This is a genomic window from Amycolatopsis sp. NPDC003731, from assembly GCF_053586895.1.
Window position 1 is genome coordinate 1 of the sequence record NZ_JBSFNC010000053.1, and the last position, 56097, is coordinate 56097.

Annotated in this window: 55 protein-coding genes and 1 riboswitch; of the genes, 21 read left to right on the forward strand and 34 right to left on the reverse strand. The window is 71.8% G+C overall.

The features are described from left to right. The first annotated feature begins 194 nt into the window (after positions 1-194). Complete coding sequence (locus tag ACWDN5_RS22615; RefSeq protein ID WP_449677676.1) at positions 195-1457, forward strand: class I SAM-dependent methyltransferase; 1263 nt, start codon at positions 195-197, stop codon at positions 1455-1457. A gap of 2 nt (positions 1458-1459) precedes the next feature. Next, positions 1460-2221 carry a DUF1295 domain-containing protein gene (locus ACWDN5_RS22620; protein WP_449677677.1) on the forward strand — a complete coding sequence of 254 codons (762 nt, stop codon included), beginning with the start codon at positions 1460-1462 and terminating at the stop codon, positions 2219-2221. Here the strand turns inward: ACWDN5_RS22620 and ACWDN5_RS22625 are convergent. Beyond that, a complete protein-coding gene (locus ACWDN5_RS22625; RefSeq protein WP_449677678.1) occupies positions 2208-2714 on the reverse strand; it encodes a DinB family protein in 507 nt (168 codons plus the stop codon). The two genes, ACWDN5_RS22620 and ACWDN5_RS22625, sit on opposite strands and share 14 nt — an antisense overlap. 73 nt (positions 2715-2787) lie before the next feature. On the opposite strand from ACWDN5_RS22625, the gene ACWDN5_RS22630 reads away from it, so the two are divergent. Together ACWDN5_RS22630 and ACWDN5_RS22635 are read left to right on the forward strand one after the other, a co-directional pair. After that, complete coding sequence (locus ACWDN5_RS22630) at positions 2788-3231, forward strand: MarR family winged helix-turn-helix transcriptional regulator (RefSeq protein ID WP_449677679.1); 444 nt, start codon at positions 2788-2790, stop codon at positions 3229-3231. Between the two features lie 9 nt (positions 3232-3240). Next, positions 3241-3675, forward strand: a complete 435-nt coding sequence (locus ACWDN5_RS22635; protein WP_310977420.1) for an OsmC family peroxiredoxin — start codon at positions 3241-3243, stop codon at positions 3673-3675. 54 nt (positions 3676-3729) lie between these two features. Here ACWDN5_RS22635 and ACWDN5_RS22640 read toward each other — a convergent pair whose 3' ends face one another. Further along, on the reverse strand, positions 3730-4539 hold the full coding sequence (locus tag ACWDN5_RS22640; protein WP_310977421.1) for an SDR family NAD(P)-dependent oxidoreductase: 810 nt from the start codon (positions 4537-4539) through the stop codon (positions 3730-3732). Between the two features lie 77 nt (positions 4540-4616). Here ACWDN5_RS22640 and ACWDN5_RS22645 point away from each other — a divergent pair, with 77 nt between their 5' ends. Next, positions 4617-5255 carry a TetR/AcrR family transcriptional regulator gene (locus ACWDN5_RS22645; protein WP_449677680.1) on the forward strand — a complete coding sequence of 213 codons (639 nt, stop codon included), beginning with the start codon at positions 4617-4619 and terminating at the stop codon, positions 5253-5255. 40 nt (positions 5256-5295) lie between these two features. On the opposite strand, the gene ACWDN5_RS22650 is transcribed toward ACWDN5_RS22645, so the two are convergent. Together ACWDN5_RS22650 and metE are read right to left on the reverse strand one after the other, a co-directional pair. Continuing rightward, complete coding sequence (locus ACWDN5_RS22650) at positions 5296-5790, reverse strand: acyl-CoA thioesterase (protein WP_310977423.1); 495 nt, start codon at positions 5788-5790, stop codon at positions 5296-5298. Beyond that, positions 5787-8015, reverse strand: coding sequence for a 5-methyltetrahydropteroyltriglutamate--homocysteine S-methyltransferase (gene metE, locus ACWDN5_RS22655; RefSeq protein WP_449677681.1), 2229 nt, complete (start codon positions 8013-8015; stop codon positions 5787-5789). Before metE ends, ACWDN5_RS22650 begins: the two co-directional genes overlap by 4 nt. Before the next feature lie 101 nt (positions 8016-8116). Next, positions 8117-8338: riboswitch (cobalamin riboswitch) on the reverse strand. 73 nt (positions 8339-8411) lie between these two features. Between metE and ACWDN5_RS22660 the strand changes: the two genes are divergently transcribed. Continuing rightward, entirely contained in the window at positions 8412-8981 is a 570-nt protein-coding gene (locus ACWDN5_RS22660; protein ID WP_449677682.1) for a TetR/AcrR family transcriptional regulator, read from the forward strand. Between the two features lie 6 nt (positions 8982-8987). Here the strand turns inward: ACWDN5_RS22660 and ACWDN5_RS22665 are convergent, their stop codons facing one another. Genes ACWDN5_RS22665 through ACWDN5_RS22675 form a run of 3 tightly spaced genes read right to left on the reverse strand, consistent with a single transcriptional unit; the run spans position 8988 to position 9864 of the window. After that, the gene (locus ACWDN5_RS22665; RefSeq protein WP_449677683.1) at positions 8988-9122 is read right to left on the reverse strand and encodes a hypothetical protein; all 135 of its coding nucleotides are present in this window, start codon (positions 9120-9122) and stop codon (positions 8988-8990) included. Positions 9123-9127: 5 nt separating this feature from the next. Then, positions 9128-9442, reverse strand: coding sequence for a 4Fe-4S binding protein (locus tag ACWDN5_RS22670; RefSeq protein WP_449677684.1), 315 nt, complete (start codon positions 9440-9442; stop codon positions 9128-9130). Next, on the reverse strand, positions 9400-9864 hold the full coding sequence (locus ACWDN5_RS22675) for a hypothetical protein (RefSeq protein ID WP_449677685.1): 465 nt from the start codon (positions 9862-9864) through the stop codon (positions 9400-9402). Before ACWDN5_RS22675 ends, ACWDN5_RS22670 begins: the two co-directional genes overlap by 43 nt. A 725-nt stretch (positions 9865-10589) precedes the next feature. On the opposite strand from ACWDN5_RS22675, the gene ACWDN5_RS22680 reads away from it, so the two are divergent. Both ACWDN5_RS22680 and ACWDN5_RS22685 read left to right on the forward strand, forming a co-directional pair. Continuing rightward, positions 10590-11501, forward strand: a complete 912-nt coding sequence (locus tag ACWDN5_RS22680) for a LacI family DNA-binding transcriptional regulator (protein ID WP_449677686.1) — start codon at positions 10590-10592, stop codon at positions 11499-11501. 190 nt (positions 11502-11691) lie between these two features. Next, positions 11692-14964, forward strand: a complete 3273-nt coding sequence (locus ACWDN5_RS22685; RefSeq protein ID WP_449677687.1) for a S8 family serine peptidase — start codon at positions 11692-11694, stop codon at positions 14962-14964. Here the strand turns inward: ACWDN5_RS22685 and ACWDN5_RS22690 are convergent. From ACWDN5_RS22690 to ACWDN5_RS22710, 5 genes are read right to left on the reverse strand one after another with little or no spacing between them, the layout of a single operon-like run. Then, the gene (locus ACWDN5_RS22690) at positions 14939-15502 is read right to left on the reverse strand and encodes a hypothetical protein (protein WP_449677688.1); all 564 of its coding nucleotides are present in this window, start codon (positions 15500-15502) and stop codon (positions 14939-14941) included. The genes ACWDN5_RS22685 and ACWDN5_RS22690 overlap by 26 nt on opposite strands. 18 nt (positions 15503-15520) lie before the next feature. Continuing rightward, positions 15521-15694 (reverse strand): hypothetical protein, encoded by a 174-nt coding sequence (locus tag ACWDN5_RS22695; protein ID WP_449677689.1) that lies wholly within the window; start codon positions 15692-15694, stop codon positions 15521-15523. Continuing rightward, positions 15691-16257 carry a hypothetical protein gene (locus ACWDN5_RS22700; protein WP_310976983.1) on the reverse strand — a complete coding sequence of 189 codons (567 nt, stop codon included), beginning with the start codon at positions 16255-16257 and terminating at the stop codon, positions 15691-15693. Before ACWDN5_RS22700 ends, ACWDN5_RS22695 begins: the two co-directional genes overlap by 4 nt. Then, positions 16223-16738 carry a hypothetical protein gene (locus ACWDN5_RS22705; RefSeq protein WP_449677690.1) on the reverse strand — a complete coding sequence of 172 codons (516 nt, stop codon included), beginning with the start codon at positions 16736-16738 and terminating at the stop codon, positions 16223-16225. Before ACWDN5_RS22705 ends, ACWDN5_RS22700 begins: the two co-directional genes overlap by 35 nt. Then, the gene (locus tag ACWDN5_RS22710; protein WP_310976987.1) at positions 16735-17418 is read right to left on the reverse strand and encodes a hypothetical protein; all 684 of its coding nucleotides are present in this window, start codon (positions 17416-17418) and stop codon (positions 16735-16737) included. Before ACWDN5_RS22710 ends, ACWDN5_RS22705 begins: the two co-directional genes overlap by 4 nt. Before the next feature lie 133 nt (positions 17419-17551). On the opposite strand from ACWDN5_RS22710, the gene ACWDN5_RS22715 reads away from it, so the two are divergent. Then, on the forward strand, positions 17552-18085 hold the full coding sequence (locus ACWDN5_RS22715) for a MauE/DoxX family redox-associated membrane protein (RefSeq protein ID WP_449677691.1): 534 nt from the start codon (positions 17552-17554) through the stop codon (positions 18083-18085). Between the two features lie 33 nt (positions 18086-18118). Here ACWDN5_RS22715 and ACWDN5_RS22720 read toward each other — a convergent pair whose 3' ends face one another. Both ACWDN5_RS22720 and ACWDN5_RS22725 read right to left on the reverse strand, forming a co-directional pair. Next, positions 18119-19042, reverse strand: a complete 924-nt coding sequence (locus ACWDN5_RS22720; RefSeq protein WP_449677692.1) for a glycosyl hydrolase family 32 — start codon at positions 19040-19042, stop codon at positions 18119-18121. After that, positions 19042-20097, reverse strand: coding sequence for a LacI family DNA-binding transcriptional regulator (locus ACWDN5_RS22725; protein ID WP_310976991.1), 1056 nt, complete (start codon positions 20095-20097; stop codon positions 19042-19044). Before ACWDN5_RS22725 ends, ACWDN5_RS22720 begins: the two co-directional genes overlap by 1 nt. Before the next feature lie 130 nt (positions 20098-20227). On the opposite strand from ACWDN5_RS22725, the gene ACWDN5_RS22730 reads away from it, so the two are divergent. The 3 genes from ACWDN5_RS22730 to ACWDN5_RS22740 are packed head-to-tail and all read left to right on the forward strand — an operon-like array spanning position 20228 to position 23352. Continuing rightward, positions 20228-21589 (forward strand): ABC transporter substrate-binding protein, encoded by a 1362-nt coding sequence (locus ACWDN5_RS22730; protein WP_449677693.1) that lies wholly within the window; start codon positions 20228-20230, stop codon positions 21587-21589. A 6-nt stretch (positions 21590-21595) separates the two neighbouring features. After that, on the forward strand, positions 21596-22546 hold the full coding sequence (locus tag ACWDN5_RS22735; RefSeq protein ID WP_310976994.1) for a carbohydrate ABC transporter permease: 951 nt from the start codon (positions 21596-21598) through the stop codon (positions 22544-22546). After that, positions 22543-23352, forward strand: coding sequence for a carbohydrate ABC transporter permease (locus tag ACWDN5_RS22740; RefSeq protein ID WP_449677694.1), 810 nt, complete (start codon positions 22543-22545; stop codon positions 23350-23352). The genes ACWDN5_RS22735 and ACWDN5_RS22740 overlap by 4 nt, the downstream gene beginning before the upstream one ends. 284 nt (positions 23353-23636) lie before the next feature. Here ACWDN5_RS22740 and ACWDN5_RS22745 read toward each other — a convergent pair whose 3' ends face one another. From ACWDN5_RS22745 to ACWDN5_RS22765, 5 genes are all read right to left on the reverse strand, one after another. Beyond that, positions 23637-24644 (reverse strand): pentapeptide repeat-containing protein, encoded by a 1008-nt coding sequence (locus ACWDN5_RS22745; protein ID WP_310976997.1) that lies wholly within the window; start codon positions 24642-24644, stop codon positions 23637-23639. Positions 24645-24997: 353 nt separating this feature from the next. Beyond that, the gene (locus ACWDN5_RS22750) at positions 24998-26197 is read right to left on the reverse strand and encodes a putative PEP-binding protein (RefSeq protein ID WP_449677695.1); all 1200 of its coding nucleotides are present in this window, start codon (positions 26195-26197) and stop codon (positions 24998-25000) included. Between the two features lie 151 nt (positions 26198-26348). After that, complete coding sequence (locus ACWDN5_RS22755; RefSeq protein ID WP_449677696.1) at positions 26349-28214, reverse strand: FAD/NAD(P)-binding protein; 1866 nt, start codon at positions 28212-28214, stop codon at positions 26349-26351. Between the two features lie 451 nt (positions 28215-28665). Then, complete coding sequence (locus ACWDN5_RS22760) at positions 28666-29964, reverse strand: FAD-dependent oxidoreductase (protein WP_449677697.1); 1299 nt, start codon at positions 29962-29964, stop codon at positions 28666-28668. A gap of 310 nt (positions 29965-30274) precedes the next feature. Continuing rightward, on the reverse strand, positions 30275-31234 hold the full coding sequence (locus ACWDN5_RS22765) for an Lrp/AsnC family transcriptional regulator (protein WP_310977003.1): 960 nt from the start codon (positions 31232-31234) through the stop codon (positions 30275-30277). Positions 31235-31349: 115 nt separating this feature from the next. Between ACWDN5_RS22765 and ACWDN5_RS22770 the strand changes: the two genes are divergently transcribed. The 3 genes from ACWDN5_RS22770 (at position 31350) to ACWDN5_RS22780 (ending at position 34133) form a co-directional block, all read left to right on the forward strand. Continuing rightward, complete coding sequence (locus tag ACWDN5_RS22770; protein ID WP_449677698.1) at positions 31350-32789, forward strand: FAD-dependent monooxygenase; 1440 nt, start codon at positions 31350-31352, stop codon at positions 32787-32789. Positions 32790-32895: 106 nt separating this feature from the next. Then, positions 32896-33852 (forward strand): ketopantoate reductase family protein, encoded by a 957-nt coding sequence (locus ACWDN5_RS22775; protein ID WP_449677714.1) that lies wholly within the window; start codon positions 32896-32898, stop codon positions 33850-33852. A gap of 137 nt (positions 33853-33989) precedes the next feature. Further along, positions 33990-34133: a hypothetical protein gene (locus ACWDN5_RS22780; protein WP_310977006.1), complete on the forward strand. Its 144-nt coding sequence runs from the start codon at positions 33990-33992 to the stop codon at positions 34131-34133. A gap of 5 nt (positions 34134-34138) precedes the next feature. Here ACWDN5_RS22780 and ACWDN5_RS22785 read toward each other — a convergent pair whose 3' ends face one another. Further along, on the reverse strand, positions 34139-34426 hold the full coding sequence (locus ACWDN5_RS22785) for a hypothetical protein (protein ID WP_310977007.1): 288 nt from the start codon (positions 34424-34426) through the stop codon (positions 34139-34141). 87 nt (positions 34427-34513) lie between these two features. Between ACWDN5_RS22785 and ACWDN5_RS22790 the strand changes: the two genes are divergently transcribed. After that, complete coding sequence (locus tag ACWDN5_RS22790; protein ID WP_449677699.1) at positions 34514-36808, forward strand: SEFIR domain-containing protein; 2295 nt, start codon at positions 34514-34516, stop codon at positions 36806-36808. A 24-nt stretch (positions 36809-36832) separates the two neighbouring features. Here the strand turns inward: ACWDN5_RS22790 and ACWDN5_RS22795 are convergent, their stop codons facing one another. Next, positions 36833-37396: a hypothetical protein gene (locus ACWDN5_RS22795; protein ID WP_449677700.1), complete on the reverse strand. Its 564-nt coding sequence runs from the start codon at positions 37394-37396 to the stop codon at positions 36833-36835. Between the two features lie 236 nt (positions 37397-37632). On the opposite strand from ACWDN5_RS22795, the gene ACWDN5_RS22800 reads away from it, so the two are divergent. Genes ACWDN5_RS22800 through ACWDN5_RS22810 form a run of 3 tightly spaced genes read left to right on the forward strand, consistent with a single transcriptional unit; the run spans position 37633 to position 40609 of the window. Then, positions 37633-38847: a hypothetical protein gene (locus ACWDN5_RS22800; protein ID WP_449677701.1), complete on the forward strand. Its 1215-nt coding sequence runs from the start codon at positions 37633-37635 to the stop codon at positions 38845-38847. Next, complete coding sequence (locus ACWDN5_RS22805; protein ID WP_449677702.1) at positions 38848-40041, forward strand: sensor histidine kinase; 1194 nt, start codon at positions 38848-38850, stop codon at positions 40039-40041. Next, a complete protein-coding gene (locus ACWDN5_RS22810; RefSeq protein WP_310977013.1) occupies positions 39986-40609 on the forward strand; it encodes a response regulator transcription factor in 624 nt (207 codons plus the stop codon). Before ACWDN5_RS22805 ends, ACWDN5_RS22810 begins: the two co-directional genes overlap by 56 nt. Before the next feature lie 4 nt (positions 40610-40613). Here ACWDN5_RS22810 and ACWDN5_RS22815 read toward each other — a convergent pair whose 3' ends face one another. The 3 genes from ACWDN5_RS22815 to ACWDN5_RS22825 all read right to left on the reverse strand — a co-directional run bounded on the left by ACWDN5_RS22815 (position 40614) and on the right by ACWDN5_RS22825 (position 43536). Beyond that, positions 40614-41207: a hypothetical protein gene (locus tag ACWDN5_RS22815; RefSeq protein ID WP_310977014.1), complete on the reverse strand. Its 594-nt coding sequence runs from the start codon at positions 41205-41207 to the stop codon at positions 40614-40616. Between the two features lie 127 nt (positions 41208-41334). Then, positions 41335-42546, reverse strand: coding sequence for a GNAT family N-acetyltransferase (locus tag ACWDN5_RS22820; RefSeq protein ID WP_449677703.1), 1212 nt, complete (start codon positions 42544-42546; stop codon positions 41335-41337). A 36-nt stretch (positions 42547-42582) separates the two neighbouring features. Next, the gene (locus ACWDN5_RS22825; protein WP_449677704.1) at positions 42583-43536 is read right to left on the reverse strand and encodes a helix-turn-helix transcriptional regulator; all 954 of its coding nucleotides are present in this window, start codon (positions 43534-43536) and stop codon (positions 42583-42585) included. 62 nt (positions 43537-43598) lie between these two features. Here ACWDN5_RS22825 and ACWDN5_RS22830 point away from each other — a divergent pair, with 62 nt between their 5' ends. Continuing rightward, on the forward strand, positions 43599-44468 hold the full coding sequence (locus ACWDN5_RS22830) for an SDR family oxidoreductase (RefSeq protein ID WP_449677705.1): 870 nt from the start codon (positions 43599-43601) through the stop codon (positions 44466-44468). Between the two features lie 10 nt (positions 44469-44478). On the opposite strand, the gene ACWDN5_RS22835 is transcribed toward ACWDN5_RS22830, so the two are convergent. Beyond that, complete coding sequence (locus tag ACWDN5_RS22835) at positions 44479-44673, reverse strand: hypothetical protein (RefSeq protein WP_449677706.1); 195 nt, start codon at positions 44671-44673, stop codon at positions 44479-44481. A gap of 103 nt (positions 44674-44776) precedes the next feature. Beyond that, positions 44777-45625 (reverse strand): SCO6745 family protein, encoded by an 849-nt coding sequence (locus tag ACWDN5_RS22840; RefSeq protein ID WP_449677707.1) that lies wholly within the window; start codon positions 45623-45625, stop codon positions 44777-44779. A 498-nt stretch (positions 45626-46123) separates the two neighbouring features. Here ACWDN5_RS22840 and ACWDN5_RS22845 point away from each other — a divergent pair, with 498 nt between their 5' ends. After that, the gene (locus tag ACWDN5_RS22845) at positions 46124-47293 is read left to right on the forward strand and encodes a hypothetical protein (protein ID WP_449677708.1); all 1170 of its coding nucleotides are present in this window, start codon (positions 46124-46126) and stop codon (positions 47291-47293) included. On the opposite strand, the gene ACWDN5_RS22850 is transcribed toward ACWDN5_RS22845, so the two are convergent. From ACWDN5_RS22850 to ACWDN5_RS22885, 8 genes are all read right to left on the reverse strand, one after another. Then, positions 47266-50526 carry a family 78 glycoside hydrolase catalytic domain gene (locus tag ACWDN5_RS22850; protein ID WP_449677709.1) on the reverse strand — a complete coding sequence of 1087 codons (3261 nt, stop codon included), beginning with the start codon at positions 50524-50526 and terminating at the stop codon, positions 47266-47268. The genes ACWDN5_RS22845 and ACWDN5_RS22850 overlap by 28 nt on opposite strands. A gap of 88 nt (positions 50527-50614) precedes the next feature. After that, entirely contained in the window at positions 50615-51811 is a 1197-nt protein-coding gene (locus tag ACWDN5_RS22855; protein ID WP_449677710.1) for a cytochrome P450, read from the reverse strand. Further along, a complete protein-coding gene (locus ACWDN5_RS22860; RefSeq protein WP_449677711.1) occupies positions 51808-53061 on the reverse strand; it encodes a YcaO-like family protein in 1254 nt (417 codons plus the stop codon). The genes ACWDN5_RS22855 and ACWDN5_RS22860 overlap by 4 nt, the downstream gene beginning before the upstream one ends. A gap of 89 nt (positions 53062-53150) precedes the next feature. Continuing rightward, the gene (locus tag ACWDN5_RS22865; RefSeq protein ID WP_310977024.1) at positions 53151-53291 is read right to left on the reverse strand and encodes a hypothetical protein; all 141 of its coding nucleotides are present in this window, start codon (positions 53289-53291) and stop codon (positions 53151-53153) included. Between the two features lie 29 nt (positions 53292-53320). Then, complete coding sequence (locus ACWDN5_RS22870; protein WP_310977025.1) at positions 53321-53596, reverse strand: hypothetical protein; 276 nt, start codon at positions 53594-53596, stop codon at positions 53321-53323. Positions 53597-53630: 34 nt separating this feature from the next. Continuing rightward, on the reverse strand, positions 53631-54053 hold the full coding sequence (locus ACWDN5_RS22875; protein WP_449677712.1) for a hypothetical protein: 423 nt from the start codon (positions 54051-54053) through the stop codon (positions 53631-53633). Between the two features lie 31 nt (positions 54054-54084). Beyond that, positions 54085-54942, reverse strand: coding sequence for a hypothetical protein (locus ACWDN5_RS22880; RefSeq protein ID WP_449677713.1), 858 nt, complete (start codon positions 54940-54942; stop codon positions 54085-54087). Continuing rightward, entirely contained in the window at positions 54936-55325 is a 390-nt protein-coding gene (locus ACWDN5_RS22885) for a hypothetical protein (RefSeq protein ID WP_310977028.1), read from the reverse strand. The genes ACWDN5_RS22880 and ACWDN5_RS22885 overlap by 7 nt, the downstream gene beginning before the upstream one ends. Positions 55326-56097: the final 772 nt, after the last annotated feature.

Consider the following 56097-nt stretch of genomic DNA (forward strand, 5'->3'; position numbering starts at 1 on the left):
CGCCGGGGCCGCCGCCACGCTGAACGCGTTGACCGCGGCCGAGTGGCCGTTCGTGACACCGTTGGTACTGAACGCCTTGAGCGAGCCCGAAGCCAACCTCCGACGTCCCGAATGAGTCATTCGCGACACCGGCGGCAGCCGCAAAGCAGCCGGAACCGACCAATCCACCGGGGCGGGCAGCGCGAATCCCGGCTATGCCGCACACCACCGCGCACCAGCTAGCCTCGTTCGCCGCGAAACTCCTCGGCGGCCCGCTCCCCGTGGGCCTGCGGACCTGGGACGGCACGCGCGCCGGCCCGGAGGACGCCCCGACGGTCGTGCTCCGGAACCGGCGTGCCCTGCGCCGCCTGCTCTACGCGCCCAGCGAGCTGGGGCTCGCCCGCGCCTACGTCACCGGCGACCTCGACGTCGAAGGCGATCTCGCCGACGGCTTCCGCCGGATCTGGGCCCTGACCCGCTCGGGCGAGCTCAACCGGGCCAAGCTCGGGCCGCGCGAGTGGGCCGACGCCGTCAAGCTGGCCGCACGGCTCGGCGTCGCCGGGCTGCCGCCGAAACCGCCCGCCGAGGAGGCGCGGCTGTCCGGGAAGCTGCACAGCCTGTTGCGCGACCGCTCCGCCATCGCCCACCACTACGACCTGAGCAACGCCTTCTACCAGCTGCTGATGGACGAGTCGATGGCGTACTCGTGCGCGTACTTCACCTCCGGATCGCAGAGTCTCGAACAGGCGCAGCACGACAAGCTGGAGCTGATCTGCCGCAAGCTGGGGCTGCGGCCGGGCATGCGGCTGCTGGACGTCGGCTGCGGCTGGGGCTCGCTGCTCGTCCACGCGGCCAAGCACCACGGCGTCGAGGCCGTCGGCATCACGCTCTCGGCCGAGCAGCTGCAGCACATCCGCGGCCGGCTCGCCCAGCACGACCTGGAAGACCGCGTCGAGGTGCGCCGGCAGGACTACCGGGAGCTGCCGGACGGGCCGTTCGACGCGGTCGCGTCGATCGAGATGGGCGAGCACGTCGGCGAGGTCAACTACCCCGCGTACGCGGCGACGCTGCACCGCATGGTGAAGCCGGGCGGGCGCGTGCTGCTGCAGCAGATGTCGCGCGGGAACGTCGCCCCCGGCGGCGGCGCGTTCATCGAGCGCTACATCGCGCCGGACATGACCATGCGGCCGGTCGGGCGGACCATCGACCACCTGGAGACCGCGGGCCTCGAGGTGCGGGACGTGCACGCGCTGCGCGAGCACTACGTCTGGACGGTCCGGGCCTGGGCCGCCACCCTGGAGGAGAACTGGGCCGACGTCGTCGCGCTCATCGGCGAGACGGGCGCGCGGGTCTGGCGGCTGTACCTGGTGGGCGGGGCGCTGGCGTTCGAGGAGAACCGGATGGGCGTGGACCAGATCCTGGCCGTGCGGCCCGACGAGCACGGCCGCAGCGGCCTGCCGGCGACACGGGAGTGGTGACGATGCCGCAGCTGCTCGTCACGGCCGCCGTCACCCTCGTGGCGGTGGCGGTGACCTTCGGGATCGCGCGGGCGCGCAAGCGCTACGACACGATCGACACGTTCTGGGGGCTCGGCTTCGCGCTCGTCGCGATCGCCGCCTTCCCGTTCGGCGACGGCCCGCTCTCGCTGCGGCTCGTGGTGGTGCTCCTGACCGTCGTCTGGGGGGTGCGGCTTTCGGTGCACCTGCACCTGCGCAACCACAAGCTGCCGGAGGACCCGCGGTACGCGCGGATGGGGCACGGGCCGGCGAAGATGTTCGTGCGCGTGTACCTGTTCCAGGCCGTGGTGCTGTACTTCGTGTCGCTGCCGGTCCAGTTCGCGGTGGACGGCACCGGGATCGGCGTGCTCGGCTGGCTCGGGATCGTGGTCTGGCTGATCGGCTTCGCGTTCGAGACGATCGGCGACGACCAGCTGCGCCGCTTCAAGGCCGACCCGGCCAACCGCGGCCGCGTGCTGGACACCGGGTTGTGGCGCTACACGCGGCACCCGAACTACTTCGGTGACGCGTGCGTGTGGTGGGGCCTCTACCTCCTGGCGTGTTCGACGTGGCCGGGCGCGGCAACCATCCTTTCCCCCGTCGCGATGACCTTCACCCTGGCCCGCGGGACGGGGAAACCGTTGCTGGAAAAGGGCATGGCCCGCACGCGCCCGGCGTACGCGCACTACGTCGAGCGGACCAGCGGCTTCTTCCCGTTGCCGCCGAAGAAGGTCACTCCCCGGTGAGGCCGTCGGTGAGCTCGCGCAGCACGTCGAGGTGCCCGACGTGCCGCGCGGTCTCCTCGATCATGTGCGCGACGACCCAGCGGACGTTGAAGGTCTCGGCCTTGTGCGTCACTTCGTCGTCGAGCCCGTGCTTCGCGACGATCTCGCGGCTGCGGGCGCACTGCTTCTCGTAGTCCGCGAGGAGCTGCTCCACCGGCACCCCGGGCGGGATCCGGAACTCCGCGTCCGGATCCTGCTCGAGCTTCTCCTCCCAGGTGTCCTCTTCGCCGTCGACGACCACGCCGAACCAGAACCACTCGTTGAGCGTGAGGTGGGCGACGAGCCCGGCGACGGTCATCAGCTCGCTGGGCAGGTGCACCTGGCGGGACTGCGCTTCGGTGAGACCGCCGGCCTTCCAGGCGACCGTGGCGCGGTGGTGGTCGAGCAGGCCGGTGAGGACTTCGCGTTCGCCGCCGGTGAGCGGCGCCTCGGGGCGCTTCGGTCGTTCGGTCATGGACGGGACTCTGCCAGAGGGGTCCGACAAGATTACCTTGCACACGATGTAATCGTGGGCTAGGTTTACGGACGTGCCAGACGAATTCCGCCTCGACGAGCAGGCCTGTTTCGCGCTGTACGCGGCATCGCGAGCCGTGACCGACGCGTACCGGCCGCTGCTCGGCGAGCTGGATCTCACCTACCCGCAGTACCTCGTGCTGCTGGTGCTGTGGGAGTCCGACGCCCGGCCGGTCAAGGAGATCGGCGAGGCGCTGCACCTGGACTACGGCACGCTTTCGCCGCTGCTCAAGCGGCTCGAGGCCAACGGGCTGGTGACGCGGACACGGCTGCCCGCGGACGAACGCACGGTGGTGGTCAGCCTGACCGACCAGGGCCGGGCGGTGCGGACGCGCGCCGCCGGTGTCCCCTCGGCGATCGGCTGCGCACTGGGCCTCGAGGACGACGAGCGGCGGGCACTGATCAAGACCCTGCGGCGGCTGACGGCGTCGGCCGCCGCGTACGCACCCGAGCACTGAGGAGGCTTTATGCCCAGCCGTGACGCCACCACCCACTGGGTCGGCGGACTGAACAGCGGGAAGGGCGAGGTCACGCTGGACTCGTCCAACGCCGGCACGTTCGCGGTCTCGTTCCCGACCCGCGCCGGCAACCCGGACGGCCAGACGAGCCCCGAGGAGCTCATCGCGGCGGCGCACTCGTCCTGCCTGGCGATGAACCTCTCGGGCGTCCTGGAGGCCCAGAAGCTCACGGCGGACTCGATCGACGTGAGCGCGGAGGTCACCCTCGGCCCGGCGAAGGGCGGCGGCTTCGAGATCAGCGGCATCGCGATCACCCTGCGGGCGTCGATCCCGGGCGTGACGGCGGAGCAGTTCGCGGAGTACGCCGAGACGGCCGAGAAGACCTGCCCGGTGTCGAAGGCCCTCGCCGGCACCACGATCACCATGGACGCGGCACTCGCCTGATCCCCCGGTGAACGGCCCCTCGCCCGGTCCGGGCGAGGGGCCGTTCGCGCACGCTCAGCCCCGGCCGAACGCGGCCAGCGCGAGGGGTTCCCACTTGCGCCACCCCTCCAGCCGGTCCCGGTACTCGGCCTCCACCGCCGCGAACGACTTGCCGAAGAACATCCGGTGCGGCGGGTTTTCCGTGTCCGCCAGCTCCAGCATCGGCTCGCGGGTCGCCCGCGGGTCGCCGAGGTCCCACTCGATCCGGGTCGCTTCGCGGACCGCGTCGTAGGCCGGGTCCGGTTCGCTCTGCCGGACGCTGCCCCCGCCGAAGTCCGTGCGGTACGGGCCCGGCTCCAGGCAGATCACGTCGATCCCGAACGCCGCGACCTCCTGCCTCAACGACTCCGAAAGGCCTTCCACGGCCCACTTCGACGCGTGGTAGGCGCCGATGCCCGGGAACGCCCGGATCCCGCCTTCGCTGGTGACCTGGACGATCCGGCCCCGCCCCTGCCGGCGCATGATCGGCAGGGCCGCCTGGGTCAGCCAGAGCGTGCCGAAGAAGTTCGTCTCGAGCTCCGCCCGGACCTCCTCCTCGGTCAGTTCCTCGACCATCCCGAAGTGCCCGTAGCCGGCGTTGTTGACCAGCACGTCCAGCGATCCGAACGCCGCCGCCGCCCGCTCGACCGCGTCGACGGCGGCCGCACGGTCGGTGACGTCCAGCCGCAGCGGCAGCAGGGCGTCGCCGTACCGGTCGGCCAGCGGGCGCAGGCTTTCGACGTCCCGCGCGGTGGCCGCGACCCGGTCGCCGCGGGCGAGGGCCGCTTCGGTCCACTCGCGGCCGAAACCCTTGGACGTCCCGGTGATCAACCAGTTCTTCGTCATGACCTGCCTCCGTTTCTACATCGCAAGCTAATAGTAGCATGGGCTGCATTAATGCGTTCGATGCTAAGGTAGCGGGCATGATCGCGAGTGACGGCCGCCGTGAGCGCAAGAAGGCCCAGACCCGGGCCCGGATCCAGGACGCGGCCCTGGACCTCTTCGCGAGCCAGGGCTACCGCGAGACGACGATCGCGCAGATCGCCGCGCGCGCCGACGTCGCGACCCGCACGGTCACGCTGCACTTCCCGGCCAAGGACGACCTGCTGTTCGCCGACGACCCCTTCACCCCGGAGTCCCTCCAGGCGCACCTGCGCGACCGCAAGCCGCAGAGCACCCTCGAGGCGGTCCGCGACTGGATGCACGCGACCATGCGCGAGCTCGACGAACGCGACCGCGAGTCCGGTGTGGACCCCGCGCACATCTGGCAGCGCCGCGCCCTGCGCGCCGACCTCCTCCTGGCCGACGACGACCTCCGCGGCCGCGCCCGGGCCGGCTACCGCGACCTCGAACTCCCGATCGCCGCGGGTCTCGGCGACGACCTCGGCCTCCCGGCCGACGCCCTGCTCCCCCGGCTCACCGCCGTGACCGTGGTCGCCGGCCTCCGGGAGATCTACGTGACCCGCGAGGGCCGGGCGCGGGCGACGGCGACCGAGCTGGCCGGCCTGGTCGACGAGGTGCTCGCCTTCGCCGAGGCAGGCCTCCGCGCCACTTCGGCGTGAAGCCGGTGTGCGGGACTGCCCGCCCCGCACACCGGCCTGCTCAGGCGACCGTGCGCGACGCGGTGATCGCCGCGCGCCGGGCGAGCCGGTGGGTCCGGCGGATCCCCGCTTCGGCGTACCGGCGGCGGTCCTCGTCCGTCTCCGGCAGCACCGGTGGCACCGGCCTCGGCCGGCCGTCCTCGTCGACCGCGACCAGCACCAGGTAGGCCGAAGCCACGTGCACCGGGGGCACCGAGCGGTCCCAGCGGTCGGCCGTGGCGCGCACGCCGATCTCCATCGACGTCGAGCCGGCCCAGTTGACCTGGGCGTGCAGGTGCAGCACGTCCCCGACGCGGACCGGCACGCGGAACACCATCTCGTCGACCGACGCGGTCACCGACGCGCCTTCCGAATGCCGGGCCGAGACGACCCCGGCCAGCGAGTCGGCCAGCTTCATCAGCACCCCGCCGTGCACGGTGCCCATGAGGTTCGTGTCGTGGTCGTCCATGATCTGCGACAGCGTCAGCCGCGACGCCGACGCCGGCTTGCCCCTCACGCGAGCCCCGCCCGGACCTCGCGCACGGCCGCGACCAGGTTCCCGAGCGCCGGGGCGACCTCGCCGTAGCCGCGGGTCTTCAGCCCGCAGTCCGGGTTGACCCACAACCGGTCCGGAGGCACCGCGGCGAGCGCGGTCCGCAGCAGGCTGCCGATCTCCCCCGCGTCCGGGACGCGCGGGGAGTGGATGTCGTACACGCCCGGCCCGACCCCGCGGCCGAACCCGGTGAGGCCCGCAACCACCTCCATCCTGGAGCGGGCCGCTTCGATGCTGGTGACGTCGGCGTCGAGGGCGTCGATCGCGGACAGCACCTCGCCGAACTCGGAGTAGCACAGGTGGGTGTGGATCTGGGTGGCCGCGCCGGCCCCCGAGGTCGCCAGCCGGAACGCCGCCACGGCCCAGCGCAGGTAGTCCTCGTGCCCGGACCGGCGCAGCGGCAGCAGCTCGCGCAGCGCCGGTTCGTCGACCTGGACGATCCGGATGCCCGCCGCTTCGAGGTCGCGGACCTCGTCGCGGACGGCGAGCGCCACCTGCCGGGCGGTGTCGGCCAGGGGCTGGTCGTCGCGGACGAACGACCACGCGAGGATCGTCACCGGGCCGGTCAGCATGCCCTTGACCGGCTTGGCCGTCAGGCTCTGGGCGTAGCGGGTCCAAGGCACCGTCATCGGCGCCGGCCGCGAGACGTCGCCGTGGAGGATCGGCGGGCGGACGCAGCGCGAGCCGTAGGACTGCACCCAGCCGTGCGCGGTCGTGGCGAACCCGGCCAGCTGCTCCGCGAAGTACTGCACCATGTCGTTGCGCTCGGGTTCGCCGTGCACCAGCACGTCGAGCCCGAGGTCCTCCTGCAGCCGCACCACGCGCTCGATCTCGGCGCGCATCGCGGCCTCGTACGCGGCGTCGTCGAGCGTGCCCGCCTTGTGCGCGGCGCGGGCCTTACGGACCTCGGTGGTCTGCGGGAACGACCCGATCGTCGTGGTCGGCAGCGGCGGCAGCCCGAGTACGGCCTGCTGGGCTTGCGCGCGCTCGGCGTACGGCGGCCGGGCGGTGGTGTCCGGCGTCCCGGGGCCGCCACCCGCCGTCGCACGGTCCGCGACCGCTTGGCGCGCCGGAGCGAGATCGACCTCTTCGCCGCGCAGCGCCCGGCCGAGCAGCACGAGCTCGTCGACCTTCTGCCGGGCGAAGGCGAGCCGGCCCTTGAGCCGCGGCGGCAGCCCGTGCTCGCGCTCGACGTCGTAGGGCACGTGCAGCAGCGAGCACGACGTCGTCACGCTGACCGACTTCGCCACGCCGAGCAGCGTGGCGGCCCGGGCGAGCGCACGGTCCGCGTCGGTCCGCCAGACGTTCCGGCCGTCGACGACCCCGGCCAGGACCTCCTTGTCCCGCAACGCCGGTTCGGCGGCGACGGCGTCCACAACGGACTCATCGCTGACCAGGTCGACGGCGAGCGCCTCGATCGGCGCGCGGGCCAGCACGCCGAGCGCGCGCCCGAGCCGGCCGTAGGAGCCGGTGACCAGGATCTTCGGCCGGCCGGTCTCCTTGCCGAGCCGGTGGTAAGCGCGGATCAGGGCGTTCAGCTCGGCCTCGGTCCGGTCCGCGGCGAAGGCGGGTTCGTCGAGCTGCACCCATCCGGCGCCCGCCTCGTGCAACCGGCGCAGCAGGTCGGCGTACCGGGGCAGCAGGGTGTCGAGCAGGTCGAGCGGCCGGAAGCCCTCGGTCGTGGACTTGGCCAGCAGCAGGAAGGTGACCGGCCCGACCAGCACCGGCCGGGTTTCGAGGCCGAGCGCCCGGGCCTCGAGGTACTCGTCGAGCGGCTTGGTCCCGGCCGCGGTGAACGCGGTGTCGGGGCCCAGTTCCGGGACGAGGTAGTGGTAGTTCGTGTCGAACCACTTGGTCATCTCCAGCGCCGGCGCGTCCTGGACCCCGCGCGCGGCGGCGAACGAGGTGTCCAGCGGCGCCAGGCCGAGCCCGGTGAACCGCCCGGGCAGCGCGCCGAACAGCTCGGCGGTGTCGAGCACGTGGTCGTAGTGCGAGAACGTGTTGGACGGGATCGAGTCCAGCCCGGCCGCCGCCAAGGCGCGCCAGGTCCGTTCCCGCAGTTCACGGCCGGTTTCCAGCAGGGTGGCCCGGTCGATGTCGTGCGCCCAGTAGCGTTCCAGGGCGCGCTTGAGTTCCCGGTCCGGGCCGATCCGGGGGTAGCCCAGCACGGTGGTGCCGATGTCGGTCACAGCTCTCTCCTCGCGAGCTCGCTCTCCGGAGAGTCCGAGCGCGCGCGAAGAGCCGCGTTTCGGTCGTGCCCATCCCGCGAGGCCCGGACTCACGCACGCCGTCGGCGCGCGTACCACGGGCAGGTCTTCGGACTCGTGGGCGCCGAGCTCAGGTCTACCGGCCGTCGCTTCCCGGGCCGAGGCCCAGTGCTTGACCACTCGCGTGGTGACGGCTTTCGTTCCCACATACCGCTGCGGGGCAGTCCCGGATTCGCACCGGGTTCCCTGTTGCCTCGCCCGCGCGCGTCACCGCGCCCGGGCGAACCAGTGGCAGCTGGAGCCTAGCGCTTCCCGATCACGGTGTCGCGGGTAAACCGATCGGTGTCATCCCCGCGCGAACCGGGCTAACCTCACGACATGACCCCCGACGCGAAACCCACCTCCCGGGAACGGCTGCTCGAAGCCGCGGCCACGCTCACCTACCGGGACGGGGTCGGCATCGGGGTCGAGGCGCTGTGCAAGGCCGCGGGCGTGTCGAAGCGATCCCTCTACCAGCTGTTCGAAAGCAAGGACGAACTCCTCGCCGCCAGCCTGAAGGACGGCGCGGCCGCCTTCGTGGCCGGCCTGCTCCCGCCGGCCGACGACGACCGCGGGCCCCGCGACCGGATCATGCACGTCTTCGCGCAGCTGGAAGCGCAGGCGCGGACCCCCGGGTTCCACGGCTGCCGGTACCTGGCCGCGCAGATCGAGCTCAAGGACCCGCGCCACCCCGCCAGCCGGGTGGCGCGGCGGATCAAGCGGAACCTGCTGAGCTTCTTCCGCCGGGAGGCCGAGCAGGGCGGGGCCGCCGACCCGGACCTGCTGGCCCGGCAGCTCCTCGTCGTCTTCGACGGTGCCAGCGCGCGGGCCGGGATCGGCGTCGACGACCTGAAGGGGCTCGTCGTCCCGACCGTGACCACCCTGCTCGACGCCGCCGGAGTGCGCTGACCCGCGTCACTCCGGCGGCGCCCAGCCGCCGGTGACCTCCTTGACCGGCTTGTGCGGGAACCGCCGCCGCGCATACTCCTGCGCGCGGGAATCCGGGAGCACGTACAGCGTCTCCCGCTTGTCCAGCAGCGGCCGCAGCACGGTCTTCAGGAAGCCCTTGCGGTCCTCCAGGTACGGGCCGAGGACGTGAACCCGCTCATGAACTCGCGGTAGTTGTGCGTGGTGCAGGCCAGGCCGTCGAACGCGCCGTCCTTGGCGATGGCACCGACCGGGCACGCGGTGACGCACAGCTTGCAGTCGATGCAGGGGTTGTAGTCCAGCGCCTGCCCGTACTCGCTCACCTCCGCGTCCACCAGCACGGTGGCCAGCAGGACGAAACTGCCGAACTTCGGGTGGATGACGTTGCGGTGCAGGCCCATCACCCCGAGCCCGGCCGCGACCGCGACCGTCTTGTGCGCCACCACCCAGATCCGGTCCGTGCCGAAGCGGTCCATCTCCTGCGGGAAGCCGACCGACGGGTTGATCGCCCGGTGCGCGCCTGGACCACGCTGCGCGCGGTGTGGTTGGCCTGCTCGCCGGTCTGGTGGAACTCCTGGTCGGCCACGCTGCGAGCCGGGGAGCGGCAGTTGTCGCGGTTCATCCGGAACGCCATCGCGATCAGGGTCCGGGTGCCCGGCAGCGCGCCCAGCACGTACTCGCGCTCGCCGGCCAGATCGGGGTGGTCCAGACTCACCGCGACGTCGTCCGCGCCGGCCGCCAGGCACAGCTCGCGCAGCCGGGCCGCGTCGAGCACCGGCGGCGGGTCCGCGGGGCGCCGGGACAGCACCGCCCGCACCGACGGGTGCGCAGCCAGTTTCGCCGGCAGCGCCGGGTCGTGCGTCATCGGACCTCCCGGAGCGGACTCGGTAAACCGATCGGTTTCACCACCGCAGCACCGCGTCTTGCGATGGGAAACCGATCGGTTTACGAGATCGAAACCGATCGGTTTCCTGTCAGGCCGAGCACTTCCGCCGAACCGGCGTTGCGCGCCGGCGTGGAACGGCTCCGCACCGAACTCGACCTCCATGACTTGACGCTGCTGGGCCGCCGAGCTGCCGGACCGGGTCCGGCGCGTCGTCGCGGTGAACGCCTACGACTTCCGCGGCGGCATCGCGCGGTCCGGCCTGCTTGCCCGTGCGGTGGTCACCGGCGTCCTCGCCCCCGGCGTGGGCCCGGTGGTCGCCGGGGTGGAGCCGAAAGCCGCGCTGCGCCGGATCCTGCGCGGCGGCCTCGGCGACAAGAGCGCCCTGCCGCGGGATCCACCGGAACCTGCCGAGCCTCATCGCGGCCCGCTCGCGTTACGCCGAAGTCGAAGCGCCCGTCCGGTTCGGCTACGGCGAGCACGACTGGTCCCGGCCGTCGGATCGGCGGGCCAACCGGGATCTGCTGCTGCCCCACGCCGGGTTCACGGAGGTGCCGGGAGCGGGCCACTTCGTCGCCCCGGACCGGCCCGATGTGCTCGCCGGGCTGCTTGCACATCCCCGATGAGTACTCTACGTTCAAATATCGTCGATGCGGTTCGACGAAGAGTGACGGGTCGCCGTCTCCTGGGGGGCAGTCGAGAACGCCATGCGCAAGCGCGGTCACCACCGGCACGCCGGGGCCCGGCTCACCGCCGGCCCCCGCACGAACGTCCTGGCCTTGGTCGTGCCGCTGCGCGCCGGCGCCCACGACGTCGTCGTGCGGGAGTTCGTGGCCGCCGCGATCGCCGCGGCCGGGGCCCGGGACCACGCCCTGCTGCTGCTCACCGCCGAAGACGGCCCGGCCGCGCTGCGCCGGGCGGTGTCCTCGGCGGTCGCCGACGGGGTCGTCGTGATGGACGTCGAAGCCGCGGACGCGCGGGTGCCGGTGCTGCTCGGGCTGGGCCGGCCGGCGGTGCTGATCGGCGTGCCGGACCGGCCGCGCGGGCTCGGCTGCCTCGACCTCGACTTCGCCGCGGCGGGCGCGCTCTGCCTCGGGCACCTCGCCGGCCTCGGGCACGAGCACGTCGCCCTGATCGGCTCGACCCCCGCGACCTACCGGCGCGGCAGCAGTGCCGCCACCCGGCTCGCGCAGGGCTTCACCGCGGAAGCGGATCGCCGGGGCATCCGCTCGACGACGCTGGCCTGGGGCGACACCCACTGGCGGACGCTGCGCGGCCTGGACGCGCTGTTCGCCCGCCACCCCGGCGTCACCGGTCTGGTGGTGCACAACGAAACGGCGCTGCCGGCGGTGCTGGCGGCCCTGCACCACCGCGGGCTGCGGGTCCCCGAGGACGTCTCGCTGGTCGCGGTCTGCCCGGACAGCCTCACCGCGCACAGCCTGCTCGAGCTGACCTGCCTGGCCATCCCGGCGCGGGAGATCGGCGCGCTGGCCGTCGAAACGGTCCTCGGGCAGCTCGACGACGGCACCGCCCCCGGAATCCGGCTGCTCGCCCCGGAGCTGACGGTCCGCGCCAGCACCGCGCCGCCGCGCCTGCCGGCAACCGGACGGGCCGAATAGCGCCCCGCGTATTTTGCCACTGTCGGTATTCCGGTGATCAATTGTCGGCGGTTGGTTCACGGAAATGACGTATTGCCCGGACGGCCCGGGCCGGTGTTAACGTGACCGCGGCGACCGCGCGGCTGTTTTTCCCGCTCGCATTTGCCGAGACGAAATCCGGGGGAAGCGATCTCAGCCGGAGGGGCCTGACATGCATCGAAGACAGCTGGCGCTGGCGGCCGTCGTGGTGGCGGGGTGGTCGCTGCCCGTTCCGGCGGCGGCGGAACCGGCCGCCTCCCCCGTGGCAGCAAGCGATTCGGGCCAATCGGTCACGCTGATCACCGGCGACCGGGTGCGACTGCTCCCGAATTCCCGCGGGGAAAGCACGGTCACGGTCGAACCGGGCCCGGGCCGCGAGCGGATCGGTTTCTTCCGCGAAACGCAGGCCGGCGACATCACCGTGGTGCCGTCGGACGCGCTGGCGCTGGTGGCGTCCGGCAAGCTCGATTCCCGGCTGTTCGACGTTTCCGGGCTGCTGCGGCAGCACCTCGCCGACTCCGAAGGCAGCCTCCCCCTGATCGTCACCTATTCCGCCAGCTCCCCCGCAGCCGCCCCGCCCGCCACGACGGCCGTCCGCGACCTGCCGAGCGTGCGCGGCGCGGCGCTGCGCCAGGACCGGCGGCGCGGCACGGAGTTCTGGTCCTGGCTCACCGCCGGGTCCGCGCTGCGGCCCGGGGTCGGCAAGGTGTGGCTGGACGGCCTGGCCACCCCGGCCCTCGACGTCAGCGTGCCGCAGATCGGCGGCCCGGCCGCCTGGCAGGCGGGCTACACGGGCCGCGGGGTCACCGTCGGCGTGCTCGACACCGGCGTCCAGGCCGATCACCCGGATCTCGCCGGGAAAGTCGTGGAGGCCCGGGACTTCACCGGAACCCGGCCGGACGCGGGCGACGACCTCGGGCACGGCACGCACGTCGCCGGCATCATCGCCGGCACCGGGGCCGCTTCCGGTGGCCGCTACCGCGGGGTGGCGCCGGACGCCCGGCTGGTCAGCGGCAAGGTCTGCGTCGCCCACGGCTGCCCGGAATCCGCGGTGATCGCGGGCATGGAGTGGATCGCACCGAAGGTCCGCGTGGTCAACCTGAGCCTCGGCGGCGACGCGACCGACGGCACGGATCCGGTGTCCCAGGCGGTGAACGCGCTGACCGGCCGCTACGGCACGTTGTTCGTCGCCCCGGCCGGCAACGACCGCTCGCTCGACCTGCCCGAACCCGGCCCGGTCGTCGCGCCCGCCGCGGCCGACGCGGCGCTGGCGGTCGGCAGCGTGTCGGCCCAGGACACCACCAGCGCGTTCTCGAACCGGGGCGCGCGGCTCGGCGACCACGCGGTCAAGCCCGACATCGCCGCGCCCGGCGAGGGCATCGTCTCGGCGCGGGTCGCGGGGACGCGCGACGGCGACACCGCGCCGGTCGACGACGACTACGCGCGGCTCTCCGGGACGTCGATGGCGGCACCGCACGTCGCCGGTGCGGCGGCCCTGCTGCTCCAGCGGCACCCGGACTGGCTCGCCGGCCGGCTCAAGACGACGCTGACCAGCACGGCCAAGCCCACCGGCGCCGTCGCCGAGCAGGGCGCCGGCCGGGTCGACGCCGCCCGCGCGGTCACCCAGCAGGTCACCGCCACCACCGGCAGCCTCGGTTACGGCTTCGTCGCCTGGCCGCGCACCCGGCCCGTCACGAAAACCGTGACCTACCACAACGACGGCGACGCGCCCGTCACCCTGGCGCTCGCCACCACCTCGCCCTTGTTCACGCCCACGGCCGCGGCCGTGGTGGTGCCCGCCCACGGCGATGCCGACGCCGGCGTCACCCTGCAGGCCGGCGGGGCCGCGGCCGGGCCGCACGGCGACCGGCTGACCGCGACGGCGCCCGGGATCACCGTGCAGACCGCGCTCGGCGCCTTCCTGGAAGCCGAAAGCTACGACGTGTCGGTGCGGCTGATCGGCCGGGACGGGCGGTTCACCGCGGGGGTCGCCACCCTCGTCGACACCGCGACCGGAGCCGCGTTCGGCGTGCGGCCGTTCGGCGCCGACGGCACGGCCGTGGTGCGGGTGCCCAAGGGACGCTACGACCTCAACGCGCTCGACGTGTCCGGAGACCCGACCGGCCAGACCCGGCCGGCCGCGGTGACGCTGCTGTCGCGGCCCGGTCAGCCGGTGACCGGCCCGGTTTCCCTCACCTTGGACGCCCGTGCGGGCCAACCGCTGCGCGCGGTGGTCGACCGCGCGGACGCGCGGCTCCAGGGCGGCGAACTGGGCCTGGTGTCCGGGAACCCGGGCGGGACCCGGACGAACACGCTCGCCTGGATCATCCAGCCGGGCACCGAGCTGTACGCGGTGGGCTCGGGCCGCGAGGTCACCGACCACACCTACGCGCTGTACTTCCGGGCGACGCTGGCCGCCCGCCCGGACGGCGACTACGTCTACCAGCTGGCGCTGCTCGAACGCGGCCGCGTGCCGGCGGACCCGGTCTTCCGGGTGCGCGACCGGGACCTCGCGGTGGTCGACGCGCGGTACCACACGCAGGGGAAACCGGCGGACAGCCTGCGCCTCGACGACGTCACGTTCGGTTTCCCGGGCGCCGACAGCGGGACGTACCAGGTCGCCGCCCAGGCCCTGCCGAGCCGGCGCACCGAGTACTACACGACCGGGGTGACCTGGCAGCACCTCCTGGCGGTGTACCCGGATCCGCTGACCGACGCGGAAAGCAACTACTCCTACCGGACCTACCGGGCCGGGCCGCAGCGCGCCGGCTGGAACCGCGCGCCGGTCGGGCCCGCTTTCGGCGCGCCGCAGGACGGCTGGGGTGTGCTCCGCGCCGGGAACCAGCTGGTGTACGCGATCCCGCTGGTGTCGGGCAGCGATCCGGAGCAGTACACCTCGCCACCCGGAGGCCTCACCGGCACGGCGACGCTGTCGCGCGACGGCGTCACGCTGGCCACCGCGCCGAGCCCGGCGATCGGGGCCCTGGCCATCCCGGACGACGCGGGCACGTACACGCTGCGGTCGGTGGCCACGCGCAGCGTGCCGTGGTCGGTGGTGGGGACCGCGGCGGACGTGCTGTGGACGTTCCGCGAGCCCGGCCTGGCGGCGCCCGCGAAACCGTTGCCGCTCCTGGTGGTCCGGGCCGAGGGCGCGGTCGACGAGCAGAGCCGGGCCCCGGCCGGGAAGCCGTTCGTGCTCGCCCTGACCGCGCAGCGGCAGCCGGGTGCGGGCGAGCTCCGGCTGGCGGACCTGCGCGTCGAAACGTCCGTTGACGACGGTGCGAAGTGGACACCCGTGCCCACGGCCCGCATCGGCAACGGTGGCCTCGCGGTGGTGCGCAATCCAGCGGCCGCGGGGTTCGTGTCGCTGCGGATCACCGCCCGGGACACCGACGGCAACGCGGTCACCCAGACCGTGCTCAGGGCGTACCAGACAGCACCGTGACCGCGACGGCGGCGAGCGGGACGACGAAGGCGGCCCCGGTCAGGGCTTTCAGGGCCCGGCCGTGGGCGCGCCATTCGCCGTCCCAGCCGCTTTCGCCGTCGTAGCGCAGGTTCGCCGTCGTCATCAGCGCGCGGCCCAGCCCGAACCCGACACCCGCGGCCAGCGCCGCGGGCAGCGAAGCCGCGAGGGCGACGGCGATCGCGGCCACGTACGGCAGGCCGCTGGGCAGGTAGGTGCGCGCGCCGGTGCCCATTTCGAACCCGAACTGCAGCGGGCCGAGGTGGCGGCCGAGCCGGAACACCGTGTCCGGCACCAGCCGCCGGTTCTCCGGCAGCCGGAACGACCACACCCCGGTTTCCCGCAGCAGCACCGCACCCAGCACCACGGCCACCACGGCCCAGCAGGCGGCCGCGGGAAGCGGGGCGCGCAGCAGGGAACCGGCCACGAGCGAGACGAGCGCGGTCAGGACGCCGCCGCAGACGAGCCCGGCGCAGAACGCCAGTGTCGGAGTGCCTCGCCAGACCGGCGAGCTCAGCACGAAGGCCGAGTTCCGGCTTCAACTGGAGCCGCTGGTGGCGAACCCGGCGGCCGCGCACAGGACGAGCCACGCCCCCGGCAGCAGCCGGCCCGGCGCGAACAGGAGCGCGATCGTCGCCACGGCCGCGGCGAGCACCAGCCCGGCGGCGAGGGTCAGCGGGTGCCACCGGCGCCGGGCGGTCCCGTCCGTCACAGGGCCGCGCGGCAGATCGTCAGGTACGTCTGGCCGGTGTACCCGCCGCCCCAGAAGGTGGAGAAGCCGTCGGAGCAGCGGTAGACCTTCTGGTCCGGCGTCGTCCACCGCCACGCGTTCTTGCCGACGAACTGGCCGCACGTGTTGGCCACGGGCTGGTGGTCGACCTGGAGGCCGCCCTCGTTCCAGGTGCCGTACTTGTGCCAGCCCGCTTCGCAGTAGGTGCTCCCCCGCCAGAACCCGCCGAAGCAGGCGGCGTAGGTGTTGACGTACGTGCCGCTGGTGTCGGTCAGCTCGGCGTAGCCGGTGGGATAGGCGTCCCGGCAGTCGTTGCGGTCGAAGCCCGGCATGCCGTACGGGCTGAACTCGGCGTTCGCCTTCCGGACGCGGGACAGACCCGACCAGTCGAGCGCGGTCGCGCCGATCGTCAGCGCGCCGAGCGCCACCGCGCGCAGGAACGTCCGGCGCGTGCCGCGGACCTTCAGCTTCCGCCCCGCGCGGGTGGCCACGGCGTCCGGGCCGGGGTGGTCAAGATCGGGAATGTGCGCCGACTCCAGCGTCACCGGCTTCACCTCCTGACGTCGGACCGGCCCAGCCGGCCAGTGTGGTGTCCACTTCGGAAGCCCGGACCGGGAGCAGCACCCGGCGGGCGCGACCGGTGTCGTCGAGCAGCATCAGCACCGGCGGCGAGAGGTGGGAAACCGAACGCCACGCTTCGGCGTCGCGGACCACCGGCAGGCCGTGGGCGAGCTCCGCCCAGGTGGTCGCAGGTTCGTGGGTCAGCAGGGTCGCCTGCGCCCCGAGCGCCGCCAGCCGCTCGACCACGGTGAGGCACAGCGGGCAGCCCGAATCGACCGCGGCCACGACCCGGCCCGCGAACCGCGGGCCCAGCACCAGGTCCGGTGGCGCCGCGACGAAGCCGTCCGTGCTGCGGGTGATCGTCCCGCGCAGCAGCCGGACTTCGCGCAGGACGGCGGCCAGGCCGAAGAACAGCAGGATGATCGCCGCCCAGGTGAGGACGGCGAACGCGGTCGACGGCGTCATCGCCGGTCCCAGGCGATGTCGATGCCGTCGAGCCAGTCGAGCCGGTCCCGTTCGGTCTTCGCCGGCGTGTCCGCGAGGTGCACTTCGGCCACGCCCGCCGGGCAGCCGAGGACGAAGGAACCCTTGGCGTGCCCGGACTTCCAGACCTCGCCGTGTTTGGTGCGCGCACCCGCGTGCCGGGGCAGCAGGGCCGCGGCCTGGCGCGGCGCCGGGATCGACAGCGAACCGTGGTCCCGCACCACCACCACGAAGTGCTCGTTCGCCGGGTCCAGCAGCGTTTCCGCGCGGGGGACGACGGTCATGCCGTCGACGTGGTCTTCGATCCGCAGTGAGCCGAACAGGGCCAGCACGCGGTCGCGGCGGGGTGCCGGGCCGGCGTACACGGTCATCAGCTCGTGGTAGGCGCCGAGCAGGGTGGCCACGGACGACTGCCCGTCGCGGGCTTCGGCGACGACCACTTCCCGGCCGTGCACGACCAGGCGCTCGCGGGTTTCGGCCGGGGCGACGTACGTGCACGCGAAGTCGTGGTAGCCGCGCGGGCCGATCTGGAAGCCGGTGCCGTACGACCCGCCGACGAACCGGACACCGGCCACGACGTGGGAAACGGGGGCCGCCCCGGGCAGCCCCACGGTCACCCGGTCGCCGCCCGGCGCCACCAATCGCAACCGTTGTGCCCCCATGAGACCTCCGATTCCCGGAATCGCACCCGGTGAGACTAGCCGACGGATTCCGCGGTCGCCACGATCATTTTCCAGCAGATCCCGAATTGCTCCGAACGGGGAGGGTATTTTTGTCCACTATTACCGTGGGTCCATGCACTCCTTCTGGTCCGCGGGAATGACGGCCCTGACGGCACTCGGCGCGATTCTCCTGACCGCCGCCGGCGGCTCCCACGCCGTGCGCCACCGCCAGCATCGCGCGGTGCTGCGCGGCCACCGCCTGCTGCCGCCCGCGGTGGCCGCGCCGGCCGCGGGTGCGGAGATCCTCGTGGGCGCGGCGATGCTCGCGGTCCTGCTCGCCGCCCCGGCGGTCACGGTCTGGCCCGCCACCGCGCAAGCCGCGCTGTACTGCGCTTTTGCCGGTTACACGGCGGTGTTGCGGACGCGCCGGCCCGGCGTTCCGTGCGGGTGTTTCGGCGCGGAACGGGTGTCGTGGGCGGTGGTGGCCCGAGCGGCCGTGCTCGCCGTGGGCAGCGCCGGGTGCGCGGTCTTCGGAGTGCCCGGACCGGCCCCGGACCGCTGGGCGTGCGCGGCCGCCGGCGTGGTCCTCGCGATGGCGAACCACCTCATTCCGGCGTGGCGCCGAGGCGGCGGACCGCCTTTGAAGCGATTCCTCGACGGTTTGTGAATCGGTGCTTATTCGCCGGAAAATCACTGCCGGTCAGAGCAGGTGAAGCCCTTCGGCGGCGGTGTAGCGGACGGCGAAGGGATCGGACAGTTCCCCGGCGAACCCGCCGTCCCGCTCGGCCACGAACCCGAGGAGATTCCACCGGTTCCCGGCGTCGCGGACCAGGCGGGGCGCGTACAGCCCGGGACACGGCACGGGCCGGGCGAGGGACAGGTCCCACGGACCGGTCACCGCGGGCCCGGGCACCGCCCACACCTGGTCCGCGGCGGCCCGGGGACCGAGGTTGCTGCAGAAGAGCAGCAGCGGCTGCCCGTCGACGACCGCGACCTGGGGGACCTCGAGGTGCCCGAAGCCGCCGCGCCGGGTCAGCGGCGGCCCGACCTCCCAGTTCAGCAGGTCGGCCGAGAAGGCGTGGCCGATCACCCCGCGCTCGAGCGGGTCGCCGTCCTTCGCGTGGGCGGTGACGAGCATGTGCCAGCCGTCCCCGTCCGGAGACGGGAAGACCCACGGGTCCCGCCAGGCTTCGCCGGCCCAGTCCGCGCGGTCGCCGTGGGCGTACCAGGTCGGGTCGGGTTCGACGAGCGGCTTCACCCCGGATCGGTGCCACGTGCCGAGGTCGTCGGACACGGCGAGGCCGATCCGCTGCACCGCGTGATCGCCGTCGTCGCCGACGCCGGTGTAGAACAGGTACCAGCGCCGGTCCGGGCCGCGGACGACGGACCCGGTCCAGGTCGCGAGGTCGTCCCACGCCGGTCCGTCGGCGGGGACCAGGGCGTCGGCGACCAGCTCCCAGTGGCGCAGGTCGCGGGAAACGGCGTGCCCGATCGACGCCCGCCGGTGGCGCCGCTCGGGATCGAGCAGCGCCCGCGAGGCGCGCAGGAAGAAGACGTGGTGGCGGCCGTCGTCGTCCGTGGTGTACCAGCTGTCCCACACCCAGTGGTCGGGCAGGCGCAGCATCAGCGCACCTCCGGCGGCCGGGCGACCGAAGCCCGGGTGCGCAGCGGCATCGGGATGCGGTGGACCGGTTTCTCCCCGGCGGTTTCGCCGTTGATCTCGGCGAAGAGCGCGTCGACCGCGGTGCGGCCGAGGTCGTAGAACGGCAGGGCGACGGTGGTGAGCTTGGGCCGCATCCACGAGGCGAGCGGGTGGTCGTCGAACGAGACCACCGAGACGTCGTCCGGAACGCTCAGCGACGCCTCGGCCAGTGCCTGGTAGGCCCCGAAGGCGAGCCGGTCGTTGAGGCAGATCAGGGCCCGCGGCTTCGTGCGGGCGAGCAGGTCCCGGGTCGCGTCGAAGCCGTACTCGGGCAGCCAGTCGGCGGTCCTGGTGCCGCCCGCGAGCTCGACGCCGGCCCCGGCGAAGACCTCGCGGATGCCGACGAGCCGTTCCACCGCCGCGACACTGCCCCGCGGCACGTTCCGGAGCCCCGGCCCGGCGCCGATCAGGTGGATGCCGTCCCGGTGCCCGGCTTCCAGCAGCACCCGCGCGGCCGCGCGGCCGGCCTCGACCTCGTCCGGCACCACCACGGGCAACGGCGAAGGCGTCTTCGGCACGGCGTTGAGCAGGACCGCCGACGTCCCCAGCAGGCTCTCGGGAACCGAGACGCGCCGGGTGTACATCGAGGCGAAGACGATTCCGTCGACCTGGCGGTCGTGCATGCCTTGCAGCAGCGCGTGTTCGAGCTTGCTGTCCCCTTCGGACTCACCGATGAACAGCAGGACGCCCCGATCGCGGGCGGCCTCGATCGCACCCTTGATCATGTCGCCCGCCAGCCGGGAGGTGGCGACCGTGTCGGAGACGAACCCGATGGTCAGCGTGCGCCCGGTGCGCAGGCCGGCGGAGACGATGTTCGGCCGGTAGCCGAGTTCTTCCGCGATCGCCTTGAGCCGCTCCTGGACCTCGCCGGAAATGCGCAGTTCCGCTCCCCGGCCCGAAAGCACCAGGGACGCGGTGCTGCGCGAGACCCCCGCCGCCTTGGCGACGTCGGCCAGCGTGACCCGTCGTGGGCTCACCGTCGCACCCCCGCTTTCCCCGTCTTGACACCGGCTCGTCCGATCGCCGAGACTACCGATGCTAACTCGGTTTAGCAAGGTCGAAACCCCTGCTCGACCGGTGAATCCACTTGCGACGGAGGAGACGATGTTGTCCCGTCGAACACACCCCGGCCGGCCCCTCGGCACCCTCCTGGTCCTCACGCTGGCCGGCACGCTGGCCGCGGCCTGTTCGGGTCCGGGCGGCAGCGCGGGCCCCGGCGAAACCACCGCCACGGCCGTCACCGCGGAGCCGACGTGCGGGAGCGCACCGGTCACCCTGCGCGGCTACTTCGAAACCGGCTTCCCGATGGCGAAAGCGCTCACCGACGAGTTCACCAAGCAGTTCCCGAACGTCAAGTGGGACGTCCGCGAGGACCAGTTCGCGGTGATCACCCAGAACGCGCCGCGCGTCCTCGCCGACGACCCGCCGGACCTGATGCGCCTGCCGCAGGTGTCCGAGCTGGTCAAGGACGGCCTGCTGAAGAACCTCGACGGGTACGCGAAGTGGTTCGGCTGGGACAAGTGGCCGTCCGGGCAGCTCGCGCAGCTGCGGATGGGCCCGGGCGGGCGGCCGCGCGGAGCCGGGTCGCTCTACGCCATGGGCCTGAACTTCAGCGTGACCGGCGTCTTCTACAACAAGCAGCTCGCGGCCCGGATCGGCCTGACCACTCCGCCGGCCACGCTCGCGCAGCTCGACGAGGCCATGGCGAAGGCGAAGAACGCCGGGATCCAGCCGATCCAGCAGTTCAACGGCGGCGCCACCGGCGGGCTGGCCTTCCCGCTGCAGGACCTGATGGCCTCGGTCGGGCAGCCGGCGCCGATCAACGACTGGATCTACCAGAAGCCCGGCGCCACCATCGACACGCCGGCGAACCTGCAGGCCGCCCAGCACCTCGAGCGGTGGATCAAGGCCGGCTACTTCGCGCCGGACGTCAACGCCGTCGACTACGCCCAGATGGTGAGCCGGTTCACCGCCGGACAGGGCCTGTTCAGCTTCAACGGCGATTGGGAATCGGCCAACCTGGACAAGCAGATGGCCGGCAACGTCGGGTTCTTCCCGATGCCGCCGGCACAGGCCGGGGGCAAGCCCGCGGCGATGTCGGCACCCCTGACGGTCGGGATCAGCGCCAAGGCCCCGCACGCCGACTGCGCGGCGTTCTTCCTCAACTGGGTGGCCACCAACGGCAAGGCGCGGGAAGTCGCCGTGCAGACCGGCGGATCGCACCCGATGGGCCCCGCGGACGCGCCGCTGCCCCCGGTGGCGGCGGGCACGGTGACCGCGGGGACGCTCGAAGCCGCCGCCCAGGTCGACCAGGCCGGCACCGCCATGGACTTCATCGCCAACGCGACCGGGGCGATCTACGCCAAGAGCTGGACGCCGCAGCTGCAGAAACTGGTTTCCGGCGAGCAGACGCCGGACGGGCTGCTGAAGTCGGTGCAGCGCGACTACACCGACCAGGTCGGGAGCTAGGCCCCGATGACCAGGTCGGGCAACCTCCTCGCGGCCGGGCCGCGACCGTCCACCGTGGTGGGACCGCCGGCGCGCCGGCGCCGCCGGTCCCGCCGCACCGGCTGGGCGGGTTGGCTCTTCGTGGCGCCGGCCCTGCTCTTCTACGCCGTGTTCGTGCTGCGGCCGATCGTCCTCACCGTGCAGTACTCGTTCTACGACTGGAACGGCATCGGCGCGTCCCGGTGGGCCGGCTTCGGCAACTACGCCAAGGTGTTCACCGATCCGGAACTGTACGAGTCGATCCTCCACGCGTTCGAGCTGATCGTGTTCTTCAGCGGGATCCCGGTGCTGCTCGGCCTGGCGATCGCGGCGACGATCCGCCGCATCGCGACGAGCCGGCTCGCGCTCGTCGCCCGGACCGTGCTGTTCCTGCCGCAGGTGATCCCGCTGGTCGCCGCCGGCATCGCGTGGACGTGGCTGCTGTCGGCCACCGGCGTCGTCAACCAGCTGTTCTCGGCGCTGGGCCTCGGCAAGGTGTCGAAGGCATGGCTCGGTGACTCCTCGACCGCGCTGCCCGCCGTCGGGGTGATCGGCGCGTGGGTCCTGCTCGGCCTGTGCATCCTGCTCTTCCTGTCGGGCATGAGCAAGATCGACCCGGCCCTGTACGAGGCGGCGCGCATCGACGGGGCCGGGGTCGTGCGCGAGTTCTTCGCGATCACGGTGCCCAGCCTGCGCCAGGAGATCGGCGTCTGCGTGACGGTGACGATCATCGCCGCGCTCGCGAGCTTCGACGTCGTGTACGTCTCGACGCAGGGCGGTCCCGGGAACGCGACCATGGTGCCGGGCCTGGAGATCTACTACCTGGCGTTCTCGCAGCGCGAAGTCGGGCTGGCCTCCGCGCTCGCCGTCGTGCTGATGGTGGTCGTGCTCGCGGTGGTGCTCCCGATCCAGCGCGTCTCGAAGGAGGACAAGCCGTGAAGGGCTGGACCGGACGCATCCTGCTCGTCCTGCTGATGGCGGCGACGGTGCTGCCGTTCATCAGCCTCTTCGTCACCGCGCTGCACCCGTCCGGCTCGTACCCGTCCGGTTTGGACTGGCCGGCCGACCCGCAGTGGGGCAACTTCGCCAGGGCGTTTCAGGTGGCCCGGCTGGGCGAGTTCCTGAAGTCCAGCGTCCTGATCGTGCTCGGCGTCGTCCCGGTGTCCCTGCTGATCGCGACGATGGCCGGTTTCGCGACCGGGCACCTGCGCATGCCGGGCGGCCGCGCGGTGTTCCTGCTCTTCGTGCTCGGCCTGACGCTGCCGTTCGAAGGCATCATCACGCCGCTGTACTTCCAGGTCAGGGACATGGGCCTGCTCAACACCCGCTGGGCGATCATCCTGCCGCTGATCGGCCTGTACATGCCGTTCTCGGTGTTCTGGATGCGCGCGCACTTCGTGACCATGCCGCACGAGCTGTCGGAAAGCGCCCGGGTGGACGGGGTGAGCACCTGGCAGCTGTTCTGGCGCATCCACGTCCCCCTGGCGAAGCCGGCGCTCTCATCGCTGGCGATCCTGCTGTTCCTGTGGACGTGGAACCAGTTCCTGCTCGCGATCGTGCTGGTGGACAACCCCGCGAACCGCACGATGGCGGGCGCACTGGGCGCGTTCCAGGGCCAGTGGGGCACCGACATCCCGCTGTTGTGCGCCGGTTCGCTGCTGATCCTGACGCCGACTTTGGTGGTGTTCTTGATCTTCCAGCGGCGGTTCGTGTCGGCGTTGCTGGCGGGCTCGCTGAAGGGGTGATCGTCGTCTCCCGCCACAATACATCGCCGCGCTCGTCGGGTACAGCTGGGACGAGCTCGACGACAGTGCTCTGGAAGCCGGTATCCCGAAGACGGACGCGGACCTTCCGCCCGGCACGTGGTTCGCGTATCCGGTCGCAGGAGCACCAGACCTCACCCTCCGCATCGCGCGCGATCACGGTGCCGGAAAACTGAGCATGATCATCGACGGTGAGATGGACGACGTGGCATGGCTACGTACAGGAAACTTCGGATCTGATGGCGTGAAGCAATCTCGGCGTGCCCTCAGTTCGGATCACTTACCGAGCCAACCGTGACATTCGCATTGGCGGCCGTGCGCGGCGACGAGCTGGGCAGGCGCAAATCGCCGATGAGGAACGTTCCGTCGCCTTGGTCTGTCGACGCCGCGGTTACGTGGTGGGCGAACTCGGCAGTCGGCCACTGGGTGCGCGTGGACCAGCGTGCGCCGGAGAGCAGGGTTCCGGACAGCGTGGCGCCGGCCAGGAGTGCGCCGTCGAGGTTGGCGCGGTCGAGGGTTGCGTCGGTGAGGTTGGCGTTGACGAGCTGGGTGCCGATCAGCGAGGTTGCGGACAGATCGGCATTGGTGAAGTCGGCGCCCATCAGCTCGGCCTCGTTGAGCGTCGCACGGAACAGCGAAGCCCCGGCGAAGTCGGCGCCGAGCAGGAGTGTCTCCGTCAGGTTCGCGTCGTCCAGGTCGATAGTGACCGCCCAGAACACGTCCGGACGGTCCGGTCGGCGGTGCGTGTAGAGGATCTCCTGCGCGGCGCGGCGCACCTGCTTTTCTTGCCGCGCATCGGCGTCCTCGGGTTCGGCGAACGGCATCCGGAGGTAGGCGCACACCACGTTCACAATGGTCTGTCGCTGTGACTCGGCTGTCTCGCCGAGCCTGGCCAGCGCGTAGAGTCCGGCAAGACGGACCGGCGCGCGGTCACTGCCGAGCTGATCCGCGGCTTTCGTGTACAGCTCGGTTATCCGCCGTTCGCTGGCGTCGTACTCGGCGCGCTCGGCAACCTCCTGCTGGTGCTGCAGCGTCAACTCAGTGGACCGCTGCCGTCGCGCGGCGAGAAGTAGTGCGATCGCACCGCCGGTACCGACGACTACCGCGCCCGTGGTCCGCACTGCCTCCAGCCGCGCCAGATCCTGAGGGGCGCCGGTGCCGTACAGCACCAACAAGATCGTCAGGATGGCGCCGCCGATGAGGATGACAGTGATCGCGCCGATGATGATCGCGCGATTGGTCAACGGTTTCGGCGCCTCACGATCACGGCTCACAGACCGAGGCTACCCCAAGGCGCACTTTCACCGCTGATGGAAATGCTCCAGCGCGCCAGAACCCCAGGACTTGCACAGCAATGAAGACCCCAGTGTGCTCGACGAGCAAGCGTGGTCCCGGCTCGTGCCTGGCCTCGCCTATCAACCGACGTGCTAGCAACCGGCCGACGCGCCGTATGCGGAAAACCCCATCACACAAGGCCGGCTTGTCGAGGCCAGTACCAGCAAACGGTCTTGTCGACTGGGCGTTCACGGCATGAACATCCGCTCATGCCGCTGGTCGTGCGCTCACGTCCGCTCATGGGCGGCAATCGTCGAGCGACGGCTGAGGCCTGCGGGCGCTTCGTCACGCGTCAGGGACTGCCGCCTTCGGCCCTCCGGGCGAGTTGCTCCAGTTCGGCGGTGCACATCATGAGCGTGCGCGTCGGAAGGTGCCGGAGGTAGTGGTCCACATCGGCACCCAACACGAATACGTGCAGTGACAGCCCGGTTTCGTGGCACGACTCGATGGCCTGGCGAAGCGCGGCCAGCACGGCCGGGTGCCGGGTTTGGTACGAGGAGGCGACCAGGTGGTTGCCGCGATCCGCCGCGAGGTAGAACTGGATCAGATCCTTGGTGCCGACGAACAGTTCACTGGCTCCCGAAGTGCGGAACTCGGCCGTCGAGTGCACGGCCGCCGGTGTTTCGAGGAAAACGCCGAGTGGCGTGTCGCCGGTCAGGCCGAGGTGCTGCCGCAGCCGCAGGAACTCTTCCTGGTCATTGATGAACGGCACGGCGAAGCCGACTCGATCCGCGTCCCAGCCGAGGCGGACCCGCAGGTAGGCGCGGAGTGCCCGGAACGCGCGCGGATAGCGATGATCCGCCAGCAGCCACCGGGTGCCGTGGAGGCCGAGCTCCGGGTTGGGCTCGTCCTCCACCGCCACCCCGGTCGTGATCCGGGCGGCATCGTCCGAACGGAGGTCGAGCAGTCTCATGACCAGGCGTTGACCGGGAAGGAGCTCCTTCACCATCGAGCACAGCTGCGAGGCGATGGCTTCGCCGTAGTGCTCGGCCTCGCGATCCCCGGCCCGGAGCGAGTCGACTGGGCTCAGATCGGCGGCGAAGCAGACGAACTCCTCGCGGATGAAGTAGCAGTTCACCTGTTCGACGCGCGGCACGATGTCATTCGTGGACCGGATGTCGGCGGCGTCGGCGATGACCACGCAGACCGACTCGAGGTCGTCGAGGCCGGCACCTGCGAGTGGCACCTGCTGCCGCGTCGTGTCGACGCCGCCGAGGACGACCGACTCGCGATCGACCCGGACGGTGACTTCGCCCACCAACACGTCCGGCTCGAACGAATCGACGCGCAGGACGGGGATTCCCCGCGAGCGGCAAAGCGACTGCATGTGGCCGGTCCGGCCGCCTCTGGCGCAGATCACGGCGGATGAGGCGACGATGGCGTCGTAGAAGTCGGGGCCGAGTGTCTCGACCACCAGAACGGCGCCCTCGATCGGTTTCCTCGTGCGATTGCAGATGCCGCGAACGCTCGCTCGCGGCGAGCCGACGAGCAAGGACCCCGGTATTTCACGCAAGCCCGTCTTCTCACCGGTTTCCGGGTGATCCGCATCCGGTCGAGGCATGACACCAGGCTAGCCGGTCTCCCGCCGCAGGCGCGTCTTCCCCGCTGCGCCTCCGCTGGTCCACTGTGGACTCTCAGGGGAGTCAGCCGAGCGATTCCAGCGGCTCATCGAGCCCGAGCAAGCCACGAAGTTCGCGCGGTGTGACGGACAGGTCGTTGAGCTTCCTCATGGCGGCCGTGTTCACGGCGGATCGCAGGGCGCGATCGGTCCAGGGGGCCTCGCTGTCAGAGGTGGCGTCACGAATTCCCGCAAGGCTTGCCTCGAGCCGGGTCGCCAGGGCTTCTCGGTCGCGACTACGCCGAGCGGTCATTCGACGCACATCGAGCATGACCGAAGCTGCGAACGCCTTCCGCACCCCGAGGTCTTCGGTCAAGGTCTCGACCAGGTCCTCGGCATGCTCGTCGTAACAGGATTCGAGTCGGCGCAGCAGGGTCGCGGCGACGCCGACCGAATGGTTCTTGATCGCGGCGAGGTTGAACGTGAACGCGCCGATCCGGCCGAGCCGGACGATCTCGTCGCCCTCCCGCGGACCGCCGATCACGGAGATCGGACCGGACGCGACCCCGGACGGCCCGAGGAGGGCACCGGATCCGTCGACCTCCACGCCGCGCCCGGTACGCCGGTGCCGCACGGCGATCTTCTTCCGCAGGAGAGCCGCCCAGAGCGCCGACCCGACCCGTCCGTAGTCCGGCTCCCGCCCGAAGTTCGAGATCACGAGGTCCGCTTCGAGGGTTTGCGTCGACGACGACCCGCCCACCGACAACATCAGCGTGCCCGCCTCAGTGCCGACGATCCGGTCCACTTTTCCGGTGATGAGGGTGATCGGCCCGCCGTCGTCCATCGCCGCGTCGACGATCTCGGTCGTGTACGCGACCGCGCCGACCCGCAGGGCGGCCAGCAGCGTCCCGTACTCGTCGAGGAGCGCCCGCAGGTCGGCGGAGGGGATCCGGGCCAATACCTCGGGCAGGTAGGGCTCCCAGGACTTCGCGACCCGTTCCGACACGACCACCGGCGCCACCTCGGGGTGTTCGCGAGCGACGATCGCACACGCCCGTTCCCATTCGGCCGTGACGCGCTGAAGCAGCCCTCCGCGGCCTTCGTAGCTGTCGCTGTGCAGCCGAGGCGCCGGCAGGTCGAGAACGCGGTGCCGGTGGTCCGGCGGATAGGTCCGAAGCACCCGGCCGGATCGGGAGATCATGGCGATTTTCCCCGTGTGGCCGCGCCGCAGCAGCAGCGCGGCCGAGTCGTACGCGCTGAGCAACGTACCGATGATGGCGACCGTGGCGTCTTGCCCGATGCCGAGAATTCGCGCGATTCCCTCTTCGGAGTAGGGGTGCCGCACGAAGGACGGGTGGTTCATCACGTCGGCCGCGAACGGAAGGTCCCGTTCTTCAAGGCCTGTCGCGATGACGACGTGGTCGGCGCGGAGAGTGACGCGGTCGGGCGCGGTATCGGAATCGTTGCGGATCACAGAGAACCGGTCGACGACGACGTGTGCGTGGCCGCCGTCGACTTCCACGTCGACCACCTCGCCGTCGGCTTCGACCAGAGTCACGCCGTCCGTCGCTTCGCACGCGGCTTGGACGAGGCGGTCCGCAAGGTAGTCGGCATAGATCCGGCGCGGCGCGGGCCCGGACTCGGTGAACGTGAAGCCGCTCCACTCCGGGGGCCAGCCGGTGCGGTCGGCCTCGCTGTTCGCCCAGGCCACGAAGTCATCGACGTCTTCACGGAACATCGACATCCGGCCCGCCTGGATGTTGAAGACGTGATGCCAGTGGTTGCCCGCCCGGTGGTAGGCCACGCCGGCGCTGCGATACTCGGGATGCCGCTCGATCAGCACCAACTGCAAGGGCTCTCGCGCGAACTGGAGGAGGCGGACGGCGGTGGCGGTGCCTCCCAAGCCCGCTCCGACGATGACCACCCTGCGAAAACGGTTCGAGAGCCACATCGTGCCACTCCTGTCCCTGTCGGCTTCGCGAGTCGTCACGAACAGCGCTTCGAGTGGGCGCCCACCCTTCGACAGCGAGCGATGAGATTACCTTGTGTCGCCCAGCACACGCCGGGTCCGAACGTGTCTGCACATTCGGCCGACCGGGTCTGTTCGGCCACAAGCTGTACTTCCCCACTATGTTACAGGCGCCCCAACGCCCTCTCATGCCGACGACAGCGCGTTCTGGCCAAAACACCGACCGCCTCGCCATCGTCCTTGGCCGGCGTACCCGGCGCCGACGACCAGCCGACGCGGCAGCGTGAGCAGAGCACCGACAACAGCCCGATCCGGTTGCGCGGCTGCACCCGGCGGCTGATCACGTCGCGATCACGGAGACCGCGCTCACCGCGAGGAACGCGAACGGCAGCAGCACGGTGCCCAAGGCAGCCGGTGCGCGGGCCTCCACGGCTCAGGTGTGACGCAGGCCGCCGACCACGACGCGCGCCAGCACGTCCGGGCGCAGGATCGACGTCGGCGGTTGCAGGAGCCCGATGGTGCGGATGAACGCGGCGGCGGCCACGGGGTCGTGCGCGGCGACGCGTTGCAGCCGGGCCACGTATCGGTTCAGCGTCTTGGTGGACAGCGAGCGGTGGCCGGGGATCTCCGGCAGCGCCAGGTCTCCGAGCGCGTTGAGCTGCCACACCGGGTCGATGATCTTGGCCGCGGCGCGGAAGAACCGCGTGGACAGGTCCGCGTCGCCGATCTTCAGGCACCGCCGCAGGGCCTCGGACTCCAACGCCGCGACGGTCATGCCTTGGCCGTAGATCGGGTTGAAGCTGCACATCGCGTCACCGAATACGAGCAGACCCGGCGGGAACTGCCGCAGGTGCTCGTAGCGGCGGCGCAGGCTCGCCGGGAACCGGTGCGTGCGGATCTCGCTCACCGGTTCGGAGGCGGCCACGGCGTCCTGCACGTCCGGTGGCGCGGACCGCTTGAGGAACGCCAGGAAGCCCGCTTCGTCGGTCGGCGGGTGGTCACCCGCCATGCCCACCTGGGTGACCATCCAGTCGCCGCCCTCCTGCGCGGCGAACGCGAACCCGGTCGGCCGACCGGGCACCGGGCCGACCAGGACCAGCTTGTCCTGGAACGGTGTCTCCGGCCGCACGAGCCTGCTGGCGTACATCATGTTGACGTCGATCCGGTCCTCGGCGGGCATCGGCAGGCCGACCGACGCGAGCCACGACCGGGCCCGACCGGACCGGCCCATCGCGTCGATGACGAGGTCGGCGGCCAACACCTCCTCCGCGCCGTCGCGGTCCACCCGGACGCCGGTCACCCGGTCGCCCTCGAACACCGGCCCGACCACGTCGCAGCCGGGCACGATCCGCACGCCGGGACAGGCCGCCACCCGCGCCCGGACCGCGCCCTCCAGCATCGGCCGGGTCGCCTGGATGTCCGCCGCGCCGGTGTCCGAGCGCACCATCGGGTGACCCGCCAGCACGAACCGCGCGTCCACATTGAACCCCACCGGCACCGCGCCCGCCGCGACCAGCTCGGCCGAGAAGCCGGGGAACATCTCGTCGAGCGCATCCTTGCCGCGCAGCAGGATGGTGTGGAAATGCCTGGCCTGCGGCACCCCCCGCCGGTGCACGACGTCGGCCGCCAGGGGATCCCGGTCGACCACCGTGATCCGGTCGTAGGAGCCGACCAACGCCCGCGCCGCCAGTAGTCCACCCATGCTCGCGCCCAGCACCACCGCATGCGTCATGGGGCGACTGTGACAGTTTCCGCAGCGGTGCGCTTATTCAGCTGTGCTGATCTGCTCGGTCGAACGCCGACCAGATCAGCCAACCGGCCCCAACTGGTGGTCGAACACCAGGAAGCCACGCGCCAGTATGAACGATGCTGTTTCACGACAGGTTGACCGCCGTGGATAGTCCGCAATTACAAGCTTCGTCAAAGTGTCGCCGGAGGGCTCGCACTCTCATGCCGCAGTGAAGGCGTCGAAGCGGGAATCCTCCGGGTTCCCCGGACCCGGTCGGCCCGCGCGGAAGCAGCGCGTGCGTCGCGGCTGAAAACTACAGCTGGTTCGCGGCCCGCTTCACGGTCTTGATCACGGGTGCGGTCTCGAGGTGGGTGATGGCGGTCAGCCGGGCCAGCCGGCCCGTCAGGTACCTATACAGCTCCTGCTGGTTCGCGCACGCCACGCTCGCGCACACGTTCGTCGGCCCGGTGGTGGCGGCCGCGAACGCGATCTCCGGGTGTGCGGCCAGCTCCGTGCCCACCTCCTCCAGGTTCGTGGGGGCGACCGAGAGCCAGAGCAGCGTTCGGGGGCCGACGCCGAACATGCTTCCGTCGACGTCGATGTCCAGGTACAGCACTCCGCGCTCGCGCAGCTCGGTCATCCGGCGGCGGACCGTCGTCGGCGACCAGCCGGTCGCCGCGGCCAGGCGCTCGATCTCGGCCCGGCCGTCGGTCGCGAGGGTGGCGAGGAGCTTGCGGTCTCCGTCGTCGAGCCGGACCGGTCCCGGCCGGTGCGGGATCGGGGCCGGGCGCAGCCGCTCGATCGCCTCTTCGTCCAGCGATCCCAGCTTGGCGACCAGGCTGTCCGGGCCGCCGTAGAACGCGTGCAGCACCGAGTGCGCTGTCACGCCCTCCACGCGCGGGGTGCGCGGCAGCTTGGCCAGCAGCAGTGCCTCGCTGTCGGCCTCGCTTTCGGTGCGGACCGTGCAGGTGATTTCCGTGCCCCCGGAGGTGATGCTCACCCAGGACGTGTCGGGACGCCGGGCCAGCGCCTCGGCGACCGGCACCGACGCGGCGGGCGCGCACCGCACCCGCAGGAACCACAGCACCGCGCCCAGCGCGGCCGGGTCGACGCCGCCGAGCACCCGCACCGCCCCGGCCGACCGCAACCGGGCGTACCGGCGGGCGATGGTGCGATCCGATACGCCGAGAACGCCGGCGATCGTGCTGAACGGCGCCCGGCCGTTGATCTGCAGGGCGTGCACCAGCCGACGATCCAGTTCGTCGTATTCCACCTCGAAGAGGCTAATCAGTGTCGGATATCGACGCAATAACGCCGGTTTCTGGCACAGCCGCGTCGCCGGGCGGAGCGTCGCTCCCGTCCTGATCGACACAACCCGGGGAGACCCCATGGACACCGAGGTGCTCGTCGTCGGCGCGGGCCCGACCGGCCTGACGCTGGCCAACGAACTGCGGGTGGCGGGCGTGCCGGCCGTGCTGGTCGACAAGCTGCCGCAGCGCAGCACGTTGTCGAAGGCGGGTGGCGTGCAGTCGCGCACGCAGGAGGCGTTCGACCAGCGCGGCCTGCTGGAACCGTTGCTGGCCACCGGAAACCACCCGGCCGGCACCGCCCACTTCGCCGGGATCACGCTCCCGCTCACCCGAAACCGGCACGCCCACCCGTGGCGGTCCATCCCGCAGGTGGTGATCGAGGGTTTCCTCGAGCGGCACCTTGCCGCACAAGGCATCCACGTCCGGCGTGACCACGACCTGACCGGTCTCACCCAGGACGAGAACGGGGTCACCGCGACCTTCGCGAGCGGCAGCGTCGTCCGCTCCCGCTACCTGGTCGGGGCCGACGGCGGCCGCAGCACGGTCCGCTCGCTGCTGAAGGCGGAGTTCCCCGGCCGGCCCGGCACGATGACCACCGTCGCCGCCGACGTGCGGCTGAGTGGCGGCGGACAAGGGATGATGCACGCCCGAAGCGAGGACGGCCACTGGGTGTCGGTGTTCCCGCTCGGCACCGATCCGCAGGGCAGGCCGCTGCGCCGGCTCGCGCTGGGCGGGCCGGGCCGGTCGCTGCCCCGGGACGCCCCGGTCACCGAGGACGAGCTCCGCGACGGGCTGCGCGCCGTCTTCGGCTCACGCGTGCACCTGCTCGAACTGCGCTACGCCCGCCGCATCACCAACGCGGCCCGGCAGGCCGCCCGCTACCGGCACGGCCGGGTGTTCCTGGCGGGCGACGCCGCGCACGTCCACCTCCCGATCGGCGCGCAGGGCATGAACACCGGGATCCAGGACGCGCTGAACCTCGGGTGGAAGCTCGGCGCCGCGGTGCACGGCTGGGCGCCGCCGCACCTGCTCGACACCTACCACACCGAACGGCACCCGGTGGGGGCCGCCGTGCTGCGCAACGTCCAGGCGCAGAGCCTGCTGATGGACCACCAGAGCACCGGCGACCCGGATCTGGCGGCGGCGAAGGAATTGTTCGCCGCGCTGGCCCAGCTGCCGGAAGTGCAGTACCACCTGGACGACATGCTGTCCGGGATGGGCATCCGGTACCCGATGCCGGGCAGCGAAGGCCAGCCGCGCGTCGGTCTGCCCGCACCGGATCAGCGGCTCGGCCCGGTCCGGTCGCACGAACTGCTGCGGTGCGGGCGCGGTCTCCTGATCGACCCGGCCGACAGGTTCGGCGAGGTCGCCCACGGTTGGCGGAATCGCGTGGACCGCGTGGGACAGGGCGTCGACACCGAGCCGATGCTCATCCGGCCGGACGGCTACGTGTGCTGGGCCGGCCACCCGGACGATCTGGGACCGGCGCTCGGTCACTGGTTCGGTGACCACCCATAGGGCCTCCTGGCCGTGGCTTCGCCCCACGCGTTGATAAGCGGGCGGCACCTCCCTAGCGTGATAAGTGGAGATGACCTCCAATTTCATCACACTCGACGAGGTGCGCGTGAAGATCCTCATGTTCGGCCGGGGCGCCATCGCCACGGTGCACGGCTGGGCCCTGGAGCGGGCCGGACACGACGTCGAGTGCTACGTCCGGCCGGGCCGCGCGTCGGCTTACGGGGAGGCGGTGGAGCTCGATCTGCTCGACGCACGGAGGCGGGTGTGGGGGCAGCGCGTGGTCCAGGCGTGGCCGGTGCGCTACCGCGAACAGCTGCCGCCGGACCACGATTTCGACCTGATCGTGCTGAGCGTGCCGCACCACCGCCTGCCGGAAGCGGCCGCGTTCTTGGCGCCGCGCGTCGGCAACGCCACGGTCCTGGTGTTCGGCAACATCTGGGCCGAGCCACTGACCGCGATCGGCGCTCTGCCCGTCGATCAGGTGGCGTGGGGCTTTCCGTTGGCGGGCGGCGGCTTCGGCGAAGACGGCGTGCTCCGCGGAACGCTGCTGCCCGCGGTCGTCTTCGGCACCGTCGACCGGCCCCCGACCGCGCGCGAGAGAGCGACGCGGCGGGTGTTTCGCGAGGCCGGCTTCCGGTTGCGGGAGAAGCGCGATTTCCGCACCTGGCTGTGGCTCCATTTCGCGATGAACGCCGGCCTACACGCGCAGGGCCTGCGGCGGGGGACGCTGTCCGAATTGGTCGGAGCAACGGCCGATCTGCGCGAAGCGCTGCTGACCGCCCGGGAGCTGCTGCCGGTGCTCGAGGCGCGCGGCGCCGACCTGCGCCGGCGTGACACGCTGGGATACCGGGCGCCGACCTGGCTGACGGCCCCGGCGTTCGCGTGGCTGACCGCGCACGTCCCGCTGGTGCGCAGGAGTTTCGAGGGTCACGCCGACCCGGCAGCCGAGGAGCCACGGGAGGTCTGCCGCGACACCCTGGCCGAAGCCCGCCGGCTCGGCATCGCCGTGCCACGCCTGGAAGCGGCGGAATCGAGCTTCGCCGGTAGCCCACCCGTGGTCTAGGGTGCTGTCTCCGGGCCGGGGGATTCCGAAGGGGGCACCTTGTTCGACGAACCGACGGCTTCGCCATCGCGTCGCTGCTCTGTGGCCTGGTCGGGCTCATTCCCCTGGCCGCGGCGTTCGGCATCCGCGCGTTCAGCGTGCTCTGGCTCGGCGTCGGCGTGCTGAAGGCCGGATCCCTCCTGTTCGCACACACGGTCGCTGCGCCGCGAACCGCCGGCGGCAACGACTACATCCATGTGATGGGCGCGGGCGAGAACCTCACCGCGCCCGTGCAGCCCTGAGCTTCCTATTGAAGCTCCGCGCGCTTGTCGTCCGCGGCGACTCGCACGTCCCGGAAGTCCACGACGGCCGCTCGAGCGTTTCGGATCAGCTTCGCCAGATTGCCCTCCGACAGCAGCAGCACATCGTCGAGAACCTGCGGAGGCAGCTCCAGTTCCCGCGGGCCGTAGCAGTCGTGCCACGCCAGGTCCGCCAGGTGCAGCAGGTCGAGGGCCGCCTCGACGTTCTTGGACGAGAACTGTGCCTCGATGCGAGGTGTGCGTTCCCGGCGGCGTTGCTCACTTCCGACAGCCATCAGACCCTCCCACTGTTCTGCTCCAAGGATCCACGCGTCGACGCGAAACCGGTACGTGAAAGCCCCCCGGCACTAGAATCGGCCGGCGTGCCGCCCACGCGAAGTCCCCGGGTTTTCGTCTCCTACGCCGATGACTCCGGTGACCACACCGAAACCGTCCGGCTGTTCGCCGGGCGGCTGCGCGCCTCCGGCATCGATGCGCGGCTGGACCAGTGGGAGCGGGATCGGCGGCGGGACTGGCTCGACTGGACCATGGACCAGCTCGAGCACGGCGACTTCGTGCTCGCGATCGGCTCGCCCCGGTACAAACAGCTGGCCACCTCGGGCGGCGAATCTCCCGGCTACGACCGGTTCCAGCTCGTCATGCTGCGCGAACACCTGGCCCAGGACCGCGCGCAGTGGCTGGCCAAGATCCTCCCCGTCGTCCTGCCCGGGTGCTCCGCCGACGACCTGCCCGCGTTCCTCCAGCCCTACTCCGCCACCCGGTACGCGATCCCCGAGCAGTTCGACGAGTTGCTGCGGGTGCTGACCGGACAACCCCGCCGCGTCCAGCCGGAGCTGGGGCCGCTCGCCGATCGGCCGGACGGGCTGTCCCTGCTGAGCGCGGACCTGAGCCGGGTGCTCGTCGACGCCTCGGAGAGCCTCGCGGGCGCGGTCGGCGACCTGTGGCGGGGTGAGTCGCGGCGGCTCGGGCTCGACGACCCGCGTCCGCTGGTCACCCGGTGGCGCGCCGACAGCCGCGAGTTCGAGCGGATCGGGCCGTTCTTCCGCGATGACGTGCCGTCCCGGCGGCTGCTCCTGCTCGGGCCGCCGGGGTCCGGCAAGAGCGTGTCGGCGATCCGCCTGGTGACCGATCTGCTGGCCGGGTGGGCCCGGGGCGCGCCGGTGCCGGTGCTGGTCCCCGTCACCGGCTGGCACCCGGGCGAGCTGCACCCGTTCGACTGGCTCGCCCGCCGGCTGGCCCGCGACCACCGGCTCAGCGGGACCGTGCGCTGGGTCGACGGGCGACGGCTGACACTGGCGTCCGCGCTGCTCGAGGTGGGCCTGGTGCTGCCCGTCCTCGACGGCCTGGAGACCATCGCCGAAGACCTGCGGCCCGAGGCGATCGCGGCGCTCAACCGGCTGGGGTCGTCGGTTCCGCTGGTCGTCACCTGCGGCCTCGCCGAATACCGCGCCCTGGACGCGGCGGGCGTCGGGCTGACGCGCGCCACCCGGGCCGAACTCCGGCCGCTCGACCGGGACGACGTCGAGGACTACCTGGCCGAGACCGTCCCCCACGGCCGGTCCCGCTTGGCTCCGCTGTTCGCCCGCCTGCGCACCGAGCCCGCGCCGACGCCGCTCGTGGTGTGGCTGATCCGCGTGGTCCACCAGGACCCCGGCCGCGATCCCGGTGACCTGTGCGACCGGACGCGCTTCCCGGACCCGGACTCGATCGAGGCCCACCTGGTGCGGCACCTCGTCCCGGCGGTCTACCCGGACTACCCCGGGCACCGCCGCCACGGGGCCTTCGCCCGGGTGGACCACGGCACCGTGCGGCGCTGGCTGGCGCACCTCGCCGCGACCGGGACGGCGGACATCGCGTGGTGGCAGCTCGATCGTTCCCTCCCCTGGGTCGCCCCGGCCTGTCGCGTCGCGGCGGGCGCCACGCTCGGCTTCGGGCTGGTCAGCACGGCCGGTGTCCTCCCCGGGTCGGTGGCCGCCGCCGTGGTCGGGCTGGCCGCCGGCCACTCGCGGTACCTCGCGTACTTCAACGTCACCGATCTCGAAACCCCGCACCGGTTCGACAACTCGACGTCGAAGGTCCGCGCCGAATTGCGCGACTTCGCGAAACTGCTGGGGACTGCGCTGCTGTTCGTCGTCGGCGTGCTCGCGCTGCTGGTCGCCGGCCGGAGCGTCGCGACCGGACTCGTGCACACCGTGCGCGCGGCACTGGTGGTGACGGCTTCGGCGCTCGGCGGCGGGTTCCTGGCCTGGTGGTTCGGCCGCAAGCTGTGGCACCGGCAGCGCCGCGGCCGCGGCGACGGCCTGGTGGTGCTCGCCGATCTCGACCGCCCGACGAGTCCGGGCGCCACCCTCCGCGCCGACCGGAACGTGCTCCTGGCCGGCACCGGGACCATGCTGGCGATCGCGGTGATCTTCGCGGTGCTCGGCCTCGGCTACGCGGTCCGGATCGCGCTCGGTTACGCCGCCGCCTGGATGTTGCTCAGCGCGTACGCCAGGTTCACCACGGCCCGGCTCGTGCTCGCCGCGCGCGGCAAGCTCCCGTGGCGCCTGTTCGGGTTCCTGGACGACGCCCGCGACCGCGGCGTGCTCCGCCAGTACGGCGCGGTCCACCAGTTCCGCCACCGGCACCTGCAACGGCACTTGGGCGGCCCGGGATAGCGCTGAGGGACACGATCGGACAGGTCAGAAGGAGCACTGGATGGCCATGTCGTCGAAGCGCACGAAGGTCTTGGTGCCGTTGCCGTTGCCGTAGATGACCTGGAGGTAGATGTCGCCGGTGAACCCGCGCAGGTCGAGGCCGGTGATGAAGGCCTGGCGGTAGCCGCCGCCGGGGAACCAGGGGTAGGTCTCGGCGATGATGCGCCAGCCGTCGGGGTTCCAGATCTGGAGTCCGACCTGGGCGCCGGCCGGGGTGAGAGGGTTGAACCAGACGCCGACGGCGCAGTTGCCGCGGTTCCAGTTGGAGATGTTGACCGGGATGCGGTTGGCGGCCCAGCCGTTGCCGACGTAAAGCCAGCCGTCGTTGGCGCCGGAGCGGGCGACCCCGCCGTTGAGGTCGTAGCCGGCGACACCGTCCCCGGAACCGCCGCCCTGCCAGCGGGTCCAGGGGGTGGCCCCCTCGACGCTGTCCCACACTTGCACGATGCTCGCCTGCGCGGGCGTTGCGGTGGTCATCGAGACCGCCGACAGGAGCGCGGTGGCCAGGGCCAAAGCCTTTGCGGATCTTTTGACAAATCCGTATTTCACGGTGTTCGCCTTTCGCATCGAATGTCGCCGGGCGCCGGGGTGATTCGCGGATCCCGATTTCCTTTCCGGTAATCGATGCTGGCACAGGAAGTGCGGGCCGATAAGCGTCCGATCTTGCCCACTCGACCGTGGGTAAGATTGCCCATGCCTACTATTGTCGTGAGACCGGTGCCGTAGCCGCACAGCGTCCATCCAGGGTAGTGCGGTCGCCCCGGTGAAACCGTAGACTCGGCTTGGTGGGGGCGATCGCCGCGTCGGGCACGGGTGCCGGGCCGCGCGTGCTCGCGGACATTGTGGGAGCGCAGGTCGCGTGGTGGAATCTCGGTTTCGCGGTCCGGCGAGCCGTGGTGCGGGAAGCCCGCCGGGGAAAGCGGTTTCCCGAGCCGGACGTGTGGGACGTGTCCGCCGGCTGGGCACGGCAGTGGCTGGCGGCGCCGTGGTGGTGGCGGCTGGTTCGCAGTGTCGGCGCAACGGTCCTCGTCATCGTCGGCCTGACCGGGTTCGCCGCGGTGCTGGGTGAGGTGGACGGGATCACCGCACTGAGCGGTGCGGTGGCCGGGTGCCTGCCGTCGGCCGCCGGGTGGTCCTGGCGGCAGGCGCGCATCGCCAGGCTCCTCGCCGCACCGGACCTCGAGCTGCCGCTCGGTCCGCCGCCCGCGCGGAGCTTGGCCGTTCGCACGGTCCTGGTCCTGCTCGCGGCCGGTGCGGCGGTGAGCGCGACGATCATCGCCATCGCGAACGATCGGTCCGCCCGGTACGACTGCCCCCGGTTCGCCGTCGATGCGCCCGTACACGACTGGTGGCTGCACCGGGGCGGGCGCGTCGGGGTCGGCTGCCCGGCCGCCGACACCCGCTCGGCCGAAGCGGGCGTGCGCTACACGCCGTGGACTCCGGTCGTCGGCAACCGATTCGGGTGGAGTGAAGTGGTGTACGCCTTCCCGCCGGAGGAGCCGATCACCATGGCCGTACCGATCTTCAACGCCTGGATCGCCGCCGGCGGCCCGTCCGGCGTGCTCGGCCGGCCCACCGACGGCAACGTGGACGACACGACCATCGCCTACGTGAACTTCCATGGCGGCACCATCGTCCTGGCCGCCGACGGCGACCCGAAGGTCCACGTGGGACAGCAGTACTCCCGCCGGGCCCGCGACCTCGCCGGGCCCTGTGCGGCGCGCGATCGCCCGTGCATCACCATGGCTTACGCCGACGCCGACGGAATCCACGTCGGCTGGCAGTACGGTGCCGCGGACGCGTTCAACGTCACCTGGCAGCCGGCCGACGGAACGCCGTGGTCGGAACGGCACCGTGAGGTGGCCGGCTTCGAGGTCACCTTGCCCGACGTCCGGCCGGCGACGACGTACCTGGTCTCGATCCAGGCCTGTGAAAAGCACTTCTTGAGCCGGTCCGCCTGCACCTGGCCGCCCGACGAAGTTGCCGTCCGGGTCGGGTAGATGCCGACCGAACCCAGGCATCCGGCCCCCATGCTGCTGGTGCTCGGCCTGCGCTGGCTGGCGTTCGACTGGATGCTGGTGGTGGCGTTCGCCGGCGGCCAGATCCAGCGGCCGGTCGAGGCCGGCGTCGCCCTGATCGCCACCGGATGCTGGACGGCCTGGCTGACGATGGCCGCGGTGCGGCGGATGCGGCTCGTGCTCGCCGCCGATCTGGCCACGGCCGTGGCGTTGATCGTGGGGTACGGCCGGGTGTATCCGGCGCAGGCGGTGCTGACCGACCACCCGTCGTTCATGGGTGCGTATCCGGCCGCGGCGGTCGCGGCGTGGGGCGTCGTCCGGGGGATTCCGGGTGGCCTGGTCGCCGGAGCGGTGGTCGGGCTGAGCCTGCCGTTCGCTTACGCGGCCAATGAGGTCGCGTTCGCGCGGCTGTCGTTCCTGCAGCTGTTGACCGTGGTCGGCTGGGGCCTGTCGTACGTGCTGCTGGGTGGCGCGGTGGGCGTGGCCGCCGGTCAGCTCGACCACCTGCGCGAGCAGGCCATCCGGCACGGCGAGCGGACGGCGCGGCTGGCCGAACGGGAGCGCCTCGCCGCGCGGATCCACGACGACGTCCTGCAGAACCTGGGCCGGCTCCGGGCCCGGATCGGGGAACTGTCGGCCGCGCCGGCGCTGGCCGCCGTGGCCGAGGGGATCGCCCGGCAGGAGGCGGCGCTGCGCGGTCTGGCGCGCTCCGATCCCGACCCGGTTCCGGCCGGTGTCGTGTCGCTGCGCGAGGAGTTGGCCGAGCTCGCCGGACGGCGCGACGAGATCCCGGTCCGTCTGGTGGCGAGCGGCCCGGTCCGGTTGCCGGAGGCCGTGGCGGCCGACGTCGTCGCCGCGGTTGCGGAACTGCTGAGCAACGTCGTCAAACACGCACGGGCGCACCGGGTTTGGCTCACCGTGTTGCAGGATCGCAGCGATGTCACGGTGAGCGTCCGGGACGACGGCGTGGGGTTCGAGCCGGGCCGCGACACGAACGGGATCGGCCTGCGGCTGTCGGTCCGGGCTCGGGTGGAACGCCTCGGCGGGCAGGTCCGCATCCGCAGCCGCACCGGCCAGGGCACCGAAGTGGAACTGCGCATCCCCCGAGGGAGAGGTGAGCATGCCGGGAAACCCGGTCCGGTTGCTGGTCGTCGAGGATCACCCGATCACCCGTGACGGTGTCCGAACCGCACTCGAGCGCGATGGCCGGGTGACGGTCGTGGGTGAGGCCGCGGACGCGCCGGCCGCCTGCCGGCTGGCCGACCGGCTCCACCCCGACGTCGCGCTGGTCGATCTGCGGCTGGGCCCCGGGGCGGGCAGCGGCGTCGACGTCATCGGCTACCTGCGCGTCCACTGGCCCGATATCCGGATTCTCGTGCTTTCCCAAGGAGAACCCGCGGAGTTCCTGGCCGCGGTCCGCGCCGGGGCCCACGGCTGCGTCAGCAAGGCGACCACCGCCGCGGAGCTGACCGCGGCGGTGGCGGCCGTGCTCACCGGCCCGGTCCTGCCCGCCGACCTCGCCGCGCACCTGATCGGCGAACTGCACGAATCGTCCCGCCCGCTCACCACCCGGGAGCGGGATGTGCTGCGCTGCCTGGCCAAGGGCTACGACAACCGCGAGATCGCCGAGGAGCTGCAGATCGCCGTCCGCACGGTCAACCGCCACCTGGAGAACATCCGCGCCAAGCTCGGCCACCACCGCCGTTCCGTGCTCATCCGCGTCGCCCGCAACCACCACCCCTGACGCGTCAGGTGCCGATCACCTGGGCGTGGGCCAGCTCCGCGTAGGCCTCGTCGAGCTTCGCGACAGCCTGCTGGCGGAACACGGCTCCGCCACCGGTCCAGTCGTTCAGCGCGAGCTGGATGTACCCGACGCCGGCGGAGATGTCCTGTGCGGCGGCCTGCAGCCACGGCTCCGGCTGTGGCTTGACGGTACCGAGCTCGTCGATGAAGCCGACCCGCGCCGGGAACGGCCGGGCGCCCGGACTCGCTTGGGCGGCCTGGGTGAACTCGTCGAACGCCGCGGCCCGCAACTGGGCCCGCCGCACCGGGTCGGGGGTGCGTCCCGCACTGCTGAGCTCACCCAGCCCGAGCGCGATCCGCCGGCCCACGACCTCTTGCGGGTCGGGCAGCCAGTCGACCGCCAGGCCACACTGCGGGCAGCCGAGCTCCCAGTTCCAGTCGAGGTGCACCGGAACGCAGATCACCTGCCCCCGCCACTTGAAGCACCACGGCCCCTCGGAGCCGGCGGAGGCCGGTGCCGCCACGGCGACCGTGGCCAGCGCAGCCGCACTCAGCGCGATCAGTCCTCTGCGGATCCAGCTCATCTTGTTGCGTCTCATGGGTTCTCATGGTTCTGCCCGGTGACAGCGTCCGCAAGCGACCGGATTTTCCCATGCGCACATGGGTATTCTTACCCATTTCACCCCGGCTGCTCGACCGCCGGCACCTGACTCCCGTCCCGCAGTACTAGCGCCAGCGCATCAGGTAGGTAGGGCCGCTGTCGTCGTGGCGCGCATCGCGTTCGTCGAAACGCCATTGCGCGAACATCGTTCGCGCAATGGCGGGCGGTGTGGTGCGGCGAGCCTCCAGCAGCGATTCGAGCTCATTGAAGCGCGCGGGTTCACACGCCCCCGCATCCCATGCTTTCACGTGGAGACGCCAGGCTTCCTGTTCGAGGGCGAGACTCTCGTCGTCGATCGGCCAGACGGAGAACTCGTCACCGTCCTCGAAGAAGTTGTTCAGCCTGAGGAAGTAGTGCGGAACGCCGGAGATGTCGGCGACACCGGCTTGCGGGCCGTCGTAGCGCTCGTTTTCCACGTGAACGTGTTCGAAGCCGATGGAGATCAGCTGCTCCCGCGTGGTGTAGCCGCGGTCTTCCAACGGAACGATCGGGACGGGGTACTCGGTGAACCAGCCATCGGCACGGAAACCGAGCTGGCGGTACGCCGGCTCGCTCTCGGCGGACGCTCGCAGCGCCACCGTGTCGTATCCGGCGGCGCGAGCACTGTCCACCGCGGCCGAGGTCATGACGCCACCGAATCCCCGGCGCCGGAAAGCGGCCAAGGTGGAGATGTTGTAGATACCGGCGACCCCGGCGTGCAGGAAAACCTCGCCTGCGCTGACCGGCGCGCCGTGGTGGTAACCGAGTAGATAGTGCGCCGGGCAGTCCTCGGCGAGGGCTGACGAGGCCACACGATCGTAGAACTCGGCAACGGCGACGGCGGGCGGATTCCGGTTGGCGGCCAGGATCCGGGCGTAGTCGGCGAGTTCCTCGGGGGTACGGACCCGGCGGATTTCCAGATCCGGGAGCCGGTCCGCAACGGGGATGTCCGCGGCGGGGGCCCACATCGCAGCTTCCCTTCGCCCGGCCGTCAATTCGACGGAGCCGAACGGCAAATCCGCGGAATTCGGACCGGCCGACCAGGAGAAGGCACGGCCGGTCAAACGCAGCTTGAACACCGTGCGGTAGAGGCGGTCCTTCACCTCATCCGGCGCGAACCGAGCGTTCGCGACGATGTTGAAGGTGTCGGCACCGGTACTGGCATCGCCTTCGATACCGCTGTCGGCGATCACCAGATCGTCGGTTTCCGTGACAGTCATGCCCTCGGTATGGCGATGCAGATGACAGGCGTGTTCGACGACGTTCGCCTCGATGCGCTCCGTGAGCCCGGCGTACATGGGCTCACCGTACGGTCGTGGTCGGCCCCGGACCACTCAATTTGCCGACGGGCAGGACGCACCCCCGAGCCGCCGGCGGAGGGTGTCGAGTGCGGTGTCGAGGTCGGGTGCGGACTGTTCGAGTACGAAATCCGCGTCCAGCATCAGCAGGTTGAGGGCGAGCGCGGCCGGTGACTCGGCGGTGGCGTGCACGCGGCACCGATGCTCGTCCACCACCTCGACGGGGACGGCCGCCGGCACTCTGGCGATGATCTCGGCGGCGGGTGCGCCGACCAGGGCGACGGCGCGATGGCGGGCGAATGCGGAGTCGATGCCGTGCAGCACATCGGTGGCGGACGGGGCCTCACGCGGGGTGAACGTCGCGCCCTCCGGGCGTTTCACGGTCATCCGGTCGAGGCGGAACTGCCGCCAGTCGCCGCGGTCGGGGTCGAAAGCGACGAGGTACCACCGCCGCCCCACCTGGACGACGCGGTGCGGCTCCACCTCGCGGCGGGTCGCCTCGCCTTCGCGGGTCAGGTAGCCGAAGCGGACGCGGCGGTGGTCGCGGCAGGCGGCGGTGAGGAAGACCAGCAGGTCGGGGGCGACGCCGCCGGGGGCTGGGGCTGTCTGCGTGTAGTCGCGCATGGCCGCGACCCGTCCCCGCAGCCGGCCTGGCAGCACCTGTTCGAGTTTCACCAGTGCGGTCCCGGCAGCCTCGCCGAGGTCGGTGGTGCCGGCGCCGGTGGCCATCCGCAACGCGATGACGATGGCCACGGCCTCGTCGTCGTCGAGCTGCAGCGGGGGCAGCGCGGTTCCGGGGCGCAGCCGGTAGCCACCGGCCACCCCGGGGGCCGCTTCGACGGGGTAGCCGAGGTCACGCAGCTTCCGGATGTCGTAGCGCACCGTGCGGGGACTCGTGCCGAGCCGGTCGACCAGCTCCGCGCCGGTCCACGACGAGCGCGTCTGCAGTAGGGTCAGCAACGCCAGCAGGCGGGCAGCCGGGTTCGACATGTCTCCATGATGCGGTGGATCGCGGCAAGGATCTTGCCGCAATACCGGGCATCCTCCACCTCATGAACACGACCACCACGCCCAGCCCCAAGACCGTTCTCGTCACCGGCGCTACCGGCACGATCGGCCGCCACCTGGTCGGCGAACTGCTTGCCGCCGGGCACCGGGTGAGGGCCCTGACCCGCACCCCCGAGAAGGCCGGCCTGCCCGGGAAGGCGGAGCTGGTCGCCGGCGACCTGACCACGGCGCCGCCGGAGGGATTGTTCGACGGTGTCGACAGCGCGTTCGTCTTCCCGGTGGCGGGGGTGGCCGGATTCGTCAAGGCGGCCGCGGCCGCGGGCGTCGCGCACCTGGTGCTGCTCTCCTCGCTCGCCGCGGCGCTGGAACACGAGCGTGACCGCGGGTCGGCCAGCCAGGTGCACCACTCCGCGATCGAGGACGCCGTCCGCGACAGCGGCGCGAGCTGGACGATCCTGCGGCCCGGCACTTTCGCCGGCAACCTGCTGTCGTGGGCCCGGCCCATCCGCTACACCGGCGGAGTGACCGGCCCCTACCCGGCCTCCGCGCAGGCCCCGATCCACGAGGCCGACATCGCCGCCGTCGCCGCGGTAGCGCTGACCGAACCGGGACACGCCGGCCGGCACTACCCCATGACCGGCCCGCAGGCGCTGAGCCGGGTCGAGCAGCTCGACACGATCGGCACCGCCATCGGCCGGGAGCTGAGGTTCACCGAGAACACGCCGGACGAGTTCCGCGCCGAAATGCGTTCCTACGGCGTCGGCGAGGACATCATCTCGATGCTCCTCGACTACTGGTCGGACGCGGTCGAAACGCCCGACGTGGTGCGGCCGACCGTGGAGCAGGTGACCGGACGACCGGCCCGCACCCTCGCGGAGTGGGCGCGCGACCACGCGGCAGCCTTCGGCGCGTGAACTCTCCGGGTCAGTCCCAGTAGTTGAAGAGAACCTCGCCCAGATCGGCCGGGGTCAGCACCCGGAACGCCGGGAACTCCGCCAGGACGGCGACCAGTTCCGGAGCTTCCACGAACGTCAGCGGTCCCCAGGTGGTCGCCGTCCCGTCGATCGCGCGCGGCTCGGCGACCGCCACGACCTGCTCGGTCCGGTCGCGGGTGCTCACGATCGACCGGCGGTGGGTGCCGTAGTCGAGGACGCCTTGGTGGAAGTTCGGCGTGACACCGTCGGCGATCCGGAACCGATTTTCCGGCTCGCGACGTTCGCGGCTACTGCCTCGCGAGCACCCAGGGCATGAACTTCTCCGCCACCGCCCGGCTGAACGGCCGCACCAGTTCCTGCAGTTCGGCACACGCGGGTTCGCCGATGTGCGCATACGGCGCCACGCTGTTCTCGTCGGTCGCCTTCTCGAGTTCCGCCCGGCGCGCCGCACCCGTGGGCGTGAACGTCGGCTCGGCATCGTCGGTGAGCCAATCCCGCTCACGGAGGCCGTCGACGGCGCGGCTCCAGTCCTCTTCGGACCACGACCGGGAAGTACGCAGGGTTTCCGCCGGGACAGCACCGGAAGCAGCGTGGGTGACGAGCGCTTCGACGCCGCTCAGGCCCGCCGTCAGCAGGGCCGCGATGTGGGCGTCGCCGCGGTACTCGCGGAGCAGGGTCTGCGCGTGCCACAGGACCAGGTGCGGCTCGGTGGGCCACGGCAGGGCCGCGTGGGCGGCGTAGAGCGGGCGGCCGACGACGTCGTCGGCGACGGCCTCGGCGGCCTCGCGCAGCAGAGTGGCCGCCCGGTGCATCTCCGGAGAGCCGATCGCGTCGCCCAAGGCGCCACGCAGCGCCCGGTCCGCGGCGGCGTAGCGCGCGGCCAGGACGGCATCCGGCTCGGTGACGGCCCGGGCGGCGGAGATCGACTCCCGGACGAGGACGGGGTTGAAGTTGTAGAAGGTGGCGACCACGACCGGGGCCGGGACCGCACCCAGCGCCGCCGACCTCGACGCGAAGTAGCCCGCGCGGCCGGTCAGGCCGAGCTCCTGGTACGCCGCGGCGGCTTCCGGGGCGAAGTAGATCATGCCGTGGTAGGGCTCGATGAGTCGCCAGGTCCGGCGCGCCGCTTCGATCACGCGGCCAACATACCAGCCAGTCGGTACGGCGTGGGGCGTTCCGACCCGCCCGGCCGCGCGACCTACTCGGCCGTGCGGCCCACCTCGCTATGCGGCCCCGGCTCGCGGTGCAGCTCACCAGCCGTGCGACCCATCCCGCCGCCCGACCCACCCGGCCATGCGGCTCACGTCGCCTTGCGGCCCACCGGGCGTGCGACTCATCCCGCCGCGGCCCACGCGGCCGAGCTGCCCACCCGGCCATGCGACTCAACTCGCCATTCCGCCCAGCCGACTCTCTGGCCCCGCCATGCAGCCCACCTGGCAGCGCGACCCGTCCCTCCGTGCCGCGCATCCCGCCGCGCCGCCCACCTGGCCGCGCGGCGTACCAGCCGCGCGGCCCACCAGCCCTGCAACCCAGCCCGCCACGCAACCCACCCCGCCACGCCGCCCACCCAGCCGTGCCCGGCAGCCGGGCCGCGCTAGCATCCCGGCGGCGGCCGCGCCGATCGGGAGGCGAACATGGCGGACGAACGCGGCGTCGAAGCCGTCGAGCAGTGGTTTCGGCGGCGGGGCTTGCCCGCCGTCGTACGGGGGCGGCCCGCGCAGCTTCTGGTGCGCGTCGGGCCCGCCGTCGTGTTCGTCGCGGCCTGGCGGGTGCTCGCCGCCGTGCTGTCCGCTGTGGACGGCCGGACCGATGCGGACTTCGACCGGCTCATGGAAAACGACCTCTACGCCCTCGGCTACACCGGCCTGCTGCTGAGCCTGGTCGTCTTCCCGGCCCTCGGCTCGTGGCTCACCGCGCGGTGGGTGCGGCGCAAGCTGGTCGACCGCGGCGGAACCGTGCCCGCGGCGGTCATGGCGGCGGTGTTCGTGGTCGTCGTGCCCGTGGTCGACTGGATCGTCGACGGCGACTCGATGCCGCTCGGCTTCGGCACCCAGCTGGTGATCCTGGTCGGGCTGTTCGCGGCCGCCTTCGTCGGGGTCGGCTCGATCGTCGGCTGGGCACTGCGGGCCGCCTACCGGCAGACGCGGCTGCTCGGCGAGCTGACCAGCCGGGCGCTGCCGCTCCTGCTGCTGTTCACCGTCTTCGGGTTCTTCACCACCGAGATCTGGCAGGTCGGCGCCGCCCTGCCGCGGCAGCGGATGTGGCTGGTCGTCGGGCTGCTCGCCGTGGTCGCGGTGGTCTTTCTGCTCGCGGCGCTCAAGGACGAGGTCACCCGGCTGACCCAGTCGCGCACCGCGCCCGTCGGCCTCGACAAGCTGCGCGAAACGCCGCTGGCCGCCTTCCTCGCGGACGACGTCCCCGAACGGCTCCCGCTCACCAAGCTGGAACGGGCGAACATGATCCTCGTCCTGGTCCTGACCCAGGTGCTGCAGACGTTCGTGCTCGCCACCCTCGTGTTCGTCTTCTTCGTGATCTTCGGGATCGTCGCGGTGCAGCACGCGGTGATCAAGGCGTGGATCGGCCGCGACCCCGCCGGCGGCACGCTGTTCGGCATCCAGCTGCCGATCCCGCAGGAGCTGCTGCAGGTCTCGCTGTTCATCGCCGCGTTCTCCGGCCTGTACTTCGCCGCCTCGACGGTGACCGACGCCAAGTACCGCAACGCCTTCTTCGACCCGCTCGCCGACCACCTGGCGGTCAGCCTCGTCGCGCGCGACCTCTACCTCGGGCGGCTCCTCAAGCGGTAGCTCCCGGACCCGACGACCACGACGGTGGCCTTCTTCGCCACGTCGTACGTCACGCTCGAAACACCCGGGGCCCACCGCACCGGCTTGCCCGACTCGGTGACGCTGCCTCCGGGGATCACCACTTCGGCGGTGGTGCCGGCGGGCACGGTGACGTCCATCGTCAGCCCGTCACCGGTGACGCTCCAGGCGTTCGACAGCCGCCCGTAGACGGTGTCGATGGCGCCTTCGGCGTGGGTGAGCCCGCCGCCGAGGTGCGGCTCGATGACGCTCCGGCGGTAGCCGGCCTCCTTGATCCGGATGCCGCCGATGTACTGGTGCATCCAGTCGGCGACCGCCCCGTAGGCGTAGTGGTTGAACGAGTTCATGTCCACCGGCCCGAACGTGCCGTCGGGCTGGATCGAGTTCCAGCGTTCCCACACGGTGGTCGCGCCCTTGCCGATCTCGTACCCCCACGACGGGTAGTCCTTTTTGGACAGCAACGTGTAGGCGAGGTCGTCGCGGCCGATGTTCGTCAGGGCCGGCATCAGCCACGGCGTCCCGATGAACCCGGTCTTGAGGTGGTTGTCGCTCTGGGCGAGCTTTGCCACGTACTTCGCCCCCGCCTTGGCCTTCAGCGCCGGATCGGTGACGAGGTCCATGCCGAGCGCCAGGGCGTACCCGGTCTGCGAATTGCCCAGCACCGTCCCGTCCGCCGCCACATAGGCGCGGGTGAACGCGGCACGAACGTCGTTGTCCAGTTCGGTGTACTCGGCCGCTTCGGCGGTCCGGCCCACCGCGGCCGCCATCTCCGCCATCATCCGGACGTCCTGCGCCCAGATCGCGGTGCCGAGCACGCCCTGGTCCGACGGGTCGTCGAGGTTGAGCCAGTCGTTGGTGAAGAACGTCAGCCGCCCGGTCTCCAGGTTGTCCGGCCCGGCACTCGCGCGGGCGTAGGCGAAGAAGCGGCTCATCGCGTCGTAGTTGTCGCGCAGCACCTGAGCGTCGCCATAGGCGTGCCACAGGGCGTACGGCACGGTGATCAGCGCATCCTCCCAGCCGACACCGCTTTCGTCGAACGCACCGTTCGTCGACGGGACGACGGCCGGGATCGACCCGCCGCTCTTCTGCTCGTCACGGACGTCGGTCAGCCACTTCCCGAGGAAGGCCCGGGTGTCGCTGAGGTAGCTCGCCGTCGGCGCGAAGATGTTGATGTCACCGGTCCAGCCCAGCCGCTCGTCGCGGGCCGGGGTGTCGGTCGGAATCGAGAGGAAGTTGCCCCGCGCGCCCCAGGAAACGTTGCTGAGCAACTGGTTCAGCATGCCGTCGGACGTCCCCAGCGTGCCGGTGCGGCGCAGGTCCGAACCCCACACGACGCCCTGCACGTCCGCGGCGGCCGGCGGCGTGGCGAGGCCGGTGACCTCGAGGTAGCGGAAACCGTGCTGGGTGAAGGTCGGCTGGTAGGTGATCGTGCCGTCCTTCGCGAACCGGTAGTGGTCCGTAGCGGTCGCCGCCCGCAGGTTCGCCACGTACATCGTGCCGTCCGGGTTGAGCACCTCGGCGTGCCGGAGCTTGGCCGTCTCCCCCGCCTTGCCGGTGAGCTTCACCCGGGCGACGCCGACCATGTTCTGGCCGAGGTCGTACACGGTCACCCCCGGCGCCGGGTGGCTGACCGCTTTCGTGGCGAGGACCTGGGTTTCCCGCACCGGTTCGTCCGGCTGCGGCGACAGCTTCGCCGTGTCCGAGGGTCGCGTGACGACCGGCGCCCACGCCGAGTCGTCGAACCCGGCGGCTGCCCAGCCGGGCTGTTCGAGCCGGGCGTCGTAGGTCTCGCCGAGCTGGTTGTCGGTCGCCGCGAACGGGCCGGTGCTCCACTTCCAGCCCGGTGCCGTGTCGACCCACTGCACGCCGCCGTCGGCGTAGGTGATCTTCAACCGGGCGACGAGCGCCAGGTCGGTCCCGTACTGGCCCTTGCCGGCGAGCCCGATCTTCCCGGCCCACCAGCCGTCGCCGAGCGCGGCCCCGAACCCGTTCGCGCCCGCCCGGACCAGCTCGGTGACGTCGTAGGTCTGGGACTGGATCCGCTTGGCGTACTCGGTGTAGCCCGGCGCGAGGTACTGGTCGCCGACCTTGCGGCCGTTGAGCGTGAGCTGGTAGACGCCGTGCGCCGACGCGTACACGCGGGCCTGGGCCACGCGCTTGCCGGGCGTGGTCGAGAACGACGTCCGCAGCAGCGGTGCGAAGGCGTCGCGGCCGGCGAACAGGGCGTCGGTGCCGCCCGCGACCGTCAGTGCTCCGTTGTCGATGCTGCCGCCGGTGAACGGGTTGGGCACGGCGAATTCGGGGTTCGCCAGCACGGTGCCGTCCGGTTTGGTGACGGCGAACTTCGTGACGGTGGCCGATTCCGTGTCGTAGGTGCGCAGGCCGGCCCGCCCGCTCGGGAATCCGGTGGCTGTACGGGTATCGACGAGGACACCGTCCAAAGTGGTCCGGATGGTGGTGCCGTCAACGGTGTAGGCCACGGTGTGCGTCCCGGCCAGCAGGCCGGCCCGGGTGAACCCGAACGGCCGCAGGTCCACTTCGGCCAGCACCGAGTAGCCGCCGTTGACGCGCAGGTGCGGACGCAGCAGCGGCACGGACGTCGCGGAGTCGCCGACGTTGAGCTGCCACATGTAGGCGTTGTCGACATCCCGGGCACGGAGAAAGGTGCCGAAGGCCAGGTTGTTCAGCCGGAAGTCCTCGGTGACGGTGTAGTCGGTCCACTGGTCGTACGACGGCGCCGGTTTGCCGATCCAGGCCGCGGAGCCCCAGTCGGCCGCGGTGAGCAGCCCGGTCTCGAACCACGCGGGCCCGCTCCAGCGACTGGGCGCACCCTGGTCGTCCCAGCTGCGGACGCGCCAGAAGTACCGGACGCCGGAGGCGAGGTCCGGCCCGCCGTAGGCGACGTCGACCTGCTGCGCCGACTCGACCCGGCCGGAGCGCCAGACATCGGCGGCTCCCGGCGTCCGGCCGACCTCGAGCTCGTAGGCGGTTTGGGTGACGGCCCGACGCGGCGAGGAGATCTGCCAGCCGAAGACGGGGTCCGCTCCGGGAATCCCGAGCGGGTTGGTCCGGCCGTTCGTGGTGAGCCCGTCGGGGGTGGCCGCGGTCGCCGCGGTGGCTTCGGTGCCGGGCAGCAGACCGAGCACCATGAGGACGATGGCCAGCAGACTTTCGGCCGTACGAGGGGCTTTCTTGCGGCGCTGCCGTCCGGCCACATCGACTCCCGGAGACTTGAAACGATTCAATCGAGCGGAACTCCGGTGAGAGTAGGTGACCGCGGTCACGGTCGTCAACCGTCGGCGCTCACCACGTGACGGGCAGCTGCCGCACGCCGTGGACGGTGCTGTCGCCCCGCATCGGGACTTCCCCGGCGTGAACCGCCAAGCGGAGCGAAGGGAACCGGCGGAACAGGGTCTGGAACGCGACGCGCAGTTCCGCCCGGCCGAGGTGGCGGCCGGGGCACTGGTGGACGCCGTACCCGAAGGCCAGGTGGCCGGTGGCCGGGCGGGCAAGGTCGAAGGCGTCCGGGTCGGCGAACCGCGCCGGGTCGCGGTTCGCGGCCGGCAGGGACACCGTCACCGTGTCGCCCGCCGCGACCAGCCGGCCGGCCATCTCCACATCGGACAGTGCGGTCCGGGTGGTGCCGAACTGGGCAATCGTCAAGTACCGCAGCAGTTCCTCGACGACTGCGGCGAGCGCGGCCGGCCCGGCGAGCACCGCGGACGGCCGGCCGAGGTGGGTCACCAGGGCGAACGTGCCCAGTGCCACCATGCTCGCCGGGGTGTCGTGACCGGCCGCGAGCAACGAGAAACCCACGCCCGCCACCTCCGGGTCCGAAAGTCCGGTGCCGGCGACGAGGTGCCCCAGCACGTCGTCGGACGGCCGCGCGCGCTTGGCCGCGACGAGTTCGTGCAGGTACCCGTAGATGCCGGTGAACGACTCGGCGATCTGCTCGGCGGTGCCCTGCTGGCGGAACAGCAGGGCCGAATCGTGGCCGACCTGCTCCCGGTCGGCATCGGGGACACCGACCACTTCGCACAGCACCCGCAACGCGAAGGGCACGGCGAAATCCTCCAGCAGGTCGGCGGGCGGGCCGGCGTCGCGCATCCGGTTCACGAGCTCGTCGGCGATGTCCCGGATCCGCGGCACGCGCAGCCGGGCCTGCCGCGCCGAGAAGAAGGGCGCCAGCAGCCGACGGTAACGGCGGTGCTCCTCGGCGTGCAGGCCGCCGAACATCCCGGGCAGCGCCGGGGGCGGCGGCTCACGCGGGACCAGCGGCCGCGGGATCACCGCGCGCCGCAGCTCCTGGGCCGCGCTGAACCGCGGGTCGGCCAGGATCGCGCAGGCCAGGGCGTGGCTGGTGACCAGCCAGCCGAGGTGACCGCCGGGGTAGCTCATCCGGCTCAGCGGCTCCTCCTGCCGCAGCTGCGCCAGCCGGGCGGGTGGAGCGAACGGGCCGTGGTCGCGGCGGGTCGGCAGGGGCTCGGCGGGGCGGCTCACCCCGCCTCCCGCAGCCGGATCGCCGCCCGGCCGCGCGGGCCGGGGACCACCAGGTTGCCGGAGGTCACCACCATGAACTTCTCCAGCCCAGCGACGATCACACTGACGACCGCGACGCCGTTGTCCGCGCGGAACAGCTCCCGCACCCACGGCCGGTAGCCGCGTCCGGTGAGGATGCCGGCGAGCCGCGTGAGGTGCTGTTCCGGGCCGCCGGGCGCCGCGGTGTCGACGAAGCGGACCGAGTGCGCCCGCGTCAGCGCTTCGCCGAAATCCATCACGCCGCAGGCGAAGAACGGCGGATACTCGCGCAGGTGCTCCGGCAGCGGCGGTTCGGGGACGCCGAAAGCCTCGTCCGTCGCGACGCACTGCAGGATTTCGTTGAGCGCCCTCGTGACGGCGTGCCGGCGCGACAGCGAGGCACCGCAGCCGAACCGGTGCGCCGGCACGCCCGCTTCGGGAGCCGAGTAGGCCATGACGCTCGGCACGCCGAGGTCGGTGGTCATCTCGATCAGGGTGAAGGGCTTGCCCACTCGGTCCTCGGCGTAGCCGGCGAGTTCGGCGAGCTCCTCCGGCAGCGAGTCCCGGGCGATCACCGCGGGGGCCGGCGAGCCGGGCGCGAGGAACGTCCGCAGCAGAAGCAACGACCAGGCGTCGCGCTCGATCGCCTCGTTCAGCGCGTGGACCACGGCCTCCGCCTCGCTCGAACCGGCCGCGCAGCCGCTGTTGGTCGCGTAGCGCTCGACGACCGCGTAGTCGTAGCCGTCGCCGAGCTCCTCCCGCAACTCCTCGTGGTCGTCCAGCAGGTAGTCGGGGCAGCTCAGGTACACGGGCACCGAGGTGGTCCGCGCGCCCGCGAGGTCACGGTAGGTGCGGCACGCCAGCAGGTCGTCGGCGGTGTCGGCGAGGACCGCCACCCCCGGATCGCCGCGCAGCGCACCACCGGCCACCTCGTGCGAGGAGCGCAGCTCGACCGTTTCCGGGAGCACGAACCGCGGACCGCTGACGTGGTGCTCCAGCGACTCGAACACCGCGCCCGCTCGGGCCGAGTCCCCGGGCCCCTTGCCGAAGCCGTTGGCCAGGTGACGGCCATCGGCGCTCAGCGCGCACTTCCACGCACCGGGCGCGCCGCCGAGATCGGTCAGCTCGGCAGCCCAGCCCCGGTTCCGGATGGCCCGTAGGCCGTGGTCGATCGCCGCGTCGAGCGCCAGCCCGCGCTCGCCCGCCTGCGGCAGCTCACGAACTTTTCCCATGCTCACACACCCCTTGGCTGACAACGAATCGGAAGGAGCCGGGCGCTGTGTCACGGGCTCCGTCCGCTACACAGCGCCCGGCGGCCGGACTACTCGCCGGCGGTCACCAGGACCTCCGCCTCGACGTCGAGGCTCGGCGCGTTGAGCACCATCTCCTCGATGACCGCCTGCTCGCGGGCGGTCGCGTCTTCCTGGGAGTAGTAGAAGTTGTAGATGATGAAGTCACCCATCGCCGGATTCCTTTCGCTCTAGCCGGTTTTCAGTTGTCCGCCACCATCAGCCAGTAGGTGCCCAGGATCTGCGGGCACCGCCAGTGATCCCACTGATAGGTGTTCCACCCGTCGAAGCCGGCCCAGTAGCAGTCGTCGTAGGTGGCGTAGATGTTCTGCAGCCGCCACTCCAGATCCTGCTGCGCGGCCGGCGCCTCGACCGGTCTGCCGGCCGTCGCGGCCGAGGCCGGCGTCGCCAGCCCGGCCCCCAGTGCGAGCGTCAGCGCGCAGAACGCGACGCCCACCGCTCTCCTTGCCTTGTGCATCGGATTTCCCTCCCTTGCAACCCCGCTGCGGCGCTCAGTTGCCGCAGCGGCTGACCCATTTACTGGAGGCGATGTTGTTGAACAGGCTCTCCCAGTAGCCGCGCTTGCCCGGTCCCCAGCTGAAGATCCACTGGCCGGAGCTCAACGGGAACCACGTGTCGCCGCGGCCGATGCACGCCCACGCCCCGGCGTAGCCCGCTCCCCAGTAGAGGTTGACCTTGTCGTAGGTCTGCTGGAAGCCGTTGTTGACCACGGCGTTGACGTTGTTCGTGCAGTCACCCCAGCTCGGCGCGTCCAGGCTCCACCGGCAATGGGTGCCCGGCTCGGTGTAGGCGTAGACGTACCCGTCCGCGTCCGAGGCCGTCGGCGGAGCGGCCGCCGCGCCCGCCGGCAGGGCGGTGGCGAAGGAGAGCGCCACCACCAGAGTCAGCAGGCCGGTAATACGATTCCTCCACACGATCGATCCCTTCTCTTTCGGTTCCGGTTTCTCAACCCTGTGAGTTCGCCCGCACGGCACGAGCGCGCGGCAGGCCGGCGAGCTGCAGCCGGAGTTTCGTTTCCAGTTCCGTCCGGTATTGCGCGCGGACGCCGTCCTGGCACGTCCGGTCCAGTTCGCGGGCAGTGGCGGCCAGCCCGGTGCGCGCCGCGCAGGTGGCCTCCGCGACGGCGGTGCGGATCTCCCCGTCCCCCGGCGTCCGGCCGGCGGCCTCCCGCGCCGCCGCCGGCGACTCGTACGGGAAACCCGCCTCCCGCATGCACCCGCTCCACCGGGTGACGCCCGCGGTGAACGCCGGATCCGCCACGACCTCGCCCTGCCACAGGCCGGGCAGGAGCTCGGTGACCTTGTCCACCCGGTACCACGTCGCGAGGTCTCCGTAGAGCTCCTGCCACGCCCGCGAGGTACAGCCGTTGTCGTACCTCGCCAGCCGCCCGCCGACCGGCAGGACCGCCTCGACCCGGCCGGGACCAGTCCCGTTGAGCGCGGCCAGCGCCGCTTTCCGGCGGTCGGCGGGCAGGCCGGCGAAGTACGCCTTGTTCGGGTCCGCCGCCGCTTCGGCATCGGCGATGCGCCGCAGATCGGTGCCGTAGCCGTGCTCGCTCGCCCAGCCGACGTCGTCGACCACGTACGGGAACGGCTCCGGCTGCGGCCGCCGGTCGGAGGGCGTGACCTGAATCCGGAAACCGTGCCGCGCCATGCAGTCACGGACGAGCACCTGCTCCGCGTCGTACAGCAGCGCTTCTTCGGATCCGGTCAGCGGGCGAAGCCCGGGTTCGCCCGCGCACCCGGCGGCGAGCAGCAGGCACCCGGCGGCGAGCACCGCCGTCCCGATGGCCCGCTTCAGCACGAATAGCCGTTCAAGGTCACCGTCTGGTCGTCGGTGATCTTGTACCAGCCTGGGTCGTACCAGGTGATCCAGCCGTTGGTCGTCGCCTGGCAGCCGGTCTCGACGAAGAAGTAGTCGACATCGATCCCGTCGTTCCAGCGGCCGCCCTTCTTCGTCCCCGGCGCAACCCAGGCGTAGTCGAAGCCCGAGTCGTCGTCGGCCCACGCCACGTACACGGCGTGGTTGGTCCGGTTGTCGAGCGCGCCGCAGACCAGCCCCAGGAAGCACCCTCCCGGCGCCTGAGCCGCGGCCGTGTCCGGCCCGGCGGCGTTGGCGGTGGCGGTGGTCGATCCCGCCAGCACCAGCGCCGCGGTCGTGACGAGCACCTTGCCCACGAACGTCATGTCTCCCCCTCGGTGCGCTTCCCTTGCGACCTCCAGCCCTACCGGCGCGGGGTTGTTCACGGTCGGGGGTCCGCGCTCAAGAAAGAACCGGTGAAGATTGACGAACGCCTGACCAGGCAAGACGCTTCCGCCCGTGGGTAGCAGGGTTCGCCGGAGCCCACCTGGGCCGGGTCGGGCCCGGCTGGGTCAGACTGGGCCAGGCTTGGGCCGGGCCGGGCCGGCTGGGTCGGGCCGGCTGGGTCGGGCCAGGCTGGGTCGGGCCGCGCCGGATCAGGCCGCGCCGGGCTGGCTCAGACTGGGCCAGGCCTCGCCAAGCCGGGCCGGATCACGCCGAGCCGGCCCAGTCGGGGCTGGGCCGGATCAGGCCGACCGCACCAGCCGATCCACCCCGGGCCGCGTCGCGTCACGCCGGGCTTCGCCGGGTCAGGCCGGGCCGGGCCGGGCCGCGCCGGGCTGGCTCAGACTGGGCCAGGCCTCGCCAAGCCAGGCCGGACCACTCCGAGCCAAGCCGGGCCGCGCCAAGCCAGGCCGGACCACTCCGAGCCAAGCCGGGCCGCGCCAAGCCGGGCCGGACCAGGTCGAGCCGGACCGCGCCGGGTCAGGCCGCGCCGGGCTGGCTCAGACTGGGCCAGGCCTCGCCAAGCCGGGCCGGACCACTCCGAGCCAAGCCGGGCCGCGCCAAGCCGGGCCGCGCCAAGCCGGGCCGGACCAGGTCGAGCCGGACCGCGCCGGGTCAGGCCGCGCCGGGCTGGCTCAGACTGGGCCAGGCCTC

Excerpts from the sequence above, each read along its gene's own strand:
- ACWDN5_RS22660 (WP_449677682.1), top strand. The coding sequence starts at position 8,412 with ATGACCCCCGACGCGAAACCCACCTCCCGGGAACGGCTGCTCGAAGCC.
- ACWDN5_RS22820 (WP_449677703.1), bottom strand. The coding sequence starts at position 42,546 with ATGTACGCCGGGCTCACGGAGCGCATCGAGGCGAACGTCGTCGAACAC.
- ACWDN5_RS22715 (WP_449677691.1), top strand. The coding sequence starts at position 17,552 with ATGCACTCCTTCTGGTCCGCGGGAATGACGGCCCTGACGGCACTCGGC.
- ACWDN5_RS22785 (WP_310977007.1), bottom strand. The coding sequence starts at position 34,426 with ATGGCTGTCGGAAGTGAGCAACGCCGCCGGGAACGCACACCTCGCATC.
- ACWDN5_RS22885 (WP_310977028.1), bottom strand. The coding sequence starts at position 55,325 with ATGACGTTCGTGGGCAAGGTGCTCGTCACGACCGCGGCGCTGGTGCTG.
- ACWDN5_RS22625 (WP_449677678.1), bottom strand. The coding sequence starts at position 2,714 with ATGACCGAACGACCGAAGCGCCCCGAGGCGCCGCTCACCGGCGGCGAA.
- ACWDN5_RS22705 (WP_449677690.1), bottom strand. The coding sequence starts at position 16,738 with ATGACGCCGTCGACCGCGTTCGCCGTCCTCACCTGGGCGGCGATCATC.
- ACWDN5_RS22710 (WP_310976987.1), bottom strand. The coding sequence starts at position 17,418 with ATGGGGGCACAACGGTTGCGATTGGTGGCGCCGGGCGGCGACCGGGTG.
- ACWDN5_RS22865 (WP_310977024.1), bottom strand. The coding sequence starts at position 53,291 with ATGGGTGACTTCATCATCTACAACTTCTACTACTCCCAGGAAGACGCG.
- ACWDN5_RS22720 (WP_449677692.1), bottom strand. The coding sequence starts at position 19,042 with ATGCTGCGCCTGCCCGACCACTGGGTGTGGGACAGCTGGTACACCACG.
- ACWDN5_RS22645 (WP_449677680.1), top strand. The coding sequence starts at position 4,617 with ATGATCGCGAGTGACGGCCGCCGTGAGCGCAAGAAGGCCCAGACCCGG.
- ACWDN5_RS22845 (WP_449677708.1), top strand. The coding sequence starts at position 46,124 with ATGGCGGACGAACGCGGCGTCGAAGCCGTCGAGCAGTGGTTTCGGCGG.
- ACWDN5_RS22755 (WP_449677696.1), bottom strand. The coding sequence starts at position 28,214 with ATGTGGCTCTCGAACCGTTTTCGCAGGGTGGTCATCGTCGGAGCGGGC.
- ACWDN5_RS22815 (WP_310977014.1), bottom strand. The coding sequence starts at position 41,207 with ATGAGACGCAACAAGATGAGCTGGATCCGCAGAGGACTGATCGCGCTG.
- ACWDN5_RS22760 (WP_449677697.1), bottom strand. The coding sequence starts at position 29,964 with ATGACGCATGCGGTGGTGCTGGGCGCGAGCATGGGTGGACTACTGGCG.
- ACWDN5_RS22825 (WP_449677704.1), bottom strand. The coding sequence starts at position 43,536 with ATGTCGAACCCGGCTGCCCGCCTGCTGGCGTTGCTGACCCTACTGCAG.
- ACWDN5_RS22635 (WP_310977420.1), top strand. The coding sequence starts at position 3,241 with ATGCCCAGCCGTGACGCCACCACCCACTGGGTCGGCGGACTGAACAGC.
- ACWDN5_RS22830 (WP_449677705.1), top strand. The coding sequence starts at position 43,599 with ATGAACACGACCACCACGCCCAGCCCCAAGACCGTTCTCGTCACCGGC.
- ACWDN5_RS22685 (WP_449677687.1), top strand. The coding sequence starts at position 11,692 with ATGCATCGAAGACAGCTGGCGCTGGCGGCCGTCGTGGTGGCGGGGTGG.
- ACWDN5_RS22870 (WP_310977025.1), bottom strand. The coding sequence starts at position 53,596 with ATGCACAAGGCAAGGAGAGCGGTGGGCGTCGCGTTCTGCGCGCTGACG.
- ACWDN5_RS22770 (WP_449677698.1), top strand. The coding sequence starts at position 31,350 with ATGGACACCGAGGTGCTCGTCGTCGGCGCGGGCCCGACCGGCCTGACG.
- ACWDN5_RS22805 (WP_449677702.1), top strand. The coding sequence starts at position 38,848 with ATGCCGACCGAACCCAGGCATCCGGCCCCCATGCTGCTGGTGCTCGGC.
- ACWDN5_RS22675 (WP_449677685.1), bottom strand. The coding sequence starts at position 9,864 with ATGACGCACGACCCGGCGCTGCCGGCGAAACTGGCTGCGCACCCGTCG.
- ACWDN5_RS22615 (WP_449677676.1), top strand. The coding sequence starts at position 195 with ATGCCGCACACCACCGCGCACCAGCTAGCCTCGTTCGCCGCGAAACTC.
- ACWDN5_RS22640 (WP_310977421.1), bottom strand. The coding sequence starts at position 4,539 with ATGACGAAGAACTGGTTGATCACCGGGACGTCCAAGGGTTTCGGCCGC.
- ACWDN5_RS22620 (WP_449677677.1), top strand. The coding sequence starts at position 1,460 with ATGCCGCAGCTGCTCGTCACGGCCGCCGTCACCCTCGTGGCGGTGGCG.
- ACWDN5_RS22810 (WP_310977013.1), top strand. The coding sequence starts at position 39,986 with ATGCCGGGAAACCCGGTCCGGTTGCTGGTCGTCGAGGATCACCCGATC.
- ACWDN5_RS22680 (WP_449677686.1), top strand. The coding sequence starts at position 10,590 with ATGCGCAAGCGCGGTCACCACCGGCACGCCGGGGCCCGGCTCACCGCC.
- ACWDN5_RS22735 (WP_310976994.1), top strand. The coding sequence starts at position 21,596 with ATGACCAGGTCGGGCAACCTCCTCGCGGCCGGGCCGCGACCGTCCACC.
- ACWDN5_RS22860 (WP_449677711.1), bottom strand. The coding sequence starts at position 53,061 with ATGGGAAAAGTTCGTGAGCTGCCGCAGGCGGGCGAGCGCGGGCTGGCG.